Origin of the sequence: Rhodovarius sp. (assembly GCF_040399605.1) — a bacterium.
GTDB classification, from domain to species: domain Bacteria; phylum Pseudomonadota; class Alphaproteobacteria; order Acetobacterales; family Acetobacteraceae; genus Rhodovarius; species Rhodovarius crocodyli_A.
Genome location: NZ_JBBARU010000010.1, coordinates 3370 through 59617, shown reverse-complemented (window position 1 = coordinate 59617; position 56248 = coordinate 3370). Strand labels below are relative to the sequence as shown.

At 66.1% G+C, this 56248-nt stretch carries 52 protein-coding genes and 1 pseudogene (1 of these 53 cut by a window edge); 28 read left to right on the top strand and 25 right to left on the bottom strand.

Annotated features, from left to right (window positions below; genetic code table 11):
- Window positions 1-59, bottom strand: the 5' end (the start) of a protein-coding gene (locus ABWP84_RS05300; protein WP_353210956.1) for a deoxyguanosinetriphosphate triphosphohydrolase. 1114 nt of this gene lie to the left of the window's left edge; 59 of the gene's 1173 nt are visible here — the first part of the coding sequence; it begins with the start codon at window positions 57-59; the stop codon falls past the left edge of the window.
- A gap of 64 nt (window positions 60-123) precedes the next feature.
- On the opposite strand from ABWP84_RS05300, the gene ABWP84_RS05295 reads away from it, so the two are divergent.
- The 11 genes from ABWP84_RS05295 (at window position 124) to ABWP84_RS05245 (ending at window position 12438) form a co-directional block, all read left to right on the top strand.
- Entirely contained in the window at window positions 124-474 is a 351-nt protein-coding gene (locus ABWP84_RS05295) for an iron-sulfur cluster assembly accessory protein (RefSeq protein ID WP_353210955.1), read from the top strand.
- A gap of 140 nt (window positions 475-614) precedes the next feature.
- Entirely contained in the window at window positions 615-1379 is a 765-nt protein-coding gene (gene xth, locus ABWP84_RS05290) for an exodeoxyribonuclease III (RefSeq protein ID WP_353210954.1), read from the top strand.
- 391 nt (window positions 1380-1770) lie between these two features.
- Window positions 1771-2574: an ABC transporter ATP-binding protein gene (locus tag ABWP84_RS05285; RefSeq protein WP_353210953.1), complete on the top strand. Its 804-nt coding sequence runs from the start codon at window positions 1771-1773 to the stop codon at window positions 2572-2574.
- Complete coding sequence (locus ABWP84_RS05280) at window positions 2574-3425, top strand: ABC transporter permease (protein ID WP_353210952.1); 852 nt, start codon at window positions 2574-2576, stop codon at window positions 3423-3425. Before ABWP84_RS05285 ends, ABWP84_RS05280 begins: the two co-directional genes overlap by 1 nt.
- A gap of 72 nt (window positions 3426-3497) precedes the next feature.
- Window positions 3498-6395, top strand: a complete 2898-nt coding sequence (locus ABWP84_RS05275) for a glycosyltransferase (protein ID WP_353210951.1) — start codon at window positions 3498-3500, stop codon at window positions 6393-6395.
- Between the two features lie 227 nt (window positions 6396-6622).
- Complete coding sequence (locus ABWP84_RS05270) at window positions 6623-8194, top strand: 2-isopropylmalate synthase (protein WP_353210950.1); 1572 nt, start codon at window positions 6623-6625, stop codon at window positions 8192-8194.
- Between the two features lie 204 nt (window positions 8195-8398).
- A complete protein-coding gene (locus ABWP84_RS05265) occupies window positions 8399-9070 on the top strand; it encodes a 50S ribosomal protein L25/general stress protein Ctc (RefSeq protein WP_353210949.1) in 672 nt (223 codons plus the stop codon).
- A gap of 9 nt (window positions 9071-9079) precedes the next feature.
- The gene (gene pth, locus ABWP84_RS05260; RefSeq protein ID WP_353210948.1) at window positions 9080-9652 is read left to right on the top strand and encodes an aminoacyl-tRNA hydrolase; all 573 of its coding nucleotides are present in this window, start codon (window positions 9080-9082) and stop codon (window positions 9650-9652) included.
- Window positions 9652-10086: a hypothetical protein gene (locus ABWP84_RS05255; protein ID WP_353210947.1), complete on the top strand. Its 435-nt coding sequence runs from the start codon at window positions 9652-9654 to the stop codon at window positions 10084-10086. The genes pth and ABWP84_RS05255 overlap by 1 nt, the downstream gene beginning before the upstream one ends.
- Window positions 10087-11041: 955 nt before the next feature.
- Complete coding sequence (ychF, locus tag ABWP84_RS05250; protein WP_353210946.1) at window positions 11042-12136, top strand: redox-regulated ATPase YchF; 1095 nt, start codon at window positions 11042-11044, stop codon at window positions 12134-12136.
- A gap of 41 nt (window positions 12137-12177) precedes the next feature.
- Complete coding sequence (locus tag ABWP84_RS05245) at window positions 12178-12438, top strand: DUF3297 family protein (protein ID WP_353210945.1); 261 nt, start codon at window positions 12178-12180, stop codon at window positions 12436-12438.
- A gap of 61 nt (window positions 12439-12499) precedes the next feature.
- Here ABWP84_RS05245 and ABWP84_RS05240 read toward each other — a convergent pair whose 3' ends face one another.
- Genes ABWP84_RS05240 through ABWP84_RS05230 form a run of 3 tightly spaced genes read right to left on the bottom strand, consistent with a single transcriptional unit; the run spans window position 12500 to window position 15483 of the window.
- Window positions 12500-13912, bottom strand: coding sequence for an NAD(P)(+) transhydrogenase (Re/Si-specific) subunit beta (locus ABWP84_RS05240; protein WP_353210944.1), 1413 nt, complete (start codon window positions 13910-13912; stop codon window positions 12500-12502).
- A gap of 4 nt (window positions 13913-13916) precedes the next feature.
- Window positions 13917-14309 (bottom strand): NAD(P) transhydrogenase subunit alpha, encoded by a 393-nt coding sequence (locus ABWP84_RS05235; RefSeq protein ID WP_353210943.1) that lies wholly within the window; start codon window positions 14307-14309, stop codon window positions 13917-13919.
- 10 nt (window positions 14310-14319) lie between these two features.
- Window positions 14320-15483 (bottom strand): Re/Si-specific NAD(P)(+) transhydrogenase subunit alpha, encoded by a 1164-nt coding sequence (locus ABWP84_RS05230; protein WP_353210942.1) that lies wholly within the window; start codon window positions 15481-15483, stop codon window positions 14320-14322.
- 203 nt (window positions 15484-15686) lie between these two features.
- Between ABWP84_RS05230 and ABWP84_RS05225 the strand changes: the two genes are divergently transcribed.
- The 4 genes from ABWP84_RS05225 (at window position 15687) to ABWP84_RS05210 (ending at window position 20790) form a co-directional block, all read left to right on the top strand.
- Window positions 15687-16517 (top strand): flagellin, encoded by an 831-nt coding sequence (locus ABWP84_RS05225; RefSeq protein WP_353210941.1) that lies wholly within the window; start codon window positions 15687-15689, stop codon window positions 16515-16517.
- A gap of 94 nt (window positions 16518-16611) precedes the next feature.
- A complete protein-coding gene (locus ABWP84_RS05220) occupies window positions 16612-16998 on the top strand; it encodes a flagellar biosynthesis regulator FlaF (RefSeq protein ID WP_353210940.1) in 387 nt (128 codons plus the stop codon).
- A 1-nt stretch (window position 16999) separates the two neighbouring features.
- Window positions 17000-18475, top strand: coding sequence for a tetratricopeptide repeat protein (locus tag ABWP84_RS05215; protein ID WP_353210939.1), 1476 nt, complete (start codon window positions 17000-17002; stop codon window positions 18473-18475).
- Window positions 18472-20790, top strand: coding sequence for a tetratricopeptide repeat protein (locus ABWP84_RS05210; RefSeq protein WP_353210938.1), 2319 nt, complete (start codon window positions 18472-18474; stop codon window positions 20788-20790). The genes ABWP84_RS05215 and ABWP84_RS05210 overlap by 4 nt, the downstream gene beginning before the upstream one ends.
- On the opposite strand, the gene ABWP84_RS05205 is transcribed toward ABWP84_RS05210, so the two are convergent.
- The 3 genes from ABWP84_RS05205 to ABWP84_RS05195 are packed head-to-tail and all read right to left on the bottom strand — an operon-like array spanning window position 20787 to window position 23928.
- A complete protein-coding gene (locus tag ABWP84_RS05205) occupies window positions 20787-21548 on the bottom strand; it encodes a peptidase (protein ID WP_353210937.1) in 762 nt (253 codons plus the stop codon). The genes ABWP84_RS05210 and ABWP84_RS05205 overlap by 4 nt on opposite strands.
- Window positions 21545-22477 carry an alpha-E domain-containing protein gene (locus ABWP84_RS05200; protein WP_353210936.1) on the bottom strand — a complete coding sequence of 311 codons (933 nt, stop codon included), beginning with the start codon at window positions 22475-22477 and terminating at the stop codon, window positions 21545-21547. The genes ABWP84_RS05205 and ABWP84_RS05200 overlap by 4 nt, the downstream gene beginning before the upstream one ends.
- Entirely contained in the window at window positions 22477-23928 is a 1452-nt protein-coding gene (locus tag ABWP84_RS05195; protein WP_408904240.1) for a circularly permuted type 2 ATP-grasp protein, read from the bottom strand. The genes ABWP84_RS05200 and ABWP84_RS05195 overlap by 1 nt, the downstream gene beginning before the upstream one ends.
- A gap of 158 nt (window positions 23929-24086) precedes the next feature.
- Here ABWP84_RS05195 and ABWP84_RS05190 point away from each other — a divergent pair, with 158 nt between their 5' ends.
- Both ABWP84_RS05190 and ABWP84_RS05185 read left to right on the top strand, forming a co-directional pair.
- Window positions 24087-24680: a thiamine pyrophosphate-binding protein gene (locus ABWP84_RS05190; protein ID WP_353210970.1), complete on the top strand. Its 594-nt coding sequence runs from the start codon at window positions 24087-24089 to the stop codon at window positions 24678-24680.
- Window positions 24677-25684, top strand: coding sequence for a thiamine pyrophosphate-dependent enzyme (locus tag ABWP84_RS05185; RefSeq protein WP_353210935.1), 1008 nt, complete (start codon window positions 24677-24679; stop codon window positions 25682-25684). Before ABWP84_RS05190 ends, ABWP84_RS05185 begins: the two co-directional genes overlap by 4 nt.
- A gap of 10 nt (window positions 25685-25694) precedes the next feature.
- On the opposite strand, the gene ABWP84_RS05180 is transcribed toward ABWP84_RS05185, so the two are convergent.
- From ABWP84_RS05180 to ABWP84_RS05165, 4 genes are read right to left on the bottom strand one after another with little or no spacing between them, the layout of a single operon-like run.
- Window positions 25695-26645, bottom strand: coding sequence for a tripartite tricarboxylate transporter substrate-binding protein (locus tag ABWP84_RS05180; protein ID WP_353210934.1), 951 nt, complete (start codon window positions 26643-26645; stop codon window positions 25695-25697).
- A 13-nt stretch (window positions 26646-26658) separates the two neighbouring features.
- Window positions 26659-27741, bottom strand: coding sequence for a toxic anion resistance protein (locus ABWP84_RS05175; RefSeq protein WP_353210933.1), 1083 nt, complete (start codon window positions 27739-27741; stop codon window positions 26659-26661).
- A gap of 4 nt (window positions 27742-27745) precedes the next feature.
- Entirely contained in the window at window positions 27746-28483 is a 738-nt protein-coding gene (locus ABWP84_RS05170; RefSeq protein ID WP_353210932.1) for a hypothetical protein, read from the bottom strand.
- Complete coding sequence (locus tag ABWP84_RS05165; RefSeq protein WP_353210931.1) at window positions 28480-28659, bottom strand: hypothetical protein; 180 nt, start codon at window positions 28657-28659, stop codon at window positions 28480-28482. Before ABWP84_RS05165 ends, ABWP84_RS05170 begins: the two co-directional genes overlap by 4 nt.
- 114 nt (window positions 28660-28773) lie before the next feature.
- On the opposite strand from ABWP84_RS05165, the gene ABWP84_RS05160 reads away from it, so the two are divergent.
- The 4 genes from ABWP84_RS05160 (at window position 28774) to ABWP84_RS05145 (ending at window position 33346) form a co-directional block, all read left to right on the top strand.
- Window positions 28774-29703: a 3-hydroxyacyl-CoA dehydrogenase gene (locus ABWP84_RS05160; RefSeq protein WP_353210930.1), complete on the top strand. Its 930-nt coding sequence runs from the start codon at window positions 28774-28776 to the stop codon at window positions 29701-29703.
- 268 nt (window positions 29704-29971) lie between these two features.
- Complete coding sequence (locus tag ABWP84_RS05155; RefSeq protein ID WP_353210929.1) at window positions 29972-31084, top strand: CaiB/BaiF CoA-transferase family protein; 1113 nt, start codon at window positions 29972-29974, stop codon at window positions 31082-31084.
- A 2-nt stretch (window positions 31085-31086) separates the two neighbouring features.
- Complete coding sequence (locus ABWP84_RS05150; protein ID WP_353210928.1) at window positions 31087-32223, top strand: acyl-CoA dehydrogenase family protein; 1137 nt, start codon at window positions 31087-31089, stop codon at window positions 32221-32223.
- Window positions 32224-32398: 175 nt separating this feature from the next.
- Window positions 32399-33346, top strand: coding sequence for a tripartite tricarboxylate transporter substrate binding protein (locus ABWP84_RS05145; RefSeq protein WP_353210927.1), 948 nt, complete (start codon window positions 32399-32401; stop codon window positions 33344-33346).
- A gap of 8 nt (window positions 33347-33354) precedes the next feature.
- Here ABWP84_RS05145 and ABWP84_RS05140 read toward each other — a convergent pair whose 3' ends face one another.
- The 5 genes from ABWP84_RS05140 to dusB are packed head-to-tail and all read right to left on the bottom strand — an operon-like array spanning window position 33355 to window position 40770.
- Complete coding sequence (locus tag ABWP84_RS05140; RefSeq protein ID WP_353210926.1) at window positions 33355-34746, bottom strand: sigma-54 dependent transcriptional regulator; 1392 nt, start codon at window positions 34744-34746, stop codon at window positions 33355-33357.
- Window positions 34747-34767: 21 nt separating this feature from the next.
- Window positions 34768-37131 carry a PAS domain-containing sensor histidine kinase gene (locus tag ABWP84_RS05135; RefSeq protein WP_353210925.1) on the bottom strand — a complete coding sequence of 788 codons (2364 nt, stop codon included), beginning with the start codon at window positions 37129-37131 and terminating at the stop codon, window positions 34768-34770.
- Window positions 37132-37150: 19 nt separating this feature from the next.
- A complete protein-coding gene (gene ntrC / locus ABWP84_RS05130) occupies window positions 37151-38593 on the bottom strand; it encodes a nitrogen regulation protein NR(I) (RefSeq protein WP_353210924.1) in 1443 nt (480 codons plus the stop codon).
- Between the two features lie 3 nt (window positions 38594-38596).
- Window positions 38597-39745 carry an ATP-binding protein gene (locus ABWP84_RS05125; protein WP_353210923.1) on the bottom strand — a complete coding sequence of 383 codons (1149 nt, stop codon included), beginning with the start codon at window positions 39743-39745 and terminating at the stop codon, window positions 38597-38599.
- Entirely contained in the window at window positions 39742-40770 is a 1029-nt protein-coding gene (gene dusB, locus ABWP84_RS05120) for a tRNA dihydrouridine synthase DusB (protein WP_353210969.1), read from the bottom strand. Before dusB ends, ABWP84_RS05125 begins: the two co-directional genes overlap by 4 nt.
- Window positions 40771-40857: 87 nt before the next feature.
- Here dusB and ABWP84_RS05115 point away from each other — a divergent pair, with 87 nt between their 5' ends.
- Both ABWP84_RS05115 and ABWP84_RS05110 read left to right on the top strand, forming a co-directional pair.
- Entirely contained in the window at window positions 40858-42000 is a 1143-nt protein-coding gene (locus ABWP84_RS05115; RefSeq protein ID WP_353210922.1) for a bifunctional 2-C-methyl-D-erythritol 4-phosphate cytidylyltransferase/2-C-methyl-D-erythritol 2,4-cyclodiphosphate synthase, read from the top strand.
- Between the two features lie 50 nt (window positions 42001-42050).
- Entirely contained in the window at window positions 42051-42404 is a 354-nt protein-coding gene (locus ABWP84_RS05110) for a hypothetical protein (protein ID WP_353210921.1), read from the top strand.
- Here ABWP84_RS05110 and ABWP84_RS05105 read toward each other — a convergent pair.
- Window positions 42394-44487, bottom strand: coding sequence for a ComEC/Rec2 family competence protein (locus ABWP84_RS05105; RefSeq protein WP_353210920.1), 2094 nt, complete (start codon window positions 44485-44487; stop codon window positions 42394-42396). The two genes, ABWP84_RS05110 and ABWP84_RS05105, sit on opposite strands and share 11 nt — an antisense overlap.
- Before the next feature lie 332 nt (window positions 44488-44819).
- On the opposite strand from ABWP84_RS05105, the gene gltX reads away from it, so the two are divergent.
- Both gltX and ABWP84_RS05095 read left to right on the top strand, forming a co-directional pair.
- Window positions 44820-46196 (top strand): glutamate--tRNA ligase, encoded by a 1377-nt coding sequence (gltX, locus tag ABWP84_RS05100; RefSeq protein ID WP_353210919.1) that lies wholly within the window; start codon window positions 44820-44822, stop codon window positions 46194-46196.
- A 129-nt stretch (window positions 46197-46325) separates the two neighbouring features.
- Complete coding sequence (locus ABWP84_RS05095; protein WP_353210918.1) at window positions 46326-46499, top strand: DUF3309 family protein; 174 nt, start codon at window positions 46326-46328, stop codon at window positions 46497-46499.
- Window positions 46500-46511: 12 nt separating this feature from the next.
- Here ABWP84_RS05095 and ABWP84_RS05090 read toward each other — a convergent pair whose 3' ends face one another.
- Window positions 46512-46985 carry a DUF1203 domain-containing protein gene (locus ABWP84_RS05090; RefSeq protein ID WP_353210917.1) on the bottom strand — a complete coding sequence of 158 codons (474 nt, stop codon included), beginning with the start codon at window positions 46983-46985 and terminating at the stop codon, window positions 46512-46514.
- A 115-nt stretch (window positions 46986-47100) separates the two neighbouring features.
- Here ABWP84_RS05090 and ABWP84_RS05085 point away from each other — a divergent pair, with 115 nt between their 5' ends.
- Together ABWP84_RS05085 and ABWP84_RS05080 are read left to right on the top strand one after the other, a co-directional pair.
- A complete protein-coding gene (locus ABWP84_RS05085) occupies window positions 47101-47883 on the top strand; it encodes an SDR family oxidoreductase (protein ID WP_353210916.1) in 783 nt (260 codons plus the stop codon).
- Window positions 47884-47953: 70 nt separating this feature from the next.
- Window positions 47954-48982, top strand: coding sequence for an LLM class flavin-dependent oxidoreductase (locus ABWP84_RS05080; RefSeq protein WP_353210915.1), 1029 nt, complete (start codon window positions 47954-47956; stop codon window positions 48980-48982).
- Here ABWP84_RS05080 and ABWP84_RS05075 read toward each other — a convergent pair whose 3' ends face one another.
- Together ABWP84_RS05075 and ABWP84_RS05070 are read right to left on the bottom strand one after the other, a co-directional pair.
- The gene (locus ABWP84_RS05075; protein ID WP_353210914.1) at window positions 48983-49330 is read right to left on the bottom strand and encodes a hypothetical protein; all 348 of its coding nucleotides are present in this window, start codon (window positions 49328-49330) and stop codon (window positions 48983-48985) included.
- A gap of 6 nt (window positions 49331-49336) precedes the next feature.
- Window positions 49337-49630, bottom strand: a complete 294-nt coding sequence (locus tag ABWP84_RS05070; protein ID WP_353210913.1) for a hypothetical protein — start codon at window positions 49628-49630, stop codon at window positions 49337-49339.
- A 181-nt stretch (window positions 49631-49811) separates the two neighbouring features.
- Between ABWP84_RS05070 and ABWP84_RS05065 the strand changes: the two genes are divergently transcribed.
- On the top strand, window positions 49812-50807 hold the full coding sequence (locus tag ABWP84_RS05065; RefSeq protein ID WP_353210912.1) for an alpha/beta fold hydrolase: 996 nt from the start codon (window positions 49812-49814) through the stop codon (window positions 50805-50807).
- A gap of 129 nt (window positions 50808-50936) precedes the next feature.
- Here ABWP84_RS05065 and ABWP84_RS05060 read toward each other — a convergent pair whose 3' ends face one another.
- The 5 genes and pseudogenes from ABWP84_RS05060 to ABWP84_RS05040 form a co-directional block, all read right to left on the bottom strand.
- On the bottom strand, window positions 50937-52484 hold the full coding sequence (locus ABWP84_RS05060; RefSeq protein ID WP_353210911.1) for a DHA2 family efflux MFS transporter permease subunit: 1548 nt from the start codon (window positions 52482-52484) through the stop codon (window positions 50937-50939).
- Entirely contained in the window at window positions 52477-53640 is a 1164-nt protein-coding gene (locus ABWP84_RS05055) for an HlyD family secretion protein (RefSeq protein WP_353210910.1), read from the bottom strand. The genes ABWP84_RS05060 and ABWP84_RS05055 overlap by 8 nt, the downstream gene beginning before the upstream one ends.
- A 99-nt stretch (window positions 53641-53739) precedes the next feature.
- Window positions 53740-54633 (bottom strand): LysR substrate-binding domain-containing protein, encoded by an 894-nt coding sequence (locus ABWP84_RS05050; protein WP_353210909.1) that lies wholly within the window; start codon window positions 54631-54633, stop codon window positions 53740-53742.
- Between the two features lie 87 nt (window positions 54634-54720).
- On the bottom strand, window positions 54721-55224 hold the full coding sequence (locus ABWP84_RS18535) for a hypothetical protein (RefSeq protein ID WP_408904239.1): 504 nt from the start codon (window positions 55222-55224) through the stop codon (window positions 54721-54723).
- 319 nt (window positions 55225-55543) lie between these two features.
- Window positions 55544-56248 (bottom strand): annotated as a pseudogene (locus ABWP84_RS05040) (hypothetical protein); the annotation flags it as partial.

Here is a 56248-nt window from a genome sequence, read left to right as displayed (position 1 = left end):
GCATCGGCCTGCACGGCATAGGCCGCCAGGCTGCTATACGGCGTGAAGCGATCGGCCATGCGGCCACCCCCTGTGGAAAAATGCTGGTCTGCCCACTATGTTCGCATTCAAGGAGATTCCACCATGCCTGATGGCAACGCGTCGCCCGCCCCCTTCGCCGTGACGCCGCGCGCCGCGGCCGAAATCGCGGCCATCGCCAGCCGCCAGGGCCGCCCGGGTGCCGCCTTGCGGGTCTCGGTCTCGGCTGGCGGCTGTTCGGGGATGCAATATGGCTTTGATCTCGCCGAAGCGCCGGAGGCTGATGATCTGGTGGTGCAGCAGGATGGGGTATCGGTGCTGGTCGATGCGGTGAGCCTGGAGTTTTTGGCCGGCAGCCGGCTGGATTGGCACGAGGCGCTGATGGGCAGCCATTTCAAGGTGGAAAACCCGCTCGCCACCAGCGGCTGCGGCTGCGGGGTCTCCTTCGCGGTCTAGCGACGTTTCACCGCAAGCGAAGACGGCGAAACGGCTCTCGCTTTTGTTTTCCCGCATTTTCCGCCTCGCCTTGCGAAGCGCGAGGCTTGAAAATGCTCTAAGACCTTGCCGCCGGGCGCGGGGGCGTCCACAACCGCGCCATGCGCCTTGCCAGTTTCAATGTGAACTCCATCCGCCGGCGTGCGCCGCATCTCGCGCGCTTTCTGGCCCGCCACGCGCCTGATCTGGTCTTCCTGCAGGAGACCAAATGCAAGGCCGAGGAATTCCCTCATGTCGAATTGGCCGCCTCGGGCTATCGCATCCATGCCATAGGCCAGCATGGCGGGCGCAATGGCGTGGCGGTGCTTGGCCGCATCCCTTTCGAGATCGTGGCCGAAACCCTGCCCGGCGAGGAGGAGGACAGCCAGGCCCGCTATATCGAGGTGCGGGCCGAGGGCGCGCATTTTGCCGGCATTTACCTGCCCAATGGCAATTCCGGCGGCGATGAGGGCATGGCCTATAAATGGCGCTGGCAGCAGCGCCTCAATGCCCGCGCCGCAGAGCATCTGGATGGCTTCACCCCCTTTGCCATTCTGGGTGACTTCAATGTGGTGCCCACGGCGCGCGACATGGCGCCGGGCGCCCTGCCGCCCAATGATGCGCTGGTCCACCCGCAATCGCGCGCCCATTTCAATGCGTTGTGCCATTTGGGCATGACCGAGAGCAGTGCCGCCTTGGGCCAACACCAATTCACCTATTGGGATTATGGCGCGGCGTTTGAGACCAATCGCGGGTTGCGCATCGACCATGCCATGCTCTCTCCCGAATTGGCCGAGCGGCTGACCAGCTTTAGCGTGGACACCGAGGCCCGGGCCGAGGAGCAACCCTCCGACCACGCGCCGGTCTGGGTGGAATTGCGCGGCTGAGGGCCAGCCGCCCTGGTCCACCCCCTGGCCCACCCCCTGGCCCACCCCCTGGCCCACCCCCTGGTCCAACCCCTGGCCCAGCCCGCAGCACCGGATATGACCGCCAGGCAGCGCGCCTCCCCGCCAAATGCCCGATTTTTGGGCAATGGCCGGGCAAGAGGCTTCTGCAGCCCCGGGTGGGCGGTATGGCTGGGCCCTGCGGCTTGCTAAGCGAACACCACACCCGCGCCGAAGAGGCCATCATGCGCAGCATCCCGCCCTCAGGGCCTGCAACCGGCCTCGGCCAGGCTTGGGGCCAGAAGCGGCATTCGCGGCCATGCCTCGACGCAGGCCGCAGCTTGGATGTACACGCCCTCACCGAAGCCCTCCGCCTGCTGAAAACGGATCACCCATGACCCGACCCTTTGTTGAAATCGATCAGGTGGCCATGCGCTATGGCGGGGTGGACGGCACCCTCGCCCTCGAAGGCTGCTCGATGAACATCAACCAGGGCGAATTCGTCGCCGTGGTCGGCCCCTCGGGCTGCGGCAAATCCACCCTCATGCGCCTCGTCACCGGCTTATGGCCCGCGACCGAGGGCAATGTGGTGGTGGCGGGCCAGGAGGTGGATGGGCCCCTGACCATTGCCGGCATGGCCTTCCAGGCGCCCACCCTGCTGCCCTGGCGGCGAATTTTGTCGAATGTGATGCTGCCCCTCGAGGTCACGCCGCAGCACCGCGACAAGCTTGGCCGTGACCGCGCCCTTTATGAGGCGCGCGCGCGGGAATTGCTCCGCCTCGTCGGCCTTGAAGGCTTCGACAATAAATACCCCTACCAGCTCTCAGGCGGCATGCAGCAGCGCACCTCGCTCTGCCGCGCCCTCATTCATGACCCGGCCCTGCTGATGCTCGATGAGCCCTTCTCAGCGCTCGACGTCTTCACCCGCGAGGATCTCTGGGCGGTGCTGCAAAATGTCTGGATGGCGAAGAAGCCCACCGTGGTGCTGGTGACGCATGACCTGCGCGAGGCGGTCTATCTGGCCGATCGGGTGCTGGTGATGTCGGCGAGGCCCGGGCGGATCATCGCCGAGCGGGTCAATCCCCTGCCCCGCCCACGGACGCTGGAAACCACCTACACCGCCGAATTTCAGGACCTGGTGCATGATCTGCGCGGCTATATCGCCGCAGCGCGCTCCGGCGAGGAGGTTGCTGCCTGATGTCCCAGAGCGCATCGAAAATGTCCCCCCGGGCGCAGGCGCGCTACAACGCCATGGCCGCCGCCGCGCGAAGGCAGCGCCGGTTGCAGGCCATGCTGCCCTGGCTCGTCATCATTGGTATGTTTGCCATCTGGGAGATCGGCTGCATCGTCTTCAACGTGCCGGTCTTCATTCTGCCTGCGCCGCATGACATTTATGCTGCCGCGGTGCGCTGGTGGTATCCGCTGCTGCAGGACAGCCTGGTGACGCTCTACTCCACCATGATGGGCTTTGGCCTTGCCATCGTGGCCGGCTTGCTGCTGGGCATCGCCATTGGCAGTTCCACCTTGGTCTATAAGGGGCTCTACCCGCTGCTGATCGCCTTCAACTCCATCCCCAAGGTGGCGGTGGTGCCGGTGTTGATCATCTGGTTTGGCATTGGCGTCTGGCCTGCGGTGATCACCGCCTTTTTGATCTCCTTCTTCCCCATCGTGGTGAATGTGGCCACCGGCATCGCAACCGTGGAGCCCGAATTGAAGGATGTGCTGCGCGCCCTGGGTGCGCGCCCGCGCGACATCATCCTCAAAGTGGGGCTGCCGCGCGCCATGCCGTATTTCTTTGCCTCGCTGAAGATCGCGGTGACGGTGGCCTTTGTCGGCGCGATCATCGCCGAGAGTGTTGCGCCCAATGCCGGCATTGGCCGGCTGATGATGGTGGCATCCTCGCGCTTCGATGTGCCGCTGGTGTTTGCTGGGCTGCTCACCACCGGGATGATGGGCATTGTGCTCTACTGGATCGCCGAGGTGATCGAGCGGCGAACCACCGGCTGGGCCACCCGCAGCACGGACCAAAATCTTGCCGCCGGCGGATAAAATTGACGGGGCATATTATCGGTTGGATTGATTCCATGCTATTGGAGGCCATCCTCCACGGCATGGATCTCTATGACCACCGATCGCGAAGACACCAATAGCGCAGCCGCCGAACACCTCGACCTGATCCGCGCTTCGGCGTTCTTCGATGCGCAATGGTATCTGCGCCGCAACCCAGATGTGGCCAGAAGCGGGATGGACCCGGCGCTGCATTATCTGAAACACGGCGGCTTTGAAAACCGCGACCCGGGGCCGGACTTCGCCAGCCACTTCTACCTCAGCATTCATCCCGATGTGGCTGAGGCGGGCTTCAACCCGCTGCTGCATTACCTGTTGCACGGCCAAGAGGAAGGCCGGGCCTATGCCCCCTATGGGCAGTCGGACCTCGCCGCCGACGAGGGCAATGGTGAGGCCATCGCGGGCCATATCGCCACCATGGCGCATAAGCCGCTGCTCTCGGTGCTGGTGCCGGTGCATAACACCAATCCCGTGCATTTGCGCCAGATGCTCGCCTCGGTGGGGGCGCAATCCTGGCCAAATTGGGAATTATGCATCGCCGATGACGCCTCGACCGATGGCGAGACCGGCGAGATTCTGCGCCTCGCCGCCGCGGCCGAACCGCGCATCAAGCTGACCTTCCGGCCACAGAATGGCCATATCTCGGCTGCCACCAATTCCGCCCTGGCCCTGGCCAGCGGCGAATTCGCCTGCCTGCTCGATCATGATGACCTGCTGCATCAGCACGCGCTTTATGAGGTGGCGGCGGTGCTGGAGGCGCATCCGGATGCCGACCTGATCTATACCGATTCAGACCTCATCGACGAGAATGGCCACCGCTTCGCCCCCTATTTCAAGACCGATTGGGACCCTGACCTCATCCTCGGCCATAATATGGTCAGCCATTTTGGCTGCTACCGGCGCAGCCTTCTCATCGCGCTGGGTGGGCTGCGGCTGGGCTATGAGGGCAGCCAGGATTACGATCTGGCGCTGCGGGTGGCCGATGCCTCCGCCCCCGAACGCATCCATCACATCCCCGCCGTGCTCTATCATTGGCGGCAGGTGAGCACGGCCAGTTCCTTCTCGCAGAAATGGCTGGACCAATGCGTGGCCAAGGCGCGGCGCGCCATAGCCGACCATCTGGCCCGCCGGGGGGTAGTGGCCGAATTGCAGCCGGTGCCGGGCATGGCGAATTTCACCCGCGTGGTGCATGCCCTGCCAGAAGAGCTGCCAAGGCTGAGCATAGGCCTCATCGCAAAGGGGGCGGCCAGTGACCTTCTGGCCTGCGCCAGCCTGTTGCTGTTTCGCGCCGAGCCGGCGCCGGACGAGTTGCTGGTGGTCCATCCCGCCGCCACCACCGCGGCAGCGCGGACCGTGCTGGCCATGCTGGCACAGGATGAGCGGGTGCGGCTGATCAGCGTGGCAGACCCGCCGGATATCGCCACCCTGCGCAACCGGGCCATCGCGGAAGCGAGCGGCGAGGTGATGCTGCTGCTCGATGCCGACCTTATGCCACAGGCCCCCTCCTGGCTGCACGAGATGCTCTCCCAGGCGCTGCGCCCCGGGGTGGGGCTGGTGGGCTGCCGGCTCATTGAGGAGGAGGGCCGCGCCGCCAATATCGGCCTGGTGCTCAATGCCCAAACCGACCTCATACCCATGGCCGCCCTCGGCCAGGGCGGCCATGGGGTGAAGGCGCTGCTGCGCACCGTCTCCGCCCTGCCCAGCGCCTGCATGGCCTTTCGCCGCGCCCCGGTACTCGCGGCTGGGATGCTGGAGGGGGGGATTGCCGCACGAGACGCGGCGATTGGCCTGTCGAGGCGCATGCAGGCCATGGGCCTGCGCCATATCCATACCCCATTCGCCCAGCTCCACCGGGCCAACCCCCGGCCGCAGATCCTGGCGGATTTTCAGCCCGTCATAACCGACACCCAGCCGACGGCACCGCCGGCCAGCCATGGCGAGGACCCTTATTACAACCCCAACCTCGCGCTTGATGGGCGCTTCGAGTATGCGGCGACACCCAGCCGCCGGGTCGGCCCCTGGGAGGCCCATCGCCGCCCCGCAGCCGCCATGCTGTCCGGCCAGGCGGCGCGGGCCAGCCTATTAATCGGCCATTTGCCCAAGGAGGCGCGGCTGCTGGAGATCGGCCCCAGCTACAACCCCCTCGCCCCGCGCAGCGAGGGCTGGAACACCACCATCATCGACCATGCCAGCCAGGCCGATCTGGTGGCGAAGTATCACCAAGACCCTCATGTCTCGACCGAGCGGATCGAGGCGGTGGATTTCGTCTGGTCCGAGGGGGTGATCTCGGATGCGGTGGACCCCGCCCTGCGTGGCAGCTTCGATGCGCTGCTGGCCAGCCACGTGATCGAGCATGTGCCTGATTTCGTGGGATTTCTGGACGGTGCGGCGAGATTGCTGCGGCCGAGCGGCAGCGTTATTCTCGCTGTGCCGGATAAGCGCTTCTGCTTTGATTATTTCCGCCCCCTGACCAATACCGCGCATGTGCTGGAAGCGCATCAGCAGCGCCGCTCCCGCCACCCCGCCCGCACCGCCTATGAACAATACGCCTATTGCATCAACAATAGCGGCATGGGGGCCTGGGGCCAGGAAAGCGTCAAGGCGCTGAGCTTCACCAATGATGTGCCATTTGCCTATAAAATCTTCAGCGAAATCAGCGAAGCGCCCGCATCGGCGTATCTTGACCTGCATGTGTGGCAATTCACGCCCTCAAGCTTTGCGCTGATGATCATGGAATTGGCGCAGATCGGGCTGTTGGATTGGCAGATTGAGCGTATCACCCCAGCGGCGGGCTGCGAGTTTCATGTCTGGCTGCGCCGCGGCGGCAAGGCCGAGATGCAGACCATGCCCCCTGCCACCTTCAATGCGAGGCGCATGGCGCTGCTGCAGGCGATGATCCAGGAACTGGCCCATCAGGCCTCCTTTGCCCCCTTGGGCCATGGCCGTGCTTGATTGCCGCGCGGCCGAGGGCTAGGCTGGAGCCCATGGTGATGCGCCTGTCCCTTTGTGCTGTCTGCGCTGCGGTTCTGCCGCTGCAGCCGTCGCGCGCGTCCGGCGCCATCCTTCCGCTTCGACTTACGCGCCCCTGAGCAGCATGCCTGGCCATCGGCCGGGGTCGCCCAGGGGAAGCAAAATGGGGGGTGCCCCCTTCGAAGCCCACGCATACGGAAAAGCATAACATGCCCATCATCCATCCCAGCTTTGGCCAGTTGGACGACGACCGCATCATCTTCTTCGACACCACGCTGCGCGATGGCGAGCAATCGCCCGGCTTCTCGATGAATCTCGAGGAGAAGCTGCGCATGGCCGAGGCGCTCGATGATCTGGGCGTCGATGTCATCGAGGCCGGTTTCGCCATTGCCAGCCCTGGCGATTTTGAAAGCGTGCAATCCATCGCGCGCAAATTCGCCAAAGAGGGCCCGGTGGTCGCTTCGCTCTCGCGCGCCAATTCGGCCGATATCATGGCCAGCGCCAATGCGGTGAAGCCCGCCGCGCGGCCGCGCATCCATATCGTGCTGGCCACTTCGGAGCTGCATATGCGCGTAAAGCTGCGCATGAGCCATGATGAGGTGCTGGCCCGCATCACCGAGAGCGTCACCCTCGCGCGCAACCATGCCGCTGATGTCGAATGGTCGGCCGAGGATGGCAGCCGCTCGGAGGATGATTTTCTGTGTCGCTGCGTCGAGGCGGCGATCCGCGCCGGCGCGACGACCATCAACATCCCCGACACCGTGGGCTATGCCTTGCCGGAGGAGACTGCGCGGCAATTCCGCATGCTGCGCGAGCGGGTGCCCAATGCCGATCAGGTGATCTTCTCCACCCACAACCACAATGATCTGGGCCTGGCGGTGGCCAATACCCTGGCCGCAGTGCAGGCCGGTGTGCGGCAGATTGAATGCACCATCAATGGCATTGGCGAGCGCGCGGGCAATGCCGCCTTGGAAGAGGCGGTGATGGCGCTGCGCACCCGCCATGACAAGCTGGCGGCGAAGCATTCGATCAAGACCACCCGGCTGCTGGGCATCTCGCGCCTGCTCGCCGCCATCACCGGCTTTGATGTGCAGCCCAATAAGGCCATCGTGGGCCGCAACGCCTTCGCCCATGAATCCGGCATCCACCAGGATGGCGTGCTGAAGGATGCGAGCACTTACGAGATCATGACGCCCGAAAGCGTGGGCTGGACGAAATCCTCCCTGGTGCTGGGCAAGCATTCCGGCCGCGCCGCCTTCCGCGACCGCTTGGCCACGCTGGGCTATGAGGTGGGCGACAATCAATTGAATGACGCTTTCAAGCGCTTCAAGGATTTGGCCGACCGTAAGAAAATTGTCTATGACGAGGATATCGCCGCCCTGGTGGATGACGAGATCTCCAACCAACAGAACCGGGTGAAGCTGACCGCATTGACGGTGGCGACAGGCATGGGGGCCAAGCCCATGGCCACGCTGTCACTGGAGGTGGATGGCGAAAAGCGCGATGGCATGGCCACCGGCGATGGTGCGGTGGACGCGACCTTCGCCGCGATTCGCGATGCCTACCCCCATGATGTGGCCCTCAAACTCTACGCCGTGCAGAACGTGACCGGCGGCACCGATGCGCAAGCAAGGGTGACAGTGCGCATGGAAGAGGCCGGCAAGCTGGTGGATGGCCAAGGCGCCGACACCGACACCATCGTGGCCTCCGCCCGCGCCTACGTCCACGCCCTGAACAAATTATTGGTCAAACGCGAACGCCGCGAACCCCCAGCAGCCTGAATCTAGGCTCTCTCCCGGGTTGCAAGGCCCCCCCGGCCCTTGCCGGATAGGGGTACGGGGGAAGGCAGCGCCTTCCCCCGGGCAACCGGCTCCCCCTTGCATTCCCCCCCCCACCCCGCTACCACGCCACCGCGCTGGCACCCCTGGAGGCCGGCGTAATTGGCGTTGATGCGCCAGTTCAAACCCGAAATAGGAGCGAGTGGCATGGTCCAAACAATCAGGATCGAGGCTGCGGCGCGCGAGCGGGCCGGTAAGGGGGCGGCGCGCGCGACCCGGCGAGAGGGCTTCGTGCCCGGAGTGGTGTATGGTGCGAAGCGGGAGGCGACGCTGATTCAGCTCGACCCGCGCGTCATCATGAAGGAGATGCATAAGGGCTCCTGGCAGTCGCATATTTATGAGGTTGCGGTGGCCGGTGGGCCGACCGAAACCGCGTTGATGCGGGAAATCCAGTTCCACCCGGTCAGTGACCGGCCGGTGCATATTGATTTCCAGCGTCTGGCCCCCGGTGCGCGCATTCGCATCAAGGTGCCGGTGGTGTTCCTCAATGAGTCCACCTGCCCCGGCCTCAAGGCCGGCGGCACGCTCAACGTCGTGCGCCGCGAGTTGGAAGTGCTGGCGGAGCCCGATCTGGCCCCGGAGAAGTTCGAGATCGACCTCGCCGCTGCCGCCATTGGTGACAGCCTGCGCTGGTCCGCGCTGGTGTCGAATTTCGGCGCCAAGGCGGTGATCAACCGTGACTTCGTGGTCGCGACCATCGCAGCCCCCGTGGTTGAGGAAATCGCCGCACCGGTGGTGGTGGCGGCCCCGGCCAAGGGCAAGGGCAAGCAGGCGCCCAAGGCGGCACCCGCCGCCGCTGCTCCGGCGAAGAAGAAGTAAGGCACAGCCGTGCTGCTCTGGGTCGGGCTGGGTAATCCCGGCTCAGAGCATGCCCGGCAGCGGCACAATATCGGCTTCATGGCGCTGGACGAGATCGCCCGGCGCCATCGCTTTCCGCCCTGGAAAAAGCAGTTCAAGGGCGAGACCACGGCGGGCAGCATCGGCCTCGCGCGGGTTCTGCTGCTCAAGCCAATGACCTATATGAATCTGTCCGGCGATGCGGTGCAGGCTGCGGCCGCGTTCCACAAAATCGCCCCCGCCGCGATCACCGCCTGGCATGATGAACTGGACCTCGCACCTGGGAAAATCCGGGTGAAGCGCGGTGGCGGCACGGCTGGGCATAATGGCCTGCGCGATATGCAGCGCGCCCTCGCCACCGCCGATTTCGCCCGGGTGCGGCTGGGCATTGGCCATCCGGGCGACAAGGCGCGCGTCACCGGCCATGTGCTGGGCAATTTCGCCAAGGACGAAACCTGGCTGGCGCCGCTGCTGGAGAGCCTGGCCGATGCCGCGCCCATGCTGGCCGAAGGGCGGGAGGCCGATTTTATGACCCGCGTCGCATTGCTGACCCAGGAGGCGTGATGGACCCGCATATGGAATTCGATTTCGGTGGTGGCCCGGGGCTGGAAGACCAGGCCAATGCCGCCGCCGCCCTGGCCAGCGCCCTGATGCGCGAGGCGCAAACCCTGGCACAGGCGGCGGCCGGCCTGCGCGCCTGCCTGCCCGGCCCCACCGATGCCGGCCCGCTCAGCGATATCCGCCGCGCCCGCATCGTGGCCCAGGCGGCGAGTGATGCCGCCCTGCGCGCCGCCCTGCTGCTCGAAGCCGCTGATTGCCTGGGCAGCCCGGATGCCGCCCTGCGCATGGCCCGCGCCGCCGAACGCGCCGGCCTGCCCGCGGCCACGCTGGTGCCAGCGCTGCGGGCGGCGGCATTGGCGCTGCCCACCGATGATGGCGCGGCGCGCATTGCGGCTTCCATCATGGCGCAGGAATTGGCCCAGGCGCTGGCAGGATGATTTCGCTCAATATAAAAAATGCGCTAGTTTGCTCTCCGTTCGGCGTTGTCTAATATTTGGTTGCTTCGCGTCGCGTAATCACCCCAGGAAATTTGGCGTCGTGCGAGTTGTGCCAGCAATGCCTCAAACGCCGCTCGCTGGGTTCTCAAATGTGCCAACTGCTGAGGGGTCATGATCGCGTCGACAGTCGAAAAGAATCGCTCAGTGCAGAAATTTACCTCCGTTACGTAAAAAAGAATCAGAGATAATTCGGATGGAGTAGGAACATCATTACTAGACATCTGATTAAATGTGAATCTACCTGTAGAAATATCACTTAATCGATTTTGGATAATTTGAAGTCGAGATTGTTGGCGCACATCGGATATACAATTTCTTCGCGTTTGGACAGCAGACTGAATTGAATCGCGATTTATACTGGCTGACGCTTCGGCCTGTGTCCTTTCTTGAAGGCTCCATCCTCGCGCTGTCATGCACCGATTAAAAAAAGCCTGCGCCTCAATGGCGCCAACCAACCCCGTACCAAATCCCCCACTTTGCCGTGAGTCTCTCTCGCAACCATAATTATCCGCCCGAAATGATTCTTGGTTAGCCCCCGGCTTGACCCAAACATTTTGAGCACAACCACTCAAAATTCATAGGACTAATATCCCCCTCATTAACTCCGCCGCAAAGTAATTTCTCATGCCATATCTCCCTCTCCGGACTCTCAGTATAATAATAACTTATAGTTTTGGAAATAGTTTTTGATCCCCTGAATGCTCTCGGCCATTCTGTGTTAATCGCTGGAGGTGAAGCGCTCTTTCAGTGGCCCCAGGGCCTGATTTCCATGGGCCTCGGCTAGCCTTGCGGTGACGCCCATGCCAAACCCCGCGCATAGATCGCAACCGCTTAGCAACCGCTGAGGCCGCCACCGCGCGGCCTTCATGCGAAGCACGAACCAACAGGCAGAAAAATGGGTTTCAATTGCGGGATTGTGGGCCTGCCCAATGTCGGCAAATCCACGCTGTTCAATGCGCTGACCCAGACGGTGGCGGCGCAGGCGGCGAATTATCCCTTCTGCACCATCGAGCCCAATACCGGCCGGGTTGCGGTGCCCGACCCCCGGCTCGACAATCTGGCCCGGGTGGCCAAGAGCCAGAAAATCATCCCCACCAGCCTTGAATTCGTCGATATCGCCGGCCTCGTGCGCGGCGCCAGCAAGGGCGAGGGCCTGGGCAACCAGTTCCTGGCCAATATCCGCGAGACCGACGCCATCGTGCATGTGCTGCGCTGTTTCGAGGATGTGGATGTCACCCATGTCGATGGCTCGGTCGATCCGCTGCGCGATGCCGATACGGTCGAGACCGAACTGATGCTCGCCGATATGGATTCGCTGGAAAAACGCCAGCAAGGCCTCATCAAGCGCGCCCGCGGTGGTGACAAGGAATCGGCCGCCCAACTGGCGCTGATCGAGCCATTGCTGGCCGCCCTTATCGCCGGCCGCCCCGCCCGCACCGCCATCCCCCAGGGTGAAGAGGAAAACGCCCGCCGCCTGCAGCTGATGACCACCAAGCCCGTGCTCTATGTCTGCAATGTCGAGGAGGCGAGTGCCGCCACGGGCAATGCCTTCTCCGCCCGGGTGATGGAAAAGGCCGCGGCCGAGAATGCCCGCGCCGTGGTGGTGAGTGCGGCCATTGAGGCCGAAATCAGCCAGATGGCCGGCGATGACCGCGGCGAATTCCTCGAATCCCTCGGCCTGCCCGATAGCGGCCTCGATCGGGTGATCCGCGCCGGTTATGATTTGCTGGGGCTGATCACCTATTTCACCTGCGGCCCCAAGGAAACCCGGGCCTGGACCATCATCCGCGGCACCGCGGCCCCCCAGGCGGCCGGCGTGATTCATGGCGATTTCGAGCGTGGTTTTATTGCCGCCGAGACCATCGGCTATGAGGATTACATCGCACTGAATGGCGAGCAGGGTGCGAAGGAGGCCGGCAAGCTGCGCATCGAGGGCAAGCCCTATATCGTGCGCGATGGCGATGTGATGAATTTCCGCTTCAACGTCTGAACCGGCGGCGCCACACCGCAGCCATCAACTCCAGGACCAGCATGACCGAAGAACCCACAAGCCCCGCAGCCACCGAGGCAATGCCCGACCGTCTCTCGACCGACCCGGCCAGCCCCTTCCACAATGCGGCCTTGCTGCAGCAAGGCGTGGGCATCCGCTTCAACGGGGTGGAGCGGACCAATGTGGAAGAATATTGCGTCTCCGAAGGCTGGGTGCGGGTGAGCCTCGGGCGCAGCGTGGACCGGCGCGGCAAGCCGCTGACCCAGAAGCTGAGTGGCGTGGTTGAGGCCTATCGGCGGTAACAGACCAGCCCATTTCCTCCAGGTGGCAAAACCACCTGGAGGCGCTCGGTGAAAGCCAGGCTCAGCGCTGCAGAGCCTGGACGATTTCCTGCGTCACCTTCTTCGCATCGCCAAACAGCATCATGGTGTTCGGCCGGAAGAAGAGTTCATTGTCCACGCCGGCATACCCCGAGGCCATGCCGCGCTTGATGAAGAACACGGTCTTGGCGCGCTCCACATCCAGAATAGGCATGCCATAGATGGCGCTGGATTTGTCGGTCTTCGCCGCAGGGTTCGTCACGTCATTGGCGCCGATCACGAAGGCGACGTCGGCATCAGCGAATTCGGGGTTGATTTCCTCGAGTTCGAAGACCTCATCATAAGGCACATTGGCCTCGGCCAGTAGCACGTTCATGTGCCCAGGCATGCGGCCGGCCACCGGGTGGATGGCGTATTTGATCTCCACGCCTTCCTTCTTGAGCAGATCTCCCATCTCGCGCAGCACCTGCTGGGCCTGCGCCACCGCCATGCCATAGCCCGGCACCACGATGATCTTCTGGGCGTTCTTCATCATATAGGCCGCGTCTTCTGGGCTGCCGGCCTTGACGGGCGGGCGGTCGCTATCGCCACCACCACCCGGGCCCGCCACGCCGCCATCCGAGCCAAAGCCACCCAGCAGCACATTGATGATCGAGCGGTTCATCCCCTTGCACATGATGTAGGAGAGAATGGCGCCCGAAGCACCCACCAGCGCGCCGGTCACGATCAGCAGCAGATTGCCGATGGTGAAACCAATCCCCGCCGCTGCCCAGCCGGAATAGCTGTTCAGCATGGAGACCACGACGGGCATATCCGCACCGCCGATGGGGATGATCAGCAGATAGCCCAGCACGAAGGACAGGCCTGCAATCAGCCAGAAGAAGATCGGCGAACCCGTGGCCACGAAGAGCAGGATGAACAGCAGCAGCAGCGCCCCGAGCGCCGCATTGATCTTGTGCTGGCCCTGGAAGGTGATGGGCGCGCCCGACATCCGCCCATCCAGCTTGAGGAAGGCGATGACCGAACCCGAGAAGGTGATCGCACCAATCGCCAGACCGAGCGACATCTCCAGCAGCGAGGCCGTCTTGATGCCGCCCCCCGCCTTGGCAATGCCAAAGCTGTCCGGCGCGTAGAAGGCCGCCGCCGCCACTGCAACCGCCGCCATGCCGACCAGCGAGTGGAAGGCCGCCACCAATTGCGGCAGCGAGGTCATGGCAATCCTCTGCGCCAGCACCGCGCCGATTGAGCCACCAACCGCGAGGCCGGCAATGATAATACCAATGCCCGAGAACGACATGCCCGGCTGCAGCATGGTGGCGCCAATGGCGATCCCCATGCCGATCATACCGTATTGGTTGCCCTTCTGGCTGGTCTCAGGGTGAGAGAGGCCGCGCAGCGCCAGAATGAACAGCACCGAGGCGACAAGGTAGCATAGGGTGGAAAGCGTATGCGCCATGGGCTCAACCCTTCTTCTTGAACATGGCGAGCATGCGCCGCGTGACGAGGAAGCCGCCGAAGATGTTCACGGCAGCGAGGGTGACACCAACGAAGCCAAAGAATTTCGCCGCCGGCGATTCAGCCAGGCCGGCCGCCAGCATCGCACCCACCACGATCACCGAGGAGATGGCGTTGGTCACGCCCATCAGCGGTGAATGCAGCGCGGGTGTGACGTTCCACACCACATAATAGCCCACGAAGCAGGCCATCAGAAAAATTGTCAGCATGAGCATGAAGGGCTCAACCGCCTGGGCGGCGGGCGAGAGGGCTTCGGCAAAGCGCCGGGCCGTCTCCGCATGGACCATCGCCGCCTGGGCGAGGGCTTGGGCCTGGCTGGCCAGTTCTGTGGGGTTCATCGTGTGCTCCTCAGGCGGCCTTGGTGGCGGTCAGGCTGGGGTGGATCACGGCGCCAGCGCGGGTGAGCGTGACGCCCTGAACGATATCATCACCCTCGGGCAGCTTGGGCGCCTGGGCTTCCTTGTCCCAGAAGGTGGTGATGAAGGTCAGCAGGTTGCGGGCATAAAGCGCCGAGGCGGCGGCGCAGATGCGGCCGGGCCAATTGGTATAACCCAGGATCTTCACGCCATTGGGGGTGATGAACAGCTCACCGGGGCGGGTGGCCGCACAATTGCCGCCGGCATCGGCGGCGATGTCCACGATCACGCTGCCCGGCTTCATGCTATCGACCATGGCTTGCGTCACCAAGGTCGGCGCCTTGCGGCCCTGGACGAGGGCGGTGGTGACCACAATGTCCTGCTTGGCGATATGGGCGGCCACAACATCGGCCTGCTTGGCATAGAAATCCGCCGAGAGCTGCTTGGCATAGCCACCAGCGGTCTGGGCGTTCTTGCTCTCCTCATCCTCGTAGCCGACGAAGCTGGCGCCGAGCGACTTGATCTCCTCCTTGGCGGCGGGGCGCACATCGGTGGCCGAGACGCGCCCGCCGAGGCGGCGGCCGGTGGCGATGGCCTGCAGCCCGGCCACACCCGCACCCATGATGAAGACATTGGCGGCGGGGATGGTTCCGGCCGCGGTCATCAGCATGGGGAAGCCGCGGTCAAAGGCGCCTGCTGCCTCGATCACAGCGCGATATCCGGCCAGATTGGCCTGCGAGGAGAGGATATCCATGCTCTGCGCCCGTGTGGTGCGGGGCAGCAATTCCATGGCGCAAGCCTCGAGCCCCATGGCGGCATAGGCCTCGGCCCGGCCGGGATTGGCGCCGGCTTCGAGCGTGCCAACCAGCAGCGCGCCGCGATGCATGAGTGCGAGTTCATCCACCTCGCCCTCGCCCGCTCCGAGAGGGGCGCGCACCTTCAGCACGACGCCCGCGCCGAACAGGGTGGCGGCGGCATCGGTGCAAATCTCTGCGCCAGCCTCTGCATAGGCGGCATCGGTAAAGCCCGAGGCAAGCCCCGCCCCGGCCTCAACCGCGACATGGCAGCCCAGGGTCGCGAGTTTCTTCGCCGTCTCCGGCGTGGCGGCCACCCGGGTTTCCCCAGCACGACGTTCCTTCAGCACTGCCAGGCGCATGCATATCCTCCGCGCAACGGGGCCAGTTTGAACCCCGATCGGGCGCGTTCATGCCCTTGGGTGACACATCGCGCAAGACACAATCCCGATTTGAGCGACTGGAATTATGCTGCCAGCCCCGGTTTACCGCCTGCCAAGAATACTCTGCGCAGAGTGCGGCCAGGGTGTGGATGTCCCCGCCCGGCAGTCTGAGGAAAAAACCGATGGCCCTGAACAGCATTATCACCAATTACGGCGCCCAGGTGGCGTTGCAGGCACTCAACAAGACGAGCGACGCGCTGGCCGCAACGCAGAAGCGGATTTCAACCGGCTTGCGCGTGGCCGATGGCCGTGACGACGGTGCCGCCTTCGCGGTGGCCGAGCGGGTGCGCGGCGACATCGGGGCCGCGACTTCGGCCAATGAGCAATTGGGTGGCGTCAAGGGCTTGCTGGATGTGACCAGTGCCGCCCTGCAAAACGTGTCAACTTCGCTGCAAGCCCTCAAGGCATTGGCGGTGAAGATTGGTGATGGCAATATTACCGCCGATCAACGTACCCAATACCAGGCACAGGCCCTCGAAATCACTAATAACATCAGATCATTTATCAATGATGCAGGATATAATTCGAAAAATCTTATCAATGCCGGCGGCACCAATGCAAATATTATTATTTATGGATCGGGCGATAACTACACAATAAGCGCCTATAATGGAATTACAAATATACACACAGTGGTAGGGACGGCCAACGCCTATACATCGACAACGGCAAAGGCCGCGCTCACAGCGGGCGGCGCGATCACCACTGCGCTGAGCAATACATTAACAAGACTAAATTCTTATGGCGGCGCCGCAAATTACATCGACAGGCAGATCAATTTCAACAAATCGAAGATAGACGCGTTGGAAGCGGGGATGGGCGCGCTGGTCGACGCCGATCTGGCCAAGGAATCGGCAAAATTGCAGTCGCTGCAAATCCGCCAGCAGCTCGGCACCCAGGCTTTGGGCATCGCCAATCAGGCACCGCAATCGCTGCTCAGCCTCTTCCGCTAACACCGAGGCGTCACAGGGGCACAGGCAGAATGCCGCCCCATCCTCTCGCTTTTGTCGAAATGGCCGCCGGCCGTCAAAAGGATTGTAGAACCCCATGTCCGAAACCCTTGGGCCCGCCATCACCGGCACAACCTCGGCCCCGCCGCCTCAGGGGCGCAGCCAGGGTGCCGCCGCCTATCGCCGCCGGCTCAGCGCGAAGCATATGGAGGCGGAGGTCTTCACCCGCGCCACCCGCAGCATCCGCGAGGCGGAAGCCACCCCCTCATCGCTCAACCAGGCCCGCGCGGTGGCGGATAATCGCCGGCTATGGGATGCAGTTCTGGTTTGCGTGCTTGACCCGGGCAATGCGCTGCCCAAGGGCTTGCGGGCGCAATTGGCCAGCCTCGCCCGCACCGTGCTGCGCGAATGCGATGGCGAGACCCCGGATTTGGCCTTCGTGGCCGAGATGAACGAACAAATCGCCGCAGGCCTCTGGGCATAACATGATCACCCTGCATTCCCTCCCGCCCGCGCAAAACGCGCCCCATCCCGCATCGCCACGCCCGGGGCTTGCCGCCCGCCTCCTGGCCGAGGGCGAGCGGCTGCTTGCCGCCCAACGCCCGGCAGAGGCGCTGCCGCTGCTCCAAAGCGCGGCCGAAGCGCTGGCCGATGGCCGGGCCTGGCTGCTGCTGGGTGAGGCATCGCTGCAACTCAACAATCCCGTCGCCGCCGCTGAGGCCGCCGCCGCCGCCCGTGCGGTCGAGGGGGCAACACCGGCGGTTCTGGTCTTGGCAGGCCGTGCCCTGCTCAGCATGGGCCGCCCGGAAGAGGCGCTGGCCGAGGCGGCGGAGGCTGTTCTGATCGACCGGCACGGCCATGACGTGCGCTTGCTGCTGGGCCAAACCCTGAAAGCCTGTGACCGGCATGATGAGGCGCTGGCGGTGCTGGGCGAACTTTGGCAGGAAGCCCCCGGGGATAGCGGGGCAACGCTGCGCCTGGCCGATGCATTGATGCATGCCGGCAGCCATGACGCCGCAGCCGAGCTTCTGGCCCATATGCTCGATAATGCCGCGCTGGCCGGCCAGGCCCGCAGCCAGGCCCTGCTCTTGCGGGCACAGAATGCGCAGCGCCGCGGCAACCTCGAAGCGGCGCTGGCGGCTGCGCTGGCCGGTCTAGAGGAAACCGGCGCCGATGCAGCGTTGCACAGCACCGCCGCCCATGCGCTGCTCGCCATGCGGCGCATGGGCGATGCGAAGCCGCATTTGCTCATCGCCCATCGCCTGGCGCCGGATGATGGCTATTTGGCGCATCTCGCCGCCAGTGTCGGCGCCTTCCTGCCGGAGCGCGCCGATGCGCAATATGTCAGCCGTGTTTTTGACGGTTATGCCCCCCGCTTCGAGGCTGCGCTGCTTGGCCTGGGCTACCGCGCGCCGGGCCTGATCCTGCGCCAGTTTGAGGCGCTGCTGCCGGGGCTCGGGGCCGAATACAAGCTCCGCAACCTGCTCGATCTGGGCTGCGGCACCGGGCTGATCGGCCTCGTGCTGCATGACGTGGTGGCAGGCAGCATCAAGGGCGTGGACCTCTCGGCCGGCATGCTGGCGGCGGCGCAGGCAAAGGGCATCTACACAGAGCTGCGGCAGGCCGAGATCAATGCCGCGCTGCTGGCCGACCAGGAGCAATGGCACGCCATCGTGGCGGCCGATGTCTTCATATATTTCGGGACGCTGGAGGCCACTTTGGCCGCCATTGGCCGCCGCCTGGCACCCGATGGCTGGTTCGTCTTCACCACCGAGGCGCTGGATGGCCCACAGGCCTGGGAGCTGGGGGAAACCGGCCGCTTTCGCCACAGCGAGGCCGGGCTGCTCCAGGCCCTCGCCACCGCAGGGCTGGAGCCCGTGGTGCTGCGGCGCGAGGCGTTGCGGCGGGAGGGTCCGGCCATCCTGGATGGTTTCCTGGTGGTGGCGAAGCGGGCGCTATGAGCCCCCCCCTCGCCCCCTTCCGCCTCGCGCTCAGCGCGCTCTCATCCGGCCAGACCGAGGCTGCGCTGCCGCTGCTGCGCCAATGTCTGGATCGTGGCGAGGATGTCGCCCTGGCCGGCCTCAACCTTGGCATCGCCCTGACCAATCTCGGCCATCTGGCCGAGGCTGTGCCGCATTTGCAGGCCGCCTGCTTGGCGCTGCCGGATCTGGCCGAGCCACGCTTTCGGCTGGGCCAGATCGCCGGCCAGCAGGAGCGCATCGCCGCGGCACGCGCCCTCTTCCACGAGGCGCTGATATTGGAGCCTGAACATGTGACGAGCATGGCCGGCCTCGCCATGTTGGATGAAGCCCAGGGCAATGCCGATGGCGCCCTGCAATGGGTGGCCCAGGCCCTGCTCCTGGCGCCGAGAGAAGCTGGGCTTCTGGTGATGCAAGCCCGGTTTTCGGACGATGTTGCATTATGCCGGGCGCTGCTGAGCCAGGGCCTGGGCGGCGTGGATGCCGTGAAACTTGCCGCCCAACGCCTCGACTTGGCCGAATTGCGTGAGGCGGCCTCGGCGGCACCGCTGGAATGGCGCTGGCAGGCTGCGCTGGGCCTGGCGCAACTGACGGCGGAGGAAGTGGATGCCGGCATCGCCGCGCTGCGCCTCGCCTGCATTTTCTCCGATGATGCGCCGGAATTGCAGGGGCTGCTGGGCTTACAACTCGCCGAGCAACGCCGCGATGCCGAGGCCGAGCCGCTGCTCGCCGCCGGCATCGCCGCCAGCCATGGCGATGCCGAGTTGCGCGCCAGTTACGCCCTCACCCTATTGCGGCTGGACCGCCTGGCCGAGGCCCGCCTCGCCTTTGAGGCCGCCATTGCCGATTTTGGTCCGCATCCCAGCCTCATCTGCAATCTCGCCCTCACCCTGAGCAACCAGGGGCTACAGGAGGAAGCGCTGCGCATCAGTGATGAGGGCGGCGATACGGTGGCCAGTTTGGGCTGCCGCATGGGCATTCAACCCTATCACCCCATCGAGGGCAGCGCCGCCGCGCTGCACCGCACCGCAAGCCGCCTGGGCGCAGCCCTGCCCCATCCCCCGCTCTTGCCGCATCCGCCGGGCTTTGACCCGGAGCGCCGGCTGCGGGTGGGCTTCTTCGGTGCCCGCCTCGGCCGCCACCCGGTGGGCTGGCTGACACTGAGCGCCATCGAGGCCCTGCCCGAGGCCGAAATCGAGGTGGCCTGCTATTCCCTCAAAACAATGGATGATGCGCTGGGCCGCCGCTTCCAGGCACGGGCCGATCTGTGGCGCGATCTCTCGCCCCGGCTGGATGATGCCGCCCTCGCGGCCGCCATCCGCGCTGATGCCCCCGATATCGTGGTCGATCTCGGCGGCCATGGCGAGGGCGGGCGGGTCACCGCACTCGCCTATCGCGCAGCCCCGGTGCAGATCAAATGGGTCGGCGCGCAATCGGCCACCACCGGCGTGCCGTCCATGGATTGGATGCTCACCGATGCCTGGCAAACCCCCCCGGGCAGCGAAGCGCATTACACTGAAGCGCTGCTGCGCATGCCCGATGGCTACGCCTGTTACACGCCCCCGCCCTGGGCACCGGATGTGGCCCCCCTGCCAGCGCTCTCCCGTGGCCATGTCACTTTTGGTTGCTTTAACAACTTATTAAAGATCACACCGGCAGTGCTGGCGGCCTGGGGGCAAATCCTCACCACCCTGCCCCGGGCGAGGCTCATCCTGCGCACCCATGCGCTGCGCGATGCGCCCACACGCGCAGCACTCATCACCCGCGCCGCAGCCGCCGCCATTCCGCTCGAACGGCTGGAACTGCATGGCCCTTCGTCGCATGAGGAATTGCTCGCCGCCTATGCCGAGATCGACATCGCGCTCGACCCCTTCCCCTATGCCGGCGGCCTCACCGCCTGTGAGGCGCTGTGGATGGGCGCGCCCTTGGTCGCCATGGCGGGCAGCAGCTTCGCCGGCCGCCATGCCGTATCGCATCTCAACAATATCGGCCTGGGCCATTGGGTGGCCGAGGATGTCGAGGGTTATGTCGCCCGCGCCGTGGCGGCAGCCCATTCACTGCCTGCCCTGGCCGAACTGCGCGCGGGCATGCGCGCGCGGATGAAAGCCTCACCGCTGATGGATGCACCGCGCTTCGCCGCCAACCTCACCGCAGCGCTGCGCCATGCCTGGCGCCTGCGCTGCGCTCAAACCCAGCCGCTTAAACCATCATCCGTTCAAACGGAGCGGATAAAGATGCTCGACAAACAGAAGCTTATAGCCTGTGCAGCGAGCCGAGGCGCAGGGAAAAGGCTCTAAACCCAGTCAGGCGCGGGCAGCGCCAAATAAGCGGCACGCAGCGCGGACGACCAGCCCTGCCGCACCTTGGTGAAGTAGGGGTCGTCATCGGCAATGCGCCGCCATTGCGCGATGCGCAGCCCATCGCGGCGCAGCATCAGCAGGTCCATCGGCAGGCCCACAGTCAGGTTCGAGCGCAGCGTGCTGTCCATCGACACCAGCGCCAGCTTCAGCCCATCGCTAAGCGAAGTGTCGAAGGTGAGGCCGCGATCGAGGATGGGTTTGCCGTATTTGTGCTCGCCAATTTGTAGGAAGGGCGTATCGGCCGTGGCCTCGATGAAATTGCCGGCGGCGTAAATGAGGAAGAGCCGCGGCGCCTCCGCCCCAATCTGCCCGCCCACCAGCAGGCTGCAGTCAAAGCCAATGCCCTGGGCGGCCAGCGTGAGCCCATCGGCGGCAAACACCGCGCGCACCGCCGCGCCCACCAGCTGCGCCGCCTGGAACATATTCGCCACATCGCTGAGGTGCCGCCGCTGGCCATCCAACTGCACCCCCTGCTGCAAATGCCCAGAGACGGCCTGGGTGATGGCGAGGTTGCCCGCCGTGCAAATGCCAATCACCCGCTCGCCCGGCTGCTCGATCACCTGCAGCTTGGAAAAGGTGGAGATATTATCCACCCCCGCATTGGTGCGGGTATCACCCAGCATGATGATCCCCGCCTGCAGGCATAGCCCCACGCAATAGGTCATCCGCCCCTCCTCCCGCTCAGGCCTATTCAAGCGCGAATATAGAAGCCCTCAATGGCCGCGCCCAGCGCCGCGGCGGTCTCGATCTTGCGGGTGAGGAAGAGATGCAACCCCTCGGCGAAAATATCCTCGATGCGGGCATAGCGCAGCGTGGCGTGCAATTGCCCGGCCATGCGGTGGCATTCACCCCGCCTGCCGCCCTGCTCGGTGGCAATCGCCTCCAGAATCTCCGACACCCGGCCAAAACAGGCCATCAGGCTGCGCGGCAATTCCGGCCGCAGGATCAGCAATTCGGCAATGCGCCGTGGCTCCAGCCGGTCCCGATAGACCCATTGATAGGCCCGCCCGGCCGAGGCCGAGGCTAAAATCGCCTGCCATTGCGCATATTCCGCCGTCTCGCCCACCGCGAGCATGCCATGGCGCACATCCAGCAGCCGGGCGGAATTATCGGCCCGCTCAAGCGCCGTGCCCAGCTCCACAAAGCGCCAAGCCTCGCCGCGCAGCATGGTGTCATGCGCCGCACCATTGAACAGCAGCACCCGCTCGCGCACCCAGTCGAGAAATTCCGGCAGCGCCTCGCCCTCGATCTGGCTGAGGTCCAATTTGCGCAGGCGGTTCCAACTGTCGTTCAGCGCGCTCCACATATCGACGGTGAGCGCGGTGCGCACCGCCCGGCCATTGCGCCGCGCGGCATCAAAGCAGGTGACGATGCCGCTGGGATTATCCTCATCGCGCACCAGCCAATCCACCACCGCCTCCTGGGTGATGGCGGGGTATTTCTCGCTGAAGGCGGCCTCGCCGCCGCTGGCGATGAGCAGCGCCCGCCATTCCGCGCCATCGCCACCCAGCGAAGCGGAGAGTGAGGCCATGCGGCTGGCCACCCCCAGGCCACGGGCGATATTGGCCGCCCGCTCCGTGTAGCGGCCGAGCCAGAACAGGCATTCCGCGGTGCTGCTGAGCATCAGCCACCCCCCTGCGATTGCGCCGGGGCCGGCTGGGGCGACGCCTCCTCGAGCACCCAAGTGTCCTTGGTGCCGCCCCCCTGGCTGGAATTGACCACGAGCGAGCCCTCCCGCAGCGCCACCCGGGTGAGGCCACCGGGCACCATGGTGATCTCCTGCCGGCCAAACAGAATGAAGGGCCTGAGATCCACATGGCGGGGCGCGATGCCACCCTCTGCCAATGTGGGCACGGTGGAGAGGGCGAGGGTGGGCTGGGCGATGTAATCGCCGGGCTTGTCCTGAATGCGCCGGGCGAATTCGGCGCGCATATCCGCATCGGCATGCGGGCCTATCATCATGCCATAGCCGCCCGAGCCACGGGCCAGCTTCACCACGAGCTTTTCCAAATTCGCCAGCACCTCGGCACGATCGCCCTCGCGCTCGCACAAATAGGTCGGCACATTGGCCAGTCGAGGCTCCTCCTCCAGATAAAACCGCACCATGTCGGGCACGTAAGGATAGATCGCCTTGTCATCGGCGATGCCCGCACCCGGCGCATTGGCCAGCGTCACATTGCCGGCCTTATAGGCGCGCATCACCCCTGGCAGCCCCACCAGGCTATCGGGGCGGAAGCATTCAGGGTCGAGAAAATCATCATCAATGCGCCGGTAAATGACATCCACCCGCTTGGGGCCCGCGGTGGTGCGCATGAAGACCACGTCATTCTCAACAAAAAGGTCCGCACCTTCCACCACCTCCACGCCCATCTCATCGGCAAGGAAGCAATGCTCGTAATAGGCAGAATTGAAGCTGCCGGGGGTGAGGATGACCACATTGGGGTTGGGCCCTGCCCGCTCGGGCGCCACCGATTTGAGCGTGGCCAGCAAATGCTCGGGGTAGCGGTTGACGGGTGCGAGGCGGTGCCGGGCGCAAAGCCGTGGAAACAGCCGCAGCATCGCCTCGCGGTTTTCCAGCATGTAGGAGACGCCCGATGGCGTGCGGCAATTATCCTCCAGCACAAAGAAATCATCCGCCCCGGTGCGCACCATATCGATGCCTGAAATATGGGTGTAGATGCCCCCCGGCGGCCGGAACCCCACCATATGCGGCTGATAGGCCTCATTCTCCAGCACCAGGGCCTGGGGGATGATCCCGGCCTTGAGGATGCGCCGCTCATTATACACATCGGCCAAAAAGGCGTTCAGCGCCCGCACCCGCTGCTCCAGCCCAGCCGAGAGTGCCCGCCATTCACTCGCGGCAATAATGCGTGGGATGATGTCAAAGGGGATGAGCCGCTCCGGGTCGCCGCCTTCGCCATAGACGGCAAAGGTGATGCCCAGGCGGCGGAACAGCAGCTCCGCCTCGGCGCTTTTCTGCCGCAGGCGCTCAAGCGGGGTGCGCGCGAGCCAAGCCTCGATTTCGGCATAGGTGGCGGCTGCGAGATCGCCATCGCGCATTTCATCGAAAGCCATGCTCAATCCCGACACTCCGCAACCTTGCCCAGCACAGGCACATGGCATGGCCGGCAGGGCAAGTGGAAGCTTTATCATCCCCGCAAGATGCGAAGCGGGGTCTGCCCAAAGCCGGGGCACTCGCACTATCCTGCGACCAAGGAACGAGGACACCCGTGATGATCGTGGCAGAGATGGTGATGGCAGCTTTGCGGGCGGCGGGTGCGCGCTGCCTCTTTGGTGTGCCCGGTGGCGGCAGCAGCCTGGAGCTGATGGCCGCCGCCCGGGCCGAGGGCATGGCATTCTACCTCGCCCGCACCGAGACGGGGGCGGCCATCATGGCCGGCGCCATGGCCGAGCTGAGCGGGGCCCCCTGCCCGGTGCTGACCACCCGCGGCCCCGGCGTCTCGGCCGCCGCCAATGGCCTGGCCAATGCCAGCCTGGAGCGCGCGCCGGTTGTGCTGCTGGCCGATGGGTTTTCGCCCCGCGAGCGCGCCTTCGCCTGCCACCAATATTTCGACCATGCCGGGCTGATGCGCCCGGTGACCAAGGCGCAGCTGCGCGCCGATACCGCCCCCGGCGAGGCCATCGCCGCCGCCCTGCAAGCCGCCCTCACCCCCCCGCTTGGCCCTGTGCTGCTGGAGATCACCGGGGAAGCGGCCCGTGCCGAGGCCCCCAACCCGCCCCCTTCAAACGCCCCGCCCCCCGCCCGCCCGAGGCCCCTGCCCTCGCCGCCGCCCAATCCCTCATCGCCCAGGCCCGCCGGCCGGTGATCATCGCCGGGCTGGAGGCGCTGCCCGCCAGCCGCGCATTGCGCACCCTGGCCGAGGCCATGGGCTGCCCGGTGCTGGTCACCTACAAGGCCAAGGGCGCGCTGGCCGATGCGCATCCGCTCTTTGGCGGTGTCTTCACCGGCGGTGCCGCGGAGGCGGCGCTGCTACACCAGGCCGATCTCATCCTGCTGGCCGGGGCTGATCCGGTGGAATTCGTCAGCCAACCCTGGCGCTACGCCGCCCCGGTGATCGATGTGGCGAGCGTGCCGCGCCAGCCGCATTATTTTGCCGCCGCCGCCGCGCTGCATGGCGATGTGGGGCTGGCCCTGGCCGAACTCACCGCCACGGGCAGCGACTGGAGGGCAGAGGAGATCGCCCGGGCACGCCATGGCTGGGCGGCCTCACTGACCAATGGCCCGAGCCAGGGCAATCGCGGCATCTCGCCCCAAGCGGTGGTAGAACTGGCCCAGGCCGCCTGCCGAGAGGCCGGGCGCCACCCCAGGGTGAGCGTGGATGCGGGTGCGCATATGTTCCCCTGCACCAGCTTCTGGCAGGCGGAGGAGCCGGGCGACCTGCTGATTTCCAATGGTCTGGCCAGCATGGGCTTTGCCCTGCCCGCCGGTATTGCCGCCGCGCTGTATGACCCACAGCGCGGCGCCATCGCCTTCACCGGTGATGGTGGGCTGCTGATGTGCCTGGGCGAATTGGCCACCGCCGCGACTCTGGGGGTAAAGCTGACCGTGGTGGTGTTCAATGACGCCACACTCTCGCTCATCGATATCAAAAAGGGCGAGCGCGCCCTGCCCGAAGGCGGGCTGGATTGGCCGATGGTGGATTTCGCCGCGGTGATGCAAGGCTGCGGTGGCCTCGCCTTCCGCGCCGATGACGAAGCGGGCTTCGCCGAGGCCATGGCGGCGGCGCTGGCCGCACCGGGCGTCTCACTGGTGGATGCGCGGGTGGACCCGGCCAGCTACCCCGCGCAGATCAAGGCGCTGCGGGGGTAATGGCGGCCGCTCAATCCGGCCGGATGTTATTCTCCCGCACGACCCGGCCCCAAACCTCCATCTGGCCATCGAGGAAGGCGCCAAACGCCGCGCCATCGCCGGCCACCACATCCACGCCCAGCTGATCCGTCAGCCGCGAGCGCACCTCAGGCAGGTTCAGCACCTCACGCACCGCCGCCTCCATCCGGGTACGGATTGGCGCGGGCGTGGTGGCGGGCCCCAGCACGCCCCAAAAGGCTTGGGCATTGATGCCCGGCACGCCAAGCTCGGCCATCGTCGGCACCTGCGGCAGGGCAGAGACGCGCGCGCCCGAAGTCACCGCCAGCGGCACCACGGTGCCCTCGCGCAGCAGCGCGGTAAAGACGGTGAGGGTGGCCACATAGAGGTCGCATTCCGCCGAGGCCGCCGCCGTCACCAGCGGCCCACCGCCGCGATAGGGCACATGCACCACCTTGAAATTGCCATTCACCTGGGCGAGCGACATCGTCAGATGCGCCAGCGAGCCATTGCCGATGGTGCCATAGGTCACCGTATCTGGCCGCGCCCGGGCGGCGGCCAGCATGGCGGGGAAATCCGCCCAGGGGCGGCTGCGATGCTTCAGCACCAAATTGGGCGCGGTGCCAATCAGCATCACCGGCGCCAGATCACGCTTGGAATCAAAGCCTATATTCGGGATCAGGAAGGGGTTCACGGCATGGGTGTCGAACACCACCGCCCATGTCGTGCCATCCCCCGCCGCGCGGGCCACCTGCTGCGCGCCGAGCGCGCCCGAGGCACCTGGGCGGTTCTCCACCACCACCGGCGCACCCAGAATGCTGGCCAGATGCGGCTGCATCAACCGCGCCACCATATCGGTGCTGCCACCGGGCGGAAAACCCACCACCAGGCGAATGGCATTGTTCTGCGCCAAGGCAGGCATGGCGAGCGGTGCGGCCAGCAGCGCGCGGCGAAGAATGGTCATAACGTATCCCCGATCAATTATTCGCCGCTTGCCCCCGGGCGCGGGCAGATGTCAAGGCACGGCGGATTTCAGCCTCGCACAGCGCCAATTCCTGCACCGCCGCCGCGCGGCCGGCGCGGCCCTCATCGGCGATCTTCAGGCTATCCTCAATGGTGCCGATCAGCGCCGCATTGGCGCGCTTCACCGCTTCAAGGTCAAAGACCCCACGCTCCAACTCCCGCCGGGCTTCGAGATTGCCACGGCGCAGCGTCTCGGCATTGGCGGTGAGGAGCTGATTGGTCAGGTCAGTGGCCGATTTCACCGCCGCCCCCGCCTCACGCATGCGGTGAATGGCCAGCGCCTGGGCCAATTGCTGGCGCCAGAGCGGCACGGTATTGGCCATCACCGAATGGATTTTCGCCGCCAGCGCCTTGTCATTTTCCTGGATCAGCCGGATCGAGGGCAGCGCCTGCATCGCGACCTGCCGGGTCAGGCGCAAATCATGCACCCGGCGCTCCAGGTCATCGCGGGTGGCCCGGGCATCGCGCAATTTTTGTGGTGCCAGCGGGTCGTGCTCATTATCGGCGGCGCGAACCAGGGCGGGCAGCGTCTCAGCATCGGTGTTCGCCAGCACGAGTTCACCCGCGGCAATATGGTCGGCCAGGCCATGAAACCATTCCAGCGTCGCGTCATAAAGCCGGTCCAGCCGCTCAACATCCTCCAGCAGCACGGTGCGATGGCGGTCCAGCCGGTCGCCTATCGCCTCAATCTGCCCGCGCACCGTCTCATAGCGCATGACGATGTTGCCCAGCTGCGCCTTCGCCCCTCCCAGCAGCCGGCCGATCAACCCCGGCTTTTCCGCCAGCTTGGTAACATCAAAGCCGCGCAATTGGCCGAGCATGGCCTGCAGGCTCGCCCCCGCCTCGCCGGCCTGCTGGCTCTTCGCCCCTTCCAGCATGGCGTCCGCCGCCTCCTGCGCCCGGGTCTGGGTGGCGGCACCAAAGCGCAGGATGGAGGCCGGCTCGGCCAGATCAATGGCGCCAGCCAGGCGGTTGATCTCGGCCTGCCGCTCGGCACTCATCCCCGGCGGCAGCGTCGCCTTGGCGATGTCACTCATGATCCTAGCCTCCTCCCTCGCGCAGCCGCTCCGCCATGACCTTCACCTGAATGTCCAGCGCCTCGGTCTCGGCCGCGCGCATGCGGGCACGCCATTCATCGGCGGCATTGGCGATGCCGTCCAGCAGGGGGGCGAGGCTGGCCGGCGGCTCGGCCCCCGCCTCCAGCCGCACCAATATCCGATCCAGCCCATCCAACTGCATGGCCAGAAAGCGCCGCGCCTCGGGAATGCGCTCGGGGCGGGGGATCATGTCGCGCAGCAGCCTCTCCAGCGCCTCCACCGTCACCCGCAGCTGCGGCGCCAGGGGCAGAACCGGCGCGCCCCAGACCATGCGGGCGCGCAAAGCGGCAAGGCGGTCCTCCGCCTCCTGCAATGGTGCGGGCACGGCGATGGGCTCGGGCGGGGGCGGCGGGGCCTCGGCCTCGGGGATGTCATCCGTCAGCAGCCGCACGCCCGCCCAGGCACCAAAGCCCAGCGCCACCGCAATCGGCGGCCAAAGCTGTACGCCCAACCCCGCCACCAGCCCCGCCGCCACGCCAAACAGCACCGCCCCGCGCCGCATATCCCCAGCCTGCCCGCGCTGCATGCGCAGCCCCGCCAGAACCAGCAACCCGATCCCCAGCATGGCCGCCAGCAGCCCCACCCCCTGGCCAAACAAAACGCCAATGGGCAGCTTCAACAGCAGCGGCCAGCCAAAGCCGACCAGCAGCCAAACGCGCAGCCCGGCAAAGCGGCCCCTCATCGGCGAAACAGTGTGGCAAAGGCGGGCAGCCACAGGCAGAGAAACAACAGCCCAAAGCCCAGCATGTAGCGCAAAGCCAGGGGCAATTGCGGCCAAAGCGGCAGGCGCGCCGCCACGTGGGCCATTCTTGCCCGTCTCTCCCGCTGGCCCAGCCTGTCCTCATCGCGTCGTCGCATGGCGGATAGATCGCCCCTTCCAGCCCGCGATCAAGCCTGCCGGCGGAAAACCTTCCGGCTTTCCAGCAGCCCCAAAGCGAGAGACACTCCCACCAACACAAGGGAGGCATGAATATGGACAATATCGCCATCATCGGCACAGGGCTGATCGGGCGCTCCTGGGCGATGGTCTTCGCCCGGGCAGGGCATAGCGTGCGCATCTGGGATGCCGAGCCGCGCGCCGCCCAGGCCGCCATCGGCATCATCCATGAAAGGCTGGGCGATCTGAGCGCCGCGGGGTTGCTGGCCGAGACGCCGGCCATGGTGGCCGCTCGCATCACCGCCGTTGGCAGCATGGAAGAATGCCTCGCCGGCGCCGCCTATGTGCAGGAGAACGGCCCCGAGCGGCTCGACCCTAAAATCGCCCTCTTCGCCGCCATGGATGCGATATGCGGCCCTGAGGTGATTCTGGCCTCCTCCACCAGCGGCATCCCCGCCTCGGCCTTCACCGAAGCCCTGCCCGGCCGCGCGCGCTGCCTCGTCGCCCATCCGGTCAATCCGCCCTATCTCGTGCCGCTGGTCGAGCTGGTGGGCGCGCCCTGGACCGCGCCCGAAGTGATCGCCCGCGCGCGGAGCCTGATGGACAGCGTCAAGCAAGTCCCCGTGGTGGCCCATAAGGAAACCCGCGGCTTCGTGCTGAACCGCCTGCAGGCCGCCCTGGTGGCCGAGGCCTTCCGCATGGTGCGCGATGGGGTGATGAGCGTGGAGGATGTGGATGCCTGCGTGAAGCACGGGCTCGGCCTGCGCTGGGCCTTCATGGGCCCGTTTGAGACCTGCGACCTCAACGCCCCCGGCGGCATCCCCGATTACGCCCTGCGCTATGGCCCGCTGCTGAGCCAGCTCACCGAGGAAATGCCGCCCTATGATTTCGACGCCCCCACCGTGGCGCGGGTGGCGGCCGAGCGCCGCGCCCTGGTGCCCGAAGCGGGTTTGGGCGAGCGCGCCGCCTGGCGTGACCGTGAGCTGATGGCCCTAGTCGCCCATAAGGCGAAGCGGGGCGGTTAGTCGGTTGCAGGACAATTCTGATGGCGGGAGAAAAGAGCGAAAGGCCTTTGCCCTCTCGCGCTCTCCCACCAGGGTCGACATGTATGTCGACGGTTTTCCTGGACCTTTGTTTAATTTTAAAATCAATACACTAATGAAGGTGCAGGAAACTCGTCGACATACATGTCGACCCTGCTGGGGTGCTCGAGGGGCAAAGCCCCTCGATCTTACTTTTCACTTATTGTTCGTTTCTATTGAACCTACCCGCAACAAAGAGGGAGAGACGCCAATGGGGCCGCTAGCCGGGCTTCGGGTGCTGGAAATGGCCGGAATCGGCCCCGGGCCGTTCTGTGCCATGCTGTTGGCCGATATGGGCGCCGATGTGGTGCGGATCGACCGTGCCGATGGCCCGCCGGGTTCGCCCAGCGACGTCACCGGCCGCGGCCGCCGCTCCATCGCGCTCGACCTCAAGCGCCCCGCCTCCATCGCCGCCGTGTTGCGGCTGGTGGAGGGCGCGGATGCGCTGATCGAGGGTTTTCGCCCCGGGGTGATGGAACGCCTCGGCCTCGGCCCTGAGGTCTGCCGCGCGAAAAACCCCCGCCTAGTTTATGGCCGGATGACCGGCTGGGGCCAGAGCGGCCCGCTCGCCCCCAGTGCGGGGCATGACATCAATTATATCGCCATCTCCGGCGCGCTGGATGCGATAGGCCCCACGGAAGCGCCCGTGCCGCCGCTTAATCTGGTGGGCGATTACGGCGGTGGTGGCATGCTGCTGGCCATGGGGCTGATGGCCGCCCTGCTGCATGCCCAGCGCAGCGGCCAGGGCCAGGTGGTGGATGCGGCGATGAGTGATGGCGCCGCGCTGCTGATGGCGCCCATTTACGGCATGCGCGCCGCCGGGCGATGGGACGCGCCGCGCGGTGGCAATCTTTTGGATGGCGGCGCGCCGTTTTATGGCACGTATCGCTGCGCCTGCGGCGGGTTTCTGGCGGTGGGGCCGATTGAGCCGCAATTCTTCGCCCTCTTCATCCAGCGCCTGGGGCTGGATGAGGCCGATTTCACCGCCCGCAATGACCGCGCCCATTGGCCCGCCTTACGGGTGCGCCTCGCCACCGCCATCGCAACCCGCGGGCGCGACGAATGGGCCAAGATCTTCGCCGGCAGCGATGCCTGCGTGGCCCCGGTGCTGAGCATGGCAGAGGCGCCCTTCCACCCGCATAATGTCGCGCGCAACAGTTTTTTTGAGCGCGATGGCGTGACGCAACCCGCCCCCGCGCCACGCTTCTCCGCCACCCCGGCCGAGGCCCCCGCCCCCGCCCCCCTGCGCGGCGAACACAGCCACAGCATCCTGCGCGAGGCGGGCTTCTCCGCTGCCGAAATTGCCGAATTGACCGAGGGATAAAAATGACCCCGCGTAAAATCTTCACCGCCGAGCATGAAATGTTCCGCGACCAGGTCCGCCGCTTCGTCGAGCGCGAGATCGCCCCGCATCATCGGCAATGGGAGCATGATGGCATCGTGCCCCGCGAAGTCTGGCGCCGCGCCGGCGAACAGGGCCTGCTTTGCACCATGCTGGCCGAGGAATATGGCGGGGCTGGCGGCGATTTCGGCCATGCCGCCATCGTGCTGGAGGAATTGGCCCGGGTGAATGCCTCGGGCGTCGCCTTCCAATTGCATAGCGATATCGTGGTGCCCTATTTCGCCGCCTATGCCAGCGCGGCGAAAAAAGCCGAATGGTTGCCGAAAATGGCTGCCGGCGAGATGATCACCGCCATTGCCATGACCGAACCGGGCATGGGCAGCGACCTCAAGGCCATGCGCAGTTCCGCCCGGCGGGATGGCGATCACTGGGTGATCAACGGCTCAAAAACCTTCATTTCCTCAGGCCAGAATGCCGGCATTGTCGTGGTCTGCTGCAAGACAGACCCAGAGGCGGGCCGGCGCGGCATTTCGCTGATCGCGGTGGAGGAGGGCACGCCCGGCTTCACCAAGGGCCGCAACCTCGAGAAAATCGGCATGCATGCGCAGGACACTTCGGAGCTGTTCTTCGACAATGTCCGCGTGCCGCTGGACAATCTGCTGGGCGAGGAAAATCGCGGCTTCTACCAATTGATGCACCAATTGCCGCAGGAGCGGCTGATCATCGCCATCCGGGCTGGCATCTCCATGGAGGTAATGCTGGCCAAGACCATCGAATATGCGCGGGAGCGAAAAGTCTTCGGCCAGCCGGTGTTCGATTTCCAGACCCATCGCTTCACCCTGGCCAGCGCCAAGGCCGAGATCGCGATGTTCCGCATTTACCTCGATGATTGCATCGCCCGCCACATGGCAGGCCAGCTTTCCGCCGAGGATGCGGCGGCCGCCAAGCTGCTGGGCACCGAGATGCAAAACCGGCTGCTGGATCAATTTCTGCAAATCCATGGTGGTTATGGCTATATGGCAGAATATGAGATCGGCCGCGCCTGGGCGGATGCCCGGGTTGGGCGGATCTATGGTGGCTCGAGCGAGGTGATGAAGGAGATCATCGCCCGCACCTTGTGAGGCAGAATAGTGAGATATTCTCTTTGTTTTGCAAGGAAAATATGCCATATGTTCGGCATCATCGGCCGCCGGTTTGGCCGGCCCGGCGAATTTGTCCGTTTATGCAGCTTTCGCGCCGATGCCTAAAACCTCTTCGCTCGCGGGCGTGAGACACGACGATAAGGGAGTATAAAAAATGCAACGCAGAACCCTGCTGGCCTCGGCGCTGGCTATGCCCGCCTTGGCGCAGAGCGGCTTCCCCAACCGCCCCATCACCCTGCAAATCTCCTTCCCGCCAGGTGGCGCCACCGATGTGCAAATGCGCGGCTTTGCCGAGGCCGCCACGCGCGCCATGGGCCAGACGGTGCAAATCGAAAACCGCCCCGGCGGCGGCGGCACCATCCCCGCCGCCAATATGCGCAACACCAGGCCCGATGGTTACACCCTGGCGCAATTCATCCTGCCCTCGATGCGCCTGCCCTTCATGCAGCGAATGAGCTATAATCCGCGCACCGATTTCACCCCCATCATCCACCTCACCGGCTATCTCTTCATGGTCTGCGTTCGGGCGGAAAGCCCCTATCGCACATGGGCAGATTTGGTGGCGGATGCCAAACGCCGCCCGGGCGAGGTGCGCATGGGCAATACCGGCGCCAATGGCACGCCCCACCTTAGCCTGATCGACCTGGCCGAGCGCGAGGGTATCAACATCACCCATGTCCCCTTCCGCGGTGAGGGCGATGCGGTGCCCTCCCTGCTGGGCGGCCATATCGAGGCCTCGGGCACCGGCTCGGGCGTGCTGTCCCTCATCGCCGAGGGGCGGCTTCGCGCGCTCAATGTCTGGTCGCGCGAGAGGGTGGCGAAAATCCCCGATGTGCCGACGCTGATCGAGCTGGGCCATTCCGATATGGTCATCACCTCGCCCTATGGCCTGGTGGGGCCGCAGGGCATGGACCCTGGCGTGGTGCGCGCATTGCATGATGGCTTTCGCATCGCCGCCCATGACCCGGCGCATATCGCCACCCTGGCGCGGCTGGACCAGCCGCTGGAATACCTCAACAGCGCCGACTACGCGGCCTTCATCCAGCGCACCACGAATGAGGAAGAGGCGCGGGTGCGAAGGCTGGGCTTAGCTGGGGGCTGAGGGGGCGCTTAGGCGCTCCCCGCCCTATCCTCCGCCTGCACGCCCAAGAACTTCAGCTTGCGGTGCAGCGCGCTGCGCTCCATGCCCACAAAGGTCGCGGTGCGGGAAATATTGCCGCCAAAGCGCAGCAGCTGCGCTTCAAGATATTGGCGTTCGAACAATTCGCGCGCCTCGCGCAGGGGCAGGATCATGATCTCGCTGGAGCGATCGAGCTTCAGCATGGCCGGCGCCGCCGCCCCCACTTCCGGGGGCAGCATCTCGGCCCGGATGGGTGAACCACTATCGCCCGGGGCCATGATCAACAGCCAGTCGATGAGGTTGCGCAGTTGGCGCACATTGCCCGGCCAGTCATAGGTCTGCAACGCGGCCAGGGTATCGGGGCTCATATCGCGCGGGGCGATGCCCGAGGTCTCGCCCGAACGCGCCATGAAGTGCCGCGCCAGCGCCGGAATATCCTCCCGCCGCTCGCGCAGGGCGGGAATACGCAGCGGCACAACGGAGAGGCGGTAGAATAAATCCTCACGGAAGCGCCCGGCGGTGATTTCGCCCTGCAAGTCTCGATTGGTGGTGGCAATGACCCGCACATCGACATTGACCCGCACCGAGCCGCCAATGCGCGAGAAGCCCTGATCCTGCAGCGCGCGCACGATCTTGCCCTGGGTTTCGAGTGGCATATCCGCCACCTCATCGAGCAGCAGCGTGCCGCCATGGGCGCGTTCCAGCACGCCCGCGCGGCGCGGGCCATCGGCCGAGGGTTCCACGCCGAAGAGTTCTTCTTCGATCCGTGCGGGGTTCATCGTGGCGCAATTGATCGCGACAAAGGGTCCATCCACCCGCCGTGAGCGGGCATGGATCATCCGCGCCACCACCTCCTTGCCCGCACCCGCGGGGCCCGAGATGAGCACGCGTGAGCCGGTGGGCGCCACACGATCAACGGCCGTGCGCAATTGGCTGACGGCAGTGGAAATGCCCACAAGCTCCGTCTCCGGCCCCGCCCGCATGCGCAATTCGCTGATCTCGCGCTGCAGCTTCGCCGCCTCCAGCGCGCGGCTGACAATCAGCAGCAGCCGGTCGGATTTGAACGGTTTTTCAACGAAGTCATAGGCGCCGATCTGAATCGCCTGCACCGCTGTCTCGATCGTGCCATGGCCTGAGATCATGATGCAGGGGATTTGCGGTTCTTCGAGATGCAGCGCGTTGAGAATACCCAGGCCATCGAGCTTGGAGCCCTGCAGCCAGATATCGAGGATCACCAGCGAAGGCCGCCGGGCGCGAAACGCCGCCAAGGCGGCATCGCTGTTATGCGCCTGTCGGGTCTCATAGCCCTCATCGGAGAGAATACCCTCGATTAGGGTCCGGATATCCGGCTCGTCATCCACGATCAGGATGTCATGCGCCATGCAACACCCCCTTTTGGCAAATCATCGGTGATCCCGCGTCGCGGCGGTGGCGACCGCCGCCACGCCCACGCCTTCCATGGCATCTTCAGCCGCGCCGCGCCAGGGCAGGCGCAGGGTGGCGCGCGCGCCCCGGGCATCGGGCGCATCGTCCAAAATCAGTGTACCACCATGATCTTCCATGATTTTCTTGACAATGGCGAGGCCCAGCCCGGTGCCCTTCACCTTATGGGTAACATAGGGCTCGGCCAGTCTTTCGCGTTCCTCGCCCCCGGGCAGGCCGATTCCATCATCAGTGACCGAGATCAGCGCCGAATCATCCTCCGCCGTCAGCCGCAGGGTGATCTCGCCACGCACCTCTCCAGGCGGGGGCGGCGGGTCGCTCTGCGGGCGCTCCTGCTCGGCGCGCATGGCAATGGCATCGGCGGCATTGGTCAGCAGATTGGTCAGCGCCTGGCCCATAAGCCGCCGGTCACAGGCGGCGATGATCTCGCGCCCTGGCAATTCAACCCGATAGGTGATGCCGCCATGGGCGTGGCGCTGCAGCACCAGCGCCTCCTCGATCAGCCGATGCAGTTTTTCCGGCTTGATGACCGGCTGCGGCATGCGGGCAAAGGCGGAGAATTCATCCACCATCCGGCCAATATCGCCCACCTGACGGACGATGGTGTCGGTGCATTGGGTGAAGGTCTCCGGGTCGTCATGGATCTGCTTGAGGTAGCGCCGCTTCAGTCGCTCGGCCGAGAGCTGGATCGGGGTGAGCGGGTTCTTGATCTCATGGGCGATGCGCCGCGCCACATCGGCCCAGGCCGCCTGGCGCTGCGCCGTCAGCAGGGCGGTGATGTCATCGAAGGTCAGCACATAGCCCGAAACATTATCCTCGCTCGTCTCGGCCGAAATGCGCGCCAGCAGGGTCCGCCGCGCCGAGGGCGGGCCGATGCGGATTTCAGCGGTCGCCGCGCCCCCGCCCGAGCGCATCAATTCCAGCAGAGGGGCGAATTCGGGCACCAGCTCAGCGAGGTCGCGGCTGGCCGCGGCATCGAGATCAAGGCCTAGCAATTCGCTCGCCCTGCGATTGGGCAAATGGATGGAGCCATCGGCATCAAGGCCGATCACCCCTGCCGAAACCCCCGCCAGCACCCCCTCAATGAAGCGCCGGCGCTCATCGATCTGCCGATAGGCCTCCATGAGTTCATTGCGCTGGCCGGCCAACTGATTGGTCATTCGGTTGAAGGCGCGGCTGAGGGTGGTCACCTCATCATCCGAGGTGCCCTCATCCACCCGCACCGAAAGGTCGCCCGAGCGCACCCGCTCGGCCGCATGGATCAGCTTGCCGATAGGGCGCGCCAATTGATTGGCCAGCACGAGCCCGATCAGGATCGCCGCCAGCAGCACCAACAAGGCTGCGATGGCGAAAATCATCACGAAGGTGATCTGCAGGCCGGAGCGGTTGCGGTCCAGATTGTCATAGGCCTCCACCGCAGCCTCGGTGCGCTGCATATGCTCGATCACCTGCGGGTCAACCGGGCGGCCGATCATCAGCAGCAGCCCGGTTGCGGGGGCGAGGGCGATGACGGCGCGCGCACGGTTATTCTCCTCACCGGTCAAGACCACCACCTCGCCCGAGCGCGCCATCTCGATGGCGGAATGCGGGGGCGGGTCGAGCTGAAAACCGGCCGAGACGCCAGCATGGGCGATGACGCGGCCCAGCACCGGCTCAAAAACCACCGCCTCCGTGAGGCCGCGCACCCCGGCCTGGGTGCCCAGCACCCGCGCGAAGGTCAGGGATTGCTCCGGCAATAGCACCACGGCGCGGTTGAGGTCATTGGCCATGGCGAAGGCATCGGCGCGAATATTCTGCTGATGCTCGGCCAGATAGGCGCGGCTGGCCAGCAGCGAGGCATCGAGCGCGGTGCGCACCCGGTCACTGAACCAGGCCTGGATGCCCAGGTTGAAGAACAGCGCGGCAAACCCTGCCACCAGCATGGACGGCACAATGGCCACGACCGAGAACAGCACCACCAGCCGCGTGTGCAGCTTGGAGCCGGCATAGCCCCGCCGCCGATCCGCCCACATCCGCACCAGCCGCCCGGCCAGGGCAGCAAAGAGCAGCAGCAGAAACGCCATGGCGGCGAGCACCATGCCCACCACCTGCCCAGGGCGCGTGGGCCCAAGCGGGCTGCCATCGCTGAGCACGGTGAAGGTGAGCACGCCCATCAGCAGCGCGCCTGCGGCAAGGCCAAGCGTCACACCCCGGCCGAGCAACAGGTCAGACAGGCGGCGCAGCAGGCCACGCGGCTCACGCGGCTGGGCGGCGTCACGGCGCGAGATACGCTCGGCCGAGCTTTGCCCGGCAGCGCCAAAGCGCAGCGCGGGCAGGATTTTCATCAATTGCCCCCGCGCGGCATCAACTGATCCCGCGCACGACAGGCAATTCCAGGTCGCGCAGCTTCTTGCGCAGCGTGTTGCGGTTCAGCCCGAGCATGGCGGCGGCCTTGATCTGGTTGCCGCGCGTGGCGCTGAGCGCCAGACGCAGCAGCGGGCGCTCCACCTCGGCCATCACCCGCTCATGCAGGTCGCGCACCGGAAGGCCATCCTTATGCGCGGCGACGAAGGCCTTGAGGTGGCGCTCCACCGCCTGTTCCAGCGTTTCCTGGGCACGTGGCGCGCCATCGGGGCTGGTCTCGGCCTCGGCGAGTTCGGCATTCACCGCCCCCTCATCGATGGTCTCCTGCGGGTAGAGCGCGGCGAGGCGGCGCATCAGGTTTTCCAACTCTCGCGCATTGCCCGGCCAGGGGTGGCGCTTGAGGCGCTCCACGGCAGCGGGGGTGAGCTGCTTGAAGGCGAGGCCCGAGGCCTTGGCACGGTCCAGGAAATGCCGGGCCAGCAGGCCGATATCCTCGGTGCGCTCGCGCAAGGGCGGCAGGCGCAGCGGCACCACATTCAGCCGGTAAAACAGATCCTCCCGAAACAGCCCGGCGCGGATGGAGGCGCGCAAATCACGATGGGTCGCGGCCACGATGCGGGCATTGGCCTTGATCGGCTGGCGTCCGCCCACCGTGGTGAATTCGCCCTCCTGCAGCACGCGCAGCAGCCTCGTTTGCGCTTCGGCCGGCATATCGCCGATCTCATCGAGAAACAGCGTGCCGCCGGCAGCCTGCTCGAAACGACCCACGCCACGGGTCAGCGCGCCGGTGAAGGCGCCACGCTCATGGCCGAAGAGCTCGCTCTCGATCAGCTCGCGCGGGATGGCGGCCATGTTGATGGCCACGAAAGGCCCCTGCCGGCGCTTGCCATAATCATGCAGCGCGCGGGCCACCAGCTCCTTGCCGGTGCCGCTCTCACCGGTGACCATGACAGTGAGGTCGGTGGTGGTGAGGCGAGCGACGGTGCGATAAATATCCTGCATGGCGGGCGAGCGGCCAACCAGGGGCAGTTTCTCCGGCGGGCCGGCCTCCTCATCAGGGGCTTCGGTGGCGGCAGGCGTGGCCAGGGCGCGCTCCACCACCGCCAGCAGCTCCTTCAGATCAAAGGGCTTGGGCAGGTATTCAAAGGCGCCGCGCTGCGCCGCCTTCACAGCGGTGGTAAAGGTGGATTGCGCGCTCATCACCACCACCCGCAGATCAGGGCGGATGCGCTTGATCCGCGGCAGCAGGTCCAGGCCATTCTCATCGGGCATCACCACATCGGTGATCACCAGGTCACCCTCGCCATCCTCCACCCAGCGCCAGAGCGTGCTGGCCGAGGCGGTGGCGCGCACATTATAGCCGGCGCGGCCCAGCGCCTGGGAGAGCACGGTGCGGATGGCGCGGTCATCATCGGCGATGAGCACCGAACGGGGTTCACCCATTGTCTAATCAAGCTCCAGCGGAATGGGTTCACCCGGCGGTGGCGCGGGCATGGAAAGGCGGAAGGAGGTGCGGCCGGGCCGGCTGTCGCATTCGATCAGCGCGCCGTGATTGGACACAAGCTTGGCCACAAGGGCGAGGCCGAGGCCCTGCCCGCCCCGCTTGGTGGTGATGAAGGGCTCGAAGAGGTTGCTGCGCAGCTCCTCAGGGATGCCAGGGCCATTATCGCGCACGATGATCTGCAGCGGCAGATGCACCCGCTCCGAGGTTCCGGGCACCGCGATGCGCACGCCATGATGATAGGCGGTGATGAGATGTATCTCGCCACGCTCCTGGCCGCTCTCGCTCAGCGCCTCGGCCGCGTTCTTCACCAGGTTAAGCAGGATTTGCACCAGCTGGTCCCGATTGCCCCAAACCGGCGGCAGCGAGGGGTCATATTCCTCGACAATGCGCAGATGCGAGGCAAAGCCCGATTGCGACACCCGCCGCACATGGTCCAGCACGCGGTGAATATTCACCGGCGCCCGGTCGATCGGCCGGTCGGAGAACATTTCCATCCGGTCGATGAGGTTGCGGATGCGGTCGGTTTCATCCTGGATGAGTTGGGTGAGTTCGATATCGGCTTCGGAGGCATTCTGCTCGAGCAATTGCGCCGCACCACGAATGCCCGAAAGCGGGTTCTTGATCTCATGGCCCAGCATCGCAGCCATGGCGGTGGCACCGCGCGCGGCGCCGAGGAAATTCAACTGCCGGTCCAGCATCGCCGCCGTGCTGCCATCGGCCAGGGTGAGCACCACAGCGCCCGCCATCTCGGGCAGCGGCGCACCATGGGCCGAGACGCCGGAGCGGTTCAGCCGCGGGCTTTGCAGCAATAGATCATGGTCGGAGACCGGTGAATCCTGGATGCGGACTTGGCGCAGCAGGGCAAAGACCCGGCTATCCTCGGCCAGAAATTCGCCGAGCGACATGCCCATCAGGGTGGCGATGGATTGCTGGAAGAATTGCTCCGCCGCCTGATTGGCGAAGCGGAACTGATCATTGGCATCAAGCACCACCGCCGGCATAGGCAGGGCTGAGAGCACTGATGCGGCATCGGGCAGCGCAGGACGGTCATTGGCGGCACGGCGGGCGAGGCTCGCCATGCGGCCACTCATGCCGCCAGCCGCTCAGGCTGCGGCGCCTCAATGAGGGGGCGGTAGAAACCCTCCATCAGCGCCTCCGCCTCCTGCGGCGTCTCCACCCGGTTGACGCCCATGCGGAATTCCGCACCGCCGCGCAGGCCCTTGGAATACCAGGCGACATGCTTGCGCGCGATGCGAACACCAGCCTGAGTGCCGTAATGCGCCAACATGGCGCGGTAATGCTGCAACAAAATGGCGTATTGCTCGGCCAGCATGGGGTCCGGCAGCGCCTCGCCCGTGCGCAGATAATGCGCCACCTGGCGGGGGAACCACGGCCGGCCATAGCAGCCACGGCCGATCATCACGCCATCGGCGCCGCTCGCCGCCATGGCGCTGGCGGCATCCTGCACCGTCAGGATATCGCCATTGGCGATGACGGGGATGGTGACGGCGGCCTTGACCTTGGCAATGAAATGCCAATCCGCCGTGCCGGTATAGAGCATCTGCCGGGTGCGGCCATGAATGGTGACCAGCTTGATGCCGCATTCCTGCGCAATGCGCGCCAGATTGGGCGCATTGAGCGAATGATGGTCCCAGCCCATGCGCATCTTCAGCGTGACGGGCACATCCACGGCGCGGACCACGGCTTCGAGAATGCGCGCCGCGGCGATCTCATCGCGCATCAGCGCCGAGCCGGCAGATTGGCCCACCGCCACCTTCTTCACCGGGCAGCCGAAATTGATATCGACGATGGAGGCGCCGAGCGAGACCACCAGCTTCGCAGCCTCGGCCATCACCGCCGATTCGCAGCCAGCGAGTTGCACCGAGGACTGGCTCGCCTGGCCATCCACATCGGCCATCATCAGCGATTGGCGGTTCTGCCGGATCATCGCCTGGCTTGCGATCATTTCCGACACGACCAGCCCGGTGCCCTCGGCACGCGCCAGACGGCGAAAGGGCAGGTCCGTCACGCCCGACATGGGGGCGAGGATCACCGGCGTTTCTATGCGCAGACCCGGCGCCAGATCGATCGGCTTGAGAGGAGGGTTGCACAACATCTGTGCAGCCATACAGAAAGCCCAAGGTCTGGGCAACACGCATCATCGGTTTGCCGTCACGCGGAATCTGCCGTAACCGGCAAAGCCATGGATGTGGTGGCAATTCTGCTGGCGGCGGGCCAGGGCACACGCTTTGGCGCCGATAGGCCCAAGCAATATCTGGAGATCGCCGGCAAGCCCGTGCTGCGCCACGCGGCCGAGGCGCTGCTGGCCGAGGGCCTGGTCGCGGCGATTCAGCCGGTCTGCCCCGCGGGGCAGGAGGCGGTGCTGGCGGCGATGTTGCAGGGCCTGCCCGCGCTGCCCCCGGTGGCGGGCGGGGCCAGCCGCCCGGCCTCGGTGCGCGCGGGGCTTGCCGCATTGGCGGGCCGCGCCCCCGATCTGGTGCTGGTGCATGACAGTGCCCGCCCGCTGGTGCCGCCCGGCACCGTGGCCGCCTTGCTGGCCGCGTTGGAGGCCAGCCCCGGCGCCATCCCAGCCCAGCCGGTGAGCGATACGCTCAAACGCGGTGCGGCGGGCATGATCAGCGCCACCGTGCCGCGCGCCGGGCTCTACCGGGCGCAAACGCCGCAGGGCTTCCGCTATGCCAGCCTCGTCGCCGCCCATGAGGCCGCACCCGAGGATGCCACCGATGATGCCGAATTGCTCGAGCGCATGGGGGAGGCCGTGGCCCTGGTGCCGGGCAGCGAGCGCAATGTGAAAATCACCTTCCCCGAGGATCTCGACCGCGTGACGATACCCACCCCCCAAATGGTCTGCCGTGTCGGCACCGGCTTTGACGTCCATCGCCTGGTGCCCGGCCGCCCGCTCATTCTCTGTGGCATCGCGGTGCCCCATAGCCTCGGCCTGGATGGGCATTCGGATGCCGATGTGGGCATTCATGCGCTTTGCGATGCGATTTACGGCGCGCTGGGCGAGGGCGATATCGGCCGGCATTTCCCGCCCAGCCAGATGAAGTGGAAGGATGCCGATAGCGCGCAATTCCTGCTCCATGCGGCGGGACGAATCGCCGCGCGCGGCGGGCGGCTGGTCAATGCCGATGTCACGCTGATTTGCGAGCGCCCCAAGATCGGCCCGCATGCCCGTGCCATGGAGCAGCGGCTGGCGGCGCTGCTGGGCGTGGATGTCACCCGCGTGGGCGTGAAGGCCACCACCACCGAGCGGCTGGGCTTTGCCGGCCGTGAGGAGGGCATCGCCTGCCAGAGCGCGGTTTCGATCCTGATGGCGGAATAAGCTTCACACGGCATTCGACAGAGGGGTGGGTGAGGGTTTATGCTGCCCCCATGCCGCGATCCCTTCCTTTGCTATCCCTCCTCCTTCTGCTGGGCGCCTGTAGCGTGTTTGACCCCGCAGCCCCGCGCCCTGAAGGCCGCGATATCAACCTGCAGCAGAATGTCAGCGTACGCGCCGCCTGCCGCGAGGCGGCGGACCGCACGATCGCCCGGCAGGATCGTGGCCAGTTGATGCGCGAGGATGAGCGCGATTCCCGCCTGGGCACCGAAAGCTCGGTGCTCTCCTCACGCGCGGTGACCGACCAGATGGGCCGGCAATTCCGCCGCGACCGCATGGCCGCCGATTGCGAGCGGCAGAACCAATACGCAGCGCCCGACGCGGCTGCGCCGCAGCCTATTCGCTAGAGGCCAAGGGCAGGTTATCGGGGGTCCAGCGCGGCAGCGGCCGCGGTGGGACCCAAGGCCGATCCCCGCGCGCCGCACGGTGGCTCAGCACCACAGGCCCGGTCGCAGTGAGCCAGACGGCATGGGCGCCATCACGCCAGACACTGAACCGGTCAATCACCACCGAGCCTTCGCAGCGGCCGCGCACTGGCTCGGGCGAGAGTATGATCTCGGCCGCGCCACAGGGCGCCTCGGCCGGGGGCGGCGTGTCGCGGCGGCCGGCGGCCCGGCCACGCGGCGGCGGTGGGGTGTGGCGCAGCATGGCCAGCATAGGCCCATCGGCGGTGAGGCGAAGCCGGCATAGCCCCCCCTGGCAATCCAGCCCCGCCTCGCCACCCTGCTCGGGCATGGCGGCACCCTCCGCCTCCCCCCAGCCGCGCAGCCAGGCGTCCCGGGTGAAGCGCGTCGCCCCCGAGGCACGCTGAATGAAAACCTCGCCCTGGGCATTGCGCAGCGCGATCAGCCGCGCATCGGCGGAGATCAGCGCATCAGGTGGCGGGCTGGCGCTGCCACTGGCCAGGCCAATGACCAATAGCGCGGCCCCCGCCGCGCGCGCCGGCCCGCGCCACAATGCGAGCCACACCATCCCCAAGGCGCAAAGCCCCAAGCCCCAGCCCGGCAGCGGCGTGGCGGAGAGCGACGCCCCGGGCCATGCCGCCACTTCCCGGGCAATGGCCAGCACCGCCTCCACCCCCGCCGCCATGATACGCAGCGGCCAAGCCTCCAAGCCAAAGGGCATCAGCAGGCTGGCCAGCAGCGCGCTTGGCATAATGAGCAGGCTGGTCAGCGGCACCGCCAGCGCATTGGCCGCCACGCCATAGATTTGCAGCCGGCCGAAATGATGCAGGCCAAAGGGCGTGGTGGCAGCAGCGGCCAGCAGCGAGGTGAGGATGGAGGCCAGAAACACCAGCCAGGCGCGGTGCCACCAGCCTCTGCCGCCAGGCTGCGGCCGCACATACCCCCTGCCCCATTCCCAGGCCGCCACCAGCGCCAGCACCGCGGCAAAACTCATCTGAAAGGAGGGCCCCATGATGGCCGCCGGCTGCAAGGTCAGCACCATGGCGAAGGCGATGGCGAGGCCGCGCAAGGTCAAGGCCCGCCGGCCGATCAGCAGGCCGAGCGTGACCAGCGCCGCCATGGCGAAGCTGCGCTGCATCGGCACCTCCGCCCCGGTCAGAAGCATATAGAAGCCACCCAAGGCCAGCGCACCCAGCGATGCCGGCAGCTTCACATTCACCCGCAGCGCCAACCAGGGCCACAGCGCCAGACCCGCGCGCAACACGGTAAAACCCAGCCCCATGACAATGGCGATATGCAGCCCCGAGACGCTGAGCAAATGCGCGAGACCGGAATCGCGCATCGCATTCATCTCGGCCTGGGGGATGGCGGATTGCCCGCCGGTGATCAGCGCGGCGGCGATGGCGCCGGCCGGCCCGGCAATACTGGCCTGGACCCGCGCCTCAATCTCGGCCCGCAGCCCGGCCAGGGCCGGTGCTTCGCCGCCATCACGCAGCAACATGGCCGGGCCGAGGGCAAAGCCGCTGCCGCCCAGCCCCGAGAACCAGGCGGCGCGCTGAAAATCCCAAGCCCCCGGATGGGTGGGGGCGGAGGGCGGGCGGAGCAAGGCCCGCAGCCGGATGGTTTGCCCCGGCATGGGCTGGAATTGCTCATCGGCGCGCAGCCGCACCCGGATATGCCGCGCGGCCGGGGCACTCCCCTCCCAGGTCGCGCCCTGCAGGGTGACGCGCAGCCCCTCGGGCAGGCGGTCGATATCGGTGACCAGCCCCTCCACCATCACGGCGGTGCGGGGCAATTCCAACGGCAGTGCGGCGCGGCCGGCATGCCAGCCGGCGAGGCCAAAGCCCAGCAGCAGGGCCGCGAGCATGCCCATGCCCCAGGCGAGCCAAGCCTGCCGCCCCACCAGCCAGCCCCCCAGCAGCAGCGGCGGCAGAAAAGCGGACTGGGCGAGAGCCGAGGGCTCAAACCACAACTGAAAGTAGAGTAAAATCCCGCAACCCAGCGCCACTGGTAGCCAGAGCGCCAAATGCGGCTGCTGCGCCGCTGCGGCGGCGATCAGCGCTTCCCGTCAGGCCAATGGCCGCGGCAGGCGAAGTGGTATCGAAGCGCTCGAAACAACCGCTGATTGCACCATATGCAACCCTAGAAACGACTCGGGCGACTCGGTCAATGCAAATTGAATAATTTACCTCTCACGAAATATTTCATGCCCTAGCGAATATTTTTCTTCACCGACTCGAGCGCGACTCGACACCGAAATCGTTTTCATTGCCCCCCCGAAAAAAACCCTTGACGCTGCCGGCAAAATTACCCGCCGGGGCCCTGGACGAAGCCCGCCCGCGCGCGGATATCGGGCGCATGACCATCCGCACCCGCTTCGCGCCCTCCCCCACCGGCTTCCTGCATATTGGCGGGGCACGCACGGCGTATTTCAACGCGCTCTTCGCCCATCGCCATGGCGGGCAATATCTGCTGCGGATCGAGGATACTGATAAATCCCGCTCCACCCCCGAGGCGGTGGCGCAGATCATCGAAAGCCTCGCCTGGCTCGGCCTCTCCCCCGATGCGCCGCCGGTGATGCAAAGCACCCGCGAGGCCCGCCATGCCGAGGTGGCGCATGCCCTGCTCGCCGCCGGAAAAGCGTATCGCGCCTATGAAACCGCCGATGAACTCAAGGCGATGCGTGAGGCCGCGCAGGCCGAAGGCCGCCCCCCCCATTACAATGGCTATTGGCGCGACCGCGCGCCCGGCCCGGCCGAAGCCGAAAAACCCTTCGCCATCCGCATCAAGGCCCCGCGTGAGGGCTCAACTGTGGTGAATGACCTGGTGCAGGGCCGCGTCGAAGTGCGCAATGCCGAACTCGATGACATGATCATCCTGCGCAGCGACGGCACCCCCACCTATCTCCACGCCGTGGTGGTCGATGACCACGACATGGAAATCACCCATGTCATCCGCGGCGATGACCACCTGACCAATACCTTCCGCCAATGCATGGTCTTCGACGCCATGGGCTGGGCGCGGCCGGAATTCGCCCATGTGCCGCTGATCCATGGCGCGGATGGCGCCAAGCTCTCCAAGCGCCACGGCGCGGTGGGTGTGCTGGAATGGCGCGACCAGGGCGTGCTGCCCGAAGCGGCGCTGAATGCTCTGCTGCGCCTGGGCTGGGGCCATGGCGATACCGAGATCATCACCCATGCCGAGGCGCAAAACATCTTCGACATCGCCGATGTCGGCCGCGCCGCCTCACGGATGGATTACGCCAAGCTCAGCCATATCAACGGCGTCTATCTGCGCGCGGCGGAACCGGCGCGGCTGGCGGCGATGGTGGCAGAGCGCCTCTCGCCCGATGCCCAAGGCATGGCCCGCATCGAGGCGCTGATGCCGGCAATGCAGGAGCGGGCGAAATCGGTGCTGGAACTGGCCGAAGGGGCCCGCTTCGCCCTCGGCCACGGCGCACCACCGGCCGATGAGAAGGCCCGCGCCATGCTGACAGAAGAGGCCCAAGGCCGGCTGGCCCGGCTGGCCCAGGCGCTCGGTGGTGCGGAATGGACCAAGCCTGCACTGGAGGCCTGCCTGAAAACCTTCGCCGAGGCCGAGGGGGTCAAACTCGGCGCCGTGGCCCAGCCCTTGCGGGCGGCGCTGACCGGCAGCCTGCAATCGCCGCCGATTGACGCCGTGCTGGCCGCACTCGGCCGCGAAGAGGCGCTGTTCAGGATCGCCGCCGCCGCCTAACCCGCGCCCTCCCACTCCAGGCTTTGCAACGTTCCACCTGCGGGCGGCGTTGTTCGCACACGCAGCTAGGCATTTTGGGCCGTGAGCCCAGCGCCGCGATGCGCAACCCCTGACGAGCGGAGCCTCACCATGAGCAACATCGTGATTATTGTCCTAGTCCTACTGCTGCTCGGCGGCGGCGGCGGATATTATGGCTATAACCGCTATGGCGCGAATGGGCTGGGCGGCGTGCTTGGCCTCATTCTGATGGTGGTGCTGGTCTTGTGGTTGCTCGGTGTGCTGAGCGGCGGGCGGATGATGTAGCGCCGGGCCGCCTCAGCCCCGCTCCACCCGCGTCAGCCAGCAGCCCGGCCGGGCGGTGTGGATGTTCACAAAGGCCACGCGCGGGTCGGCCAGGCGTTCGCGCAAAGGGGCCTCGGCCTCGTGCCCCGGCAGCACGAGGCCCAGATCATAGAGGCACATCCCGGCATGATCGTAATGCCGCAGTGAGATGATGCTGTTCTCCGTTACCGTCTCCGGCAGCCGGTCCTGCTCGATCATGGCCGCGCAATCATGCGCGTGCAGAAACACCGGCGAGGGCGTCCAATAGGGGCCGATCGGCGCCGGCAGGTCCCAACTCGCCAGCAGCATCGTCTCGCCGGGCTGGCCCAGGCGCAGGCAATGCCGGCAGGGAAAGCCCGGGCCATCCACGGCGCGGCGATGCACCGGGCCACCACGATCATCGCGCCCCGTCTCGCGGAAGCGCTGCGCGCTTTGGGTGTCCATCGGAAAGCAACGGAATTGGGTCATCGCGGCATTGTAGCCGCCGCGCGCGGTTTCGCCTCCCGATTGTTGCGCTGCTGCGCCACGCCTTGGAGAAATCCACCATACCGGCCTAGCATCGCGCCAATACGGAGGAACAACCTTGAACAATCTCTTCGACCTCAGCGGCAAGACCGCCATCGTCACCGGCGGAAGCCGCGGTATTGGCCGCGCCATCTGCATTCGCCTCGCCCAGCACGGCGCGAAGGTTGTCGTCGCCTCGCGCAAGCTCGATGCCTGCCAGGCGGTGGTCGATGAAATCACCGCCAATGGCGGCACCGCCATGGCGCATGCCGCATCGATCTCCCGCAAGGAGGATTTGCAGGGCCTGGTGGATGCCACCATCGCCGCCTGGGGGCAGGTGGACATCCTGGTCTGCAATGCGGCGCTGAACCCTTATTTCGGCCCCAGCCAGGAGATTTCCGACGAGGCTTATGACCGGATCATGAACGGCAATGTCCGCTCCAATCTCTGGCTCAGCCAGATGGTGATCCCGGCCATGGCGGCGCGGGGCGAGGGCTCGGTCATTTTCATCTCCTCCATCGGCGGCTTCCGCGGCTCGCCCATGCTGGGCATCTATGGCGTCTCCAAGGCGGCCGATATGCAATTGGCCCGGGCACTGGCCACCGAATGGGGCCCCCGGGGCGTGCGGGTAAATTCCATCGCCCCGGGCCTGGTGCGCACCGATTTCGCCCGCGCCTTGTGGGAGGATGCGGCCAATCTGAAGAAGCGCACCCGTGACAGCCCCCTGCAGCGCATTGGCGAGCCTGATGAGATCGCCGGTGCAGCGGTCTTCCTGGCCAGCGCCGCCTCGGGCTTCATGACCGGACAGAGCATGGTCATCGATGGCGGCGTGCTGGCCGGCCCACCCCGCGTGGAAGATTGAGCCCTCCCCCATCGGGGGAACAAGTGTGGGGCCGCTGGCCAAAACGGCAAAGAGGCCCCACATTCCCGCCATGCCCATCGCCCTTTCCATCCTCGACCAATCCTCCGTCGTGACCGGCCGCGGGCCGGATGACGCGGTCCGCGAGACCCTGGCCCTGGCCCGCATGGCCGACCAATGGGGCTATCACCGCTATTGGCTGGCCGAGCACCATAATTCCTCCGCCCATGCCGGCTCGGCGCCGGAAATCCTGATCAGCGCCATCGCCGCCACCACAAGGCGCATTCGCGTGGGCAGCGCGGGCGTGATGCTGCCGCATTACGCGGCGCTAAAAGTGGCCGAGCAATTCCGTGTGCTGGAGGCCATCGCCCCCGGCCGCATCGATCTGGGCCTGGGCCGCGCACCGGGCAGCGATGGCCGCACCGCCTATGCGCTCAACCCCAATGCCGGCACCGCAGCCGATCAATTCCCGCAGCAAATTCGTGATTTGCAAGGCTGGCTGGGCGATGGCCTGCCGGTGGACCACCCCTTCCGCGCCGTCACCGCCAGCCCCGCAGTGCCGACCAAGCCTGAATTGTGGATTCTGGGCAGCAGCGATTACGGCGCCCAAGTCGCGGCGTTTTTCGGCCTGCCCTATTGCTATGCCTATTTCATCACCGATGGCGCAGGCAGCGAGCAGGCAATGGAACTCTACCATCAGGGCTACCGCCCCAGCGCCGCCAACCCCACGCCGAATGGCGCGCTGGCCGTCTTCGCGCTGACAGCTGCGACCGAGGCCGAGGCGCATCGCCTCTTCTCCTCCCGTGCCCTAGCCCGGCTATGGCGCGACCAGGGCCGCTTCCTGCCGCTGCCCAGCCCCGAGGAGGCCGATGCCTATGCCTATTCCACGGCCGAGCGCGCCCATGTCCAGCGCCTGCGCGACCGCGCGCTGATCGGCACGCCGGCCCAGGTGCGGGCCGGGATCGAGGCGCTGGCAGCGGCGCATGTCGCCAGCGAAGTGGCCATTCTCAGCCCCTGCCACAGCGCTGCCGCCCGGGCCGAAAGCTACCGCCTGCTGGCCGCCGAATTTGCGCCGGAGGCCCCTGCCCGCCTGGTGGCCTGATCAGCCATAGCCATCATCATCGCCATGCCAGGGCCGGCTGGCATGGGCCTGGCGCCGGCCGCGACGGTGGCGCCACCAATCCTGCACCGGCCCCAGCAACAAAAGCGGTGAGGCCAGCAGCGTGGCCAGCCCAAACATGGCCGCCCAGCCCCGCGCACCCGATAGCAGGGCAGCAACACTCATCCCGGCCAGCCCGCCCACCAGCAAGAGCCCCAGGCCGAATAGCCCCACCATCAGCCGGTGCCTCGCACTCAGCCAGGTGGCGGGCGCGCTGTCATCAGTGGTGGGGCGGCCATCCCTTCCGACATCATATTGCCGGGCCGGGTCGAGGCCAAAGGGCGCGGTCACGCGCGCTCAGGGCCGACGAATAACCACAAAGCGCAGCGGCCGGCCCTCGCGCCGAGCCTGCCGAAGGCGCCACCACATTATAGCGCCGGCAGTCAGCGCCGACACCGCCAGGATCGGCAGCAAAATCCCAATCGCCACCACCGCCAGCGAGGCCAGCAGCAGCACCCCGGCGATCCCCGCCACCAGCAGGCAAACGCGCAGCACAACACTCACCAAGCGTTCCATAGGGCTCGGTGGCGGCGGGGTGTTGAATTTCCCCTCCGGGGTCATGTCCAGAATGGGCGGGCGCGGCGTTTCCATCGCCGAGATGTTGCGTGGCAGGGGCCGCGCTTCAAGGGGCGGGTGCGCGGGCCCTACCCATCATCGAGGATTGCGCCATGATGGCCCAGCCGATGATCGTGCAAGGTGATAGCATCATGAACGCGCAGCGCAGCATGGCCATTGGCAAAAACCTGCCCCAGCTCCAGCCCCGGGCAGGCCGATGAGCTGGGCCCGCCAAAGCGGCGTCTTCAACCTCGGCGACATGCCACTCTCCGCCGGTGGTGTGCTGCGTGATGCCAAGCTGAGCTGGCACAGCCATGGCACGCTCTCACCCGCGCGGGACAATGTGGTGGTCTATCCCACCAGCTACTCCGCCCAGGCGCCCGAGCTGCAATGGCTGCTCGGGCCCGATGGCATTCTCGACCCCACGCGCTGGTTCGTGGTGCAGCCCGATATGTTCGGCAATGGGCTCTCCTCCAGCCCCTCGAATGATCCGGACTACCCCGCCCTCGTCACCTCCTGGGACAATGTGCGCGCACAGCAGCGCCTGCTGGCCGAGCATTTCGGTATCGCGCGGGTGCATTGCGTCTATGGCTGGTCGATGGGCGCGCAGCAGGCCTATCACTGGGCGGCGGCCTTTCCGGGCATGGTCTCGCGCATTATCGCCCTCTGCGGCTCGGCGCGCACGGCGGTGCATAATCAGGTCTTCCTGCGCAGCCTGATGGCGGTGCTGGAGTCTGCCCCCGAATATATCGGCCAGGGCCGGTTTTCGGCCGAGCCGGTGGCCAGCATGCGCGCCTTCGCCCGCATCTATGCCAGTTGGGCGCTGAGCCAGGATTTTTACCGCGCCGGGCTGCATCTGGCGGCCGAGCCTGACCTCGAGAGTTTTCTGCGCAACCAATGGGAGGCCCGCTGGGGCATCCGCGCCGCGGCCAATCTCTACGCCCAGGCCAAATGCTGGGACGCGGGCGACATCGCCGCCGGCGGCGATCTACCCCAGGCGCTGGCCGCCATCGAGGCCCAGGTGCTGCTCATGCCCGGCGAGACCGACCTCTATTTCCGCGTGGCCGATAACGCGGCCGAATTGCCCCATCTGCGCCACGGCACACTCACGCCCATCCCCAGCATCTGGGGCCACCGCGCCGGCAACCCCATGGGCAATGCGCAGGATACCGCCTTCGTCAAAACCCATGTCAGGGCGTTTTTGGAAGCCTGACCCTGCGGAAAACGCGAAGCAGCGCAGCTAGAGCCGTTTCACCGCAAGCGAAGACGGTGAGACGGCCCTAGCTCTTGTTTTCCCGCATTTTCCGAGCCGCCTTGCGAAGCTGCAAGGCTCGAAAATGCTCTAACGCGGCCGCTGCCGCAAGGTCAGACCGGGCAGGATCGCCAGCAGACACACCACCGCCACCAAGACAAAAGCGTCGCGAAACCCCATCAGCGAGGCCTGCGCCTCCACCATACGCGTCATGAAATCATGCGCCGCATCGCGCCGGATAACCTCGGGCAGCCCACCTTGGGCATAGAGATTTTCCAGCAGCCGCCGCGCCTCCAGTGTCGCGCTGCCGCCATCGATCTGGGCGTTCAACATATCGGCATGCAGTTGGGTTCGCCGCTCCAGGAACACCGCGAGCAGATTGGTGCCAAAGGCCCCGCCCAGCATGCGGCAAAAATTGATCGCCCCCGCACCCTGGCCGAACAGCGCCGGCGGCAAGGCCCGCATTCCACCCACATTCATATTCGGCATGGTCAGCCCCAGCCCGATCCGGCCGAGCAGAATGGACATCGCCAAACTCCAAAACGCCGTATCCGTGCCCACCCCGGCGATCAGCCAACTCGACCAGGCAAACAGCGCAAGCCCCGTGCAGACCGGCAGCCAGGGCGCCATGATATCCGCCAGCCTGCCGGCGATAAGAAACACCAGCGCCACCGCCATCCCCGCCGGCATCAAAATCAGCCCCGAGCGGGTGGGGGTATAGCCCTGCACCCCCTGCACCAGCAGCGGCAGCAAATAGGTAGAGCCAAAAATCGCCCCGCCATAAATGAAGGCCACCAGCGAGGCCGCGGCAAAGCCGCCATGGCGAAACACCCGCAAATCCAACAGCGGCGAGGGCCCCAACCCCTGCCACAGCACAAAGCCCAGCGTGGCAGCGGCAGCGCCTACCAGCTGCGCCACCACCCTATCCGCCCCCCAGCCATGATGCTGCCCATCTGTCAGCCCCGAGAGCAGCAAGCCAATGGAGAGCGCCAGCAGCACCGCCCCCAGCCAGTCAAACGCCCGCGGCGCCCTGCCCGAGACCCGGCCGGGCATGAACACACAGCCCATCACCAGCCCCAGCGCGGCCGTGGGCAGGCTCAGCCAGAACACCGCGTGCCAGGAGAAACTATCCACCAGCACACCCCCCAGCGCGGGGCCAGTAGCAGGCGCCATCACCACGCCAAAGCTGAACATACCCATGGCCGTGCCCCGCCGCTCGGGCGGAAACACCAGAAAAATCAACTGCATGGACAAGGGCTGCAAAAGCCCGGCAGCGCCACCCTGCGCCACCCGCGCCGCCACCATCACCGCGGCCGAATTGGTCAGCCCCGCCACCACCGAGGCCAGCAGAAACATCCCAATCGACACCACATAAGTCCGCCGGAACCCAAACCGCTCCACCGCCCAGGCATTGAGCAGCATGAAGCCGGTATTGGCGGCAAGAAAACCGGTGGAGAGCAATTGCCCCTCCTCCTGCCCCATCCCCAGCGCGCCCACGATATCAGGCTGCGCCACCACCACGATGGTGGAGGAGAGAATGCAGGAAATCGTTCCCGTCAGCGCGGTGAGGGTGACCCACCAGCGATAGGCCGGGCCAAATCGCGCAAAAAGCTCAGCAATCGAGGGCCCGTCACCCACCCGTCTCGGCCTCGATCTTCACCAGCATCCCCGGCCGCAACAGCCCAGAGGGCGGCGGTGGGTCAAGCCGCACCCGCAGCGGCATCCGCTGGGTGATGCGGGTGAAATTGCCAGAAGGATTGGGGCTGGGCAGCAGGGCGAATTCGCTGGTGGCCGATTGCACCAGGCGGTCCACCCGCCCCTCGAAAACCCGCCCTGGCCAGGCGTCCACGCTCACCCGCACCGGGGTGCCGATCTGAAAATGGCGGAGATCCGTCTCCTTCACATTGGCCTCGATGCGAATCTCATCGGGGTTGTGGACCAGCAGAATGCGCTGGCCGGCCAGCACATACTCGCCGGGATCGACGAAAATACGGTCCACCACGCCGGCAAAGGGCATGCGGATGGTGCGGTCGGCCATATCCAGTGCCGCGCGGTCGCGCGTGGCGGTCAATTCGCGCGCCTGATGGGTGAGGCCCTCAATCTGCCGGGCAATCACTGCCATTTCCTCGCGCGCCGCCAGGGCCGCGGCCATCAGCGCCTCGGCCTGACGGATTTCAGCCCCGGCGCCAATCGCCCGCTGCCGGCCCAATTCCCGCAGGCTGCGCAATTGCTCCACCCGCTGCGGCGTGCCCGCGCCGGTGGCCACGAGGCGGTCGGCGCGCAAGAACTCCGCCTCGGCGAAGGCGCGCTCCGCCTCGGCGCCGCTGAGTGTGGCGCGGGCGGCTTCAAGCCGTGCTGCGGCCGCGGCATGCTGGCTCTCGCTTTGGCGGTCCACCATGCTGAGGCGCGCCTGCAACTCGGCCTGGCGCGAGGCGATGCCGGCGATTCGCGCCTCCAATTCGGCCACCACCAGCGCCGCCTCGCGTGCATCCACCTGGACCAGCAACGCGCCCTGATCCAGCCTGTCACCAGCGCTGACCGGCAGGGCCTGCACCCAGCCCGGCACGCGGCTGGCCAGCATCACCATATCGCCCGCCACCCGAGCATCATCGAGCACGATATGGGTGAATTGCCAGTGCAGCCATCGCCCGGCCGCGCCCAGCGCCAAGACCACCACCAGCACAAGGCCAGCCATACGCAGCCGGCCCCGCCGGTATTGTCGCCCTGCCGCCAGATCTTCGCCCTGGGTATCCCGCCCGTCAGCGGGCAGGGTCTTGGGCGGTCCGATATCCATTGCAACGCTTCCTTGGCCGCAAGTCCTGCACGGGGCGGCGTCCCCAAGGAGGAAGTCTAGGACCAGTTTCGCCTTGAGGGGAATAGCAGCGCCATGGGCTCAGCCATCGGCGAAGATGAGCCTGGGCGGCAGCCGCGGCTGGATGAAATCAATGAAGGCGCTGCATTTGCGTGGCACATGCCGCCCGCGCGGATAGACGAGTTGCAAGGGCATGGGCGGGGGTTCGAATGCGCGCAGCAGGACCACAAGCCGCCCCGCCGCCACTGCCTCCGCCACTTCGAAACACAATGCCCGCGTGATACCCGCACCACCCACCGCCGCCGCCACCGCGGCAGCGGCATGGCTCACCGCAAGCCTGCTGCGCAGCGCGACGCGCTGGGAGCCATACTCCCAAGGGGCGGATGGCGGCTCATCGGTCAGCGTCACGCCTTCATGCCCGGCCAGCGCGGCAGGTTCGCCCGGCACCCCGCGCGCCGCCAGATAGGCCGGGCTGGCGCAGGTGATGCGCCGAACCACCCCCAGCGGCAGCGCAACCAGGCCAGGCTCGCTAACCGCGCCGATGCGCAAGCCGACATCAACCTCCTCCTCGGCCAAATTCACCAACCGCTCCGTCAGCAGCAGCCGCACCGAGACATCCGGATAGGCCTGCAGGAATTCCGCCAGCAGCGGCGCGAGATGCTCCCGCCCCAGGGCCGGCGGTGCGCTGACCAGCAATTCCCCCCGCATGGGCGGGGTATCGGCCAATATGCTGCGCTCAGCCTCCGCCACCTCCTCGAGCAAACGCCGCGCAATGATGAGAAAACGCTGCCCCGCCTCGGTGGGCAGCGTCAGCCGCGTGCTGCGGATGAGCAGCCGCACCTGCAAATGCGCCTCCAACTCGCTCACCTTGCGGCTGAGGCTTGGCACCGGCATGCCAAAATGCCGCGAGGCGGGGGTGAAGCCGCCCCGCTCCGCCACCGCCACGAAGGCGGCCATCGATTCCAGCCGGTCCATCCGCATTACCCATCCCTGCAAGAGGGGTGGAAAATGCAGGATATGGCATGCAACAGGAAGAGGCGGGGCGAAACCCAGCGCCTCGCATCAGCCAAAGATGAAGAGATCCCCCGCCTGGCCGCTGGTCAACAAATCCACCACATCGACGCTGCCATAGGTGCTTTCCGGTATCCGCTCAGCCCTGCGGCGGCGTCCAAGCCTCGCCTGGAATGCTCGCCAAAAGCTGCGGGTATAGGCATGCTGGGCTGCTGCAAAAACCTTCGCCGTCGGTCCCATTTCGACAATCCGGCCGCGCTGCATCACCGCCACCCGGTCGGCGATCTCAGCCACCTCGCCAAAATCATAGGTGATGAACAGCACTCCCGCGCCCTGGCGGGACTTAATCTCGCGAAGCAGCCGCAAAATCTGCATTTGCGTCGTCGCATCATGCGCCGTGGTCGGCTCATCGGCAATCAGCAGCGCGGGTTCCAGCGCCATTGCAATCATGACCCGCTGGCGGTGCGAGAAGCCCAAATCGAGCATCACCACAGCCTTGAGATACAGCCAAAGCTGCACATGCAGTGGGTCATCCAGGCCAAATTGCCGGCGCAACTCCTCGAGAAACAGCGGGTCAACTTACCAGCAGGGGCAAGTCTAGGCAGAGTGGTTGGTAATCCTGCGGCCAGGTTTCGCCGCCGCGCCAGGTGTAGCGGCGGGAGATGGCGAGCGAGGGAGGTGGCGGTGGCGCAAGGCCGGCGCCATGGGTATCGCGTTGATTGCGCAAAGATGTCGTGTTCGGACAAATAGGGGGGCTGGCGCTGGGGCGGCCAGCGCTGGTGGGCCGGATGGGGTTGTGGAAACAGCGGCAGCCGGCTGTATATAGGATTATTTACCGAAGAAGGCAAGCGTTCTCACTGGGCTGGCGGCTGGTTCAGCCGGGCACCACCCGCAAAAAACCGGTCTTGAGCAGCCACAGCATTCCCCGCCCGGCCAAGGGGCGCTCGGCCTCGGGCATTGCGTCGTGCAGGGCCTGGGCGGTGATGCTGTCCTGCTCCGGCACGCTGGCCAGCAGCCGGGCGAGGCGCTCGGCCATTGGCGCATCGGGGTTTGGGTGGATGGCTGCCGGCACGGCCAGGGTGGCTGCCAGCCCCATGGCCGGGGCTGCGGGGTCACGCGCCAGCATTGTCATGGGCTGCAGGATGGCGCTGGGCCAGGCGGCGAAGAGCTGGGTGTGGTCCATCAGCGCGGGCAGCGGCGAGGGGCCGCTTGGCGGGTCGGCGGCATGCTCGCGCACCGAGCGCAGCTCGGCCCATAAATCCTGCCAGCGGGGGATGATGCGCGCCCAGTCGAATTCGCCACGCGCGCGGGACTGTGCCGCTGCCGCCATGGCGCGGCGGGCGGGGGCGTCGAAGACCAGCGTCTCCAGTGCGGCCGTGGTGGCGGCGATGTCGATGGCCACCAGCTGCGTGGTGGCGGCCAGGAAATGGTCGTAATCCAAGGCACCCGTGCCATGCGCCATGGCGAGATCGGGCGCCGTGCCGGGGGCGGCCATCAGGCTGGGGATGCGAAACCCATCCTGGCCATGGCGCACCGTGTCGCGAAACCCGTCCCAGTCACTGACCAGCACCGGCAGGCC

What these genes read in the sequence shown, in the direction of transcription:
- ABWP84_RS05295 (WP_353210955.1), top strand. Translation starts at nt 124, where the DNA reads ATGCCTGATGGCAACGCGTCGCCCGCCCCCTTCGCCGTGACGCCGCGC.
- xth (WP_353210954.1), top strand. Translation starts at nt 615, where the DNA reads ATGCGCCTTGCCAGTTTCAATGTGAACTCCATCCGCCGGCGTGCGCCG.
- ABWP84_RS05285 (WP_353210953.1), top strand. Translation starts at nt 1,771, where the DNA reads ATGACCCGACCCTTTGTTGAAATCGATCAGGTGGCCATGCGCTATGGC.
- ABWP84_RS05280 (WP_353210952.1), top strand. Translation starts at nt 2,574, where the DNA reads ATGTCCCAGAGCGCATCGAAAATGTCCCCCCGGGCGCAGGCGCGCTAC.
- ABWP84_RS05275 (WP_353210951.1), top strand. Translation starts at nt 3,498, where the DNA reads ATGACCACCGATCGCGAAGACACCAATAGCGCAGCCGCCGAACACCTC.
- ABWP84_RS05270 (WP_353210950.1), top strand. Translation starts at nt 6,623, where the DNA reads ATGCCCATCATCCATCCCAGCTTTGGCCAGTTGGACGACGACCGCATC.
- ABWP84_RS05265 (WP_353210949.1), top strand. Translation starts at nt 8,399, where the DNA reads ATGGTCCAAACAATCAGGATCGAGGCTGCGGCGCGCGAGCGGGCCGGT.
- ABWP84_RS05255 (WP_353210947.1), top strand. Translation starts at nt 9,652, where the DNA reads ATGGACCCGCATATGGAATTCGATTTCGGTGGTGGCCCGGGGCTGGAA.
- ychF (WP_353210946.1), top strand. Translation starts at nt 11,042, where the DNA reads ATGGGTTTCAATTGCGGGATTGTGGGCCTGCCCAATGTCGGCAAATCC.
- ABWP84_RS05245 (WP_353210945.1), top strand. Translation starts at nt 12,178, where the DNA reads ATGACCGAAGAACCCACAAGCCCCGCAGCCACCGAGGCAATGCCCGAC.
- ABWP84_RS05240 (WP_353210944.1), bottom strand. Translation starts at nt 13,912, where the DNA reads ATGGCGCATACGCTTTCCACCCTATGCTACCTTGTCGCCTCGGTGCTG.
- ABWP84_RS05235 (WP_353210943.1), bottom strand. Translation starts at nt 14,309, where the DNA reads ATGAACCCCACAGAACTGGCCAGCCAGGCCCAAGCCCTCGCCCAGGCG.
- ABWP84_RS05230 (WP_353210942.1), bottom strand. Translation starts at nt 15,483, where the DNA reads ATGCGCCTGGCAGTGCTGAAGGAACGTCGTGCTGGGGAAACCCGGGTG.
- ABWP84_RS05225 (WP_353210941.1), top strand. Translation starts at nt 15,687, where the DNA reads ATGGCCCTGAACAGCATTATCACCAATTACGGCGCCCAGGTGGCGTTG.
- ABWP84_RS05220 (WP_353210940.1), top strand. Translation starts at nt 16,612, where the DNA reads ATGTCCGAAACCCTTGGGCCCGCCATCACCGGCACAACCTCGGCCCCG.
- ABWP84_RS05215 (WP_353210939.1), top strand. Translation starts at nt 17,000, where the DNA reads ATGATCACCCTGCATTCCCTCCCGCCCGCGCAAAACGCGCCCCATCCC.
- ABWP84_RS05210 (WP_353210938.1), top strand. Translation starts at nt 18,472, where the DNA reads ATGAGCCCCCCCCTCGCCCCCTTCCGCCTCGCGCTCAGCGCGCTCTCA.
- ABWP84_RS05200 (WP_353210936.1), bottom strand. Translation starts at nt 22,477, where the DNA reads ATGCTCAGCAGCACCGCGGAATGCCTGTTCTGGCTCGGCCGCTACACG.
- ABWP84_RS05195 (WP_408904240.1), bottom strand. Translation starts at nt 23,928, where the DNA reads ATGGCTTTCGATGAAATGCGCGATGGCGATCTCGCAGCCGCCACCTAT.
- ABWP84_RS05190 (WP_353210970.1), top strand. Translation starts at nt 24,087, where the DNA reads ATGATCGTGGCAGAGATGGTGATGGCAGCTTTGCGGGCGGCGGGTGCG.
- ABWP84_RS05180 (WP_353210934.1), bottom strand. Translation starts at nt 26,645, where the DNA reads ATGACCATTCTTCGCCGCGCGCTGCTGGCCGCACCGCTCGCCATGCCT.
- ABWP84_RS05175 (WP_353210933.1), bottom strand. Translation starts at nt 27,741, where the DNA reads ATGAGTGACATCGCCAAGGCGACGCTGCCGCCGGGGATGAGTGCCGAG.
- ABWP84_RS05170 (WP_353210932.1), bottom strand. Translation starts at nt 28,483, where the DNA reads ATGAGGGGCCGCTTTGCCGGGCTGCGCGTTTGGCTGCTGGTCGGCTTT.
- ABWP84_RS05165 (WP_353210931.1), bottom strand. Translation starts at nt 28,659, where the DNA reads ATGCGACGACGCGATGAGGACAGGCTGGGCCAGCGGGAGAGACGGGCA.
- ABWP84_RS05160 (WP_353210930.1), top strand. Translation starts at nt 28,774, where the DNA reads ATGGACAATATCGCCATCATCGGCACAGGGCTGATCGGGCGCTCCTGG.
- ABWP84_RS05155 (WP_353210929.1), top strand. Translation starts at nt 29,972, where the DNA reads ATGGGGCCGCTAGCCGGGCTTCGGGTGCTGGAAATGGCCGGAATCGGC.
- ABWP84_RS05150 (WP_353210928.1), top strand. Translation starts at nt 31,087, where the DNA reads ATGACCCCGCGTAAAATCTTCACCGCCGAGCATGAAATGTTCCGCGAC.
- ABWP84_RS05145 (WP_353210927.1), top strand. Translation starts at nt 32,399, where the DNA reads ATGCAACGCAGAACCCTGCTGGCCTCGGCGCTGGCTATGCCCGCCTTG.
- ABWP84_RS05140 (WP_353210926.1), bottom strand. Translation starts at nt 34,746, where the DNA reads ATGGCGCATGACATCCTGATCGTGGATGACGAGCCGGATATCCGGACC.
- ABWP84_RS05135 (WP_353210925.1), bottom strand. Translation starts at nt 37,131, where the DNA reads ATGAAAATCCTGCCCGCGCTGCGCTTTGGCGCTGCCGGGCAAAGCTCG.
- ntrC (WP_353210924.1), bottom strand. Translation starts at nt 38,593, where the DNA reads ATGGGTGAACCCCGTTCGGTGCTCATCGCCGATGATGACCGCGCCATC.
- ABWP84_RS05125 (WP_353210923.1), bottom strand. Translation starts at nt 39,745, where the DNA reads ATGAGTGGCCGCATGGCGAGCCTCGCCCGCCGTGCCGCCAATGACCGT.
- dusB (WP_353210969.1), bottom strand. Translation starts at nt 40,770, where the DNA reads ATGTTGTGCAACCCTCCTCTCAAGCCGATCGATCTGGCGCCGGGTCTG.
- ABWP84_RS05115 (WP_353210922.1), top strand. Translation starts at nt 40,858, where the DNA reads ATGGATGTGGTGGCAATTCTGCTGGCGGCGGGCCAGGGCACACGCTTT.
- ABWP84_RS05110 (WP_353210921.1), top strand. Translation starts at nt 42,051, where the DNA reads ATGCCGCGATCCCTTCCTTTGCTATCCCTCCTCCTTCTGCTGGGCGCC.
- gltX (WP_353210919.1), top strand. Translation starts at nt 44,820, where the DNA reads ATGACCATCCGCACCCGCTTCGCGCCCTCCCCCACCGGCTTCCTGCAT.
- ABWP84_RS05095 (WP_353210918.1), top strand. Translation starts at nt 46,326, where the DNA reads ATGAGCAACATCGTGATTATTGTCCTAGTCCTACTGCTGCTCGGCGGC.
- ABWP84_RS05090 (WP_353210917.1), bottom strand. Translation starts at nt 46,985, where the DNA reads ATGACCCAATTCCGTTGCTTTCCGATGGACACCCAAAGCGCGCAGCGC.
- ABWP84_RS05080 (WP_353210915.1), top strand. Translation starts at nt 47,954, where the DNA reads ATGCCCATCGCCCTTTCCATCCTCGACCAATCCTCCGTCGTGACCGGC.
- ABWP84_RS05070 (WP_353210913.1), bottom strand. Translation starts at nt 49,630, where the DNA reads ATGGAAACGCCGCGCCCGCCCATTCTGGACATGACCCCGGAGGGGAAA.
- ABWP84_RS05065 (WP_353210912.1), top strand. Translation starts at nt 49,812, where the DNA reads ATGAGCTGGGCCCGCCAAAGCGGCGTCTTCAACCTCGGCGACATGCCA.
- ABWP84_RS05055 (WP_353210910.1), bottom strand. Translation starts at nt 53,640, where the DNA reads ATGGATATCGGACCGCCCAAGACCCTGCCCGCTGACGGGCGGGATACC.
- ABWP84_RS05050 (WP_353210909.1), bottom strand. Translation starts at nt 54,633, where the DNA reads ATGGACCGGCTGGAATCGATGGCCGCCTTCGTGGCGGTGGCGGAGCGG.